This window comes from Mucilaginibacter angelicae (genome assembly GCF_042434235.1).
Classification (GTDB): domain Bacteria; phylum Bacteroidota; class Bacteroidia; order Sphingobacteriales; family Sphingobacteriaceae; genus Mucilaginibacter; species Mucilaginibacter angelicae.
Genome location: NZ_JBHLTS010000004.1, coordinates 634,100 through 691,297, shown reverse-complemented (window position 1 = coordinate 691,297; position 57,198 = coordinate 634,100). Strand labels below are relative to the sequence as shown.

Here is a 57,198-nt window from a genome sequence, read left to right as displayed (position 1 = left end):
TAAACGAGATGTAAAATTGTTGTTTATATATACCGCTTCCATTTCAACTGAGAATTGGGCAAGCCGGTCGGACGCAAAAAACCATAGGCGTGGACTCAACTTACCGACTTAGAGCACCTGAGAGGCTCACCAACGATAAGCGAGCCCACACCTATGGCATGGGCAAATCACTTACCGTCTCGTTGGTTTGAAATTTCTCAGGTTTCTAAGTCGAGACAAAAAGCGAATGCTTCAAATTCTTTTAATGAAGTATCGCAAAACAAATATAATCTTTTTTTTGATTTGCGGAAGAATATTACCGCATTTAATATAATTTATTAAAAGAACTTGAAATGGATATATATTACAGAAATTGAAAGGTAATTACAAAGGTCTTCAGGAAAGTTTTGGAACTCATCTTAAAAAGATAAGAGAGAGTAAAGGTTTATCATTAAGAGCGTTAGCTTCAAAATGTGATCTTGATGATAGTCAAATTTCAAAAATTGAAAATGCAAAATGGGATGTTCAACTTTCTACGATTTTTGAACTTGCGAAGGGCCTTGAAGTAAATCCAAAAGAATTGTTGGACTTTGAACTATAGTCCTATAATGGATATTTTCGATCGTATTTAACTGCGTATATCGCATCTTAACTAAGCCATTCTATTTGAAAATCAGCAGCGTATTAGTGACGGCTTGGGCACGAATCATTTTCTTATTTTGCTCAATCATTTGACTGTTCTGGTACATCATCTGATAATTTTGCTGGATTTGAAAGTTTTGGTTCTTCAGTTGTTGCATTTTAAACAGTTCATCTTCATAAAGATTCAGGCCTTCTTTAAGGGAATCGATTCGTTTATCTAAAATATACCCTCCAATGGTATCTACAGCATGAATGGTCCGATATTTTGGTGGCAGAACAGTAAACTCCTCCAATTGATTAACCAACTGATTCATCTCTTCCGTTAACCTAAATATTTCCGGTTTGCTTTTTCGCAGCAGAGTTTTGCGTTTTAACCAGTCAAGGCCGTCCCCGATAACAAATCTCAAAAAAACAAATGTAAGCGGGGCTATATACAGAACCGCGGCTACATTAAATTTAGGGCCAGGCCCGGGGCTCATCAATAAACTAATAAATAGTAAAGTACCTATAACGGATAGAAAATTAAACAGTTTCTTCCGGTTATAATTCTGAATGTAAAACTTCAATCCCCAGATTTTCGAGTCTCTGTCAACATACTGTACGATTAGCTCTTTGGAATTTTTTAAATTATTGAATAAATCTTGTAAATCCATCGGTAAATGTTCTTACTATAAATATAATATTTTGCTTATAAAAAATATAATAGCCTTGACTAATATTTAATTTGGTTGTCCTTCCTGTAAGGAAGACCGTTACAAAGCAACAGAATGAATACCAAAACTTAAAGAAAAAACATATTAGTAAAACTTATAATCGGTTGAAAATTTTGAGTTTAATAGCTAAATAAACCAAGCACCATAACAGTACCAAGGCCGAAGCAAAAATTACTTGTCTCTTCTTATTCAATTGGTATAAAATACTTGTGATCCTTGAAACTACTTTAATAACTAAGCACAGCTTTAAAAGCTTTGCCGGTTTGAACAGTGAGTCTGCAAAGCTAAATAGTGTTGTGTTAAAACACAACACTATTTTTATAGAAAACAACCAATTTTCACGCAGTTGTTAATACTGTGATGGCAAGTGAAACCTCTAAAGACTATCTTATTAAATTCGGCCATCATCTTCAAGCGCTCCGAAAAAGCAAAAACCTATCTTTCAGAAAATTAGCCGCCAAGTGCGATTTAGAGCATAGCGATATCAAGAGATATGAGAAGGGGGAAATAAACATGACATTTTCGTCCCTGTTTGAACTGGCTAAAGGGCTGGAAATCCCTTTAAAGGAATTGATGGATTTTTGATATCTGCTGACTAATCTTATAGATCTGTGATGGTCAATTAATAGAAAATTTTTTATCTCCGCCGGTATGCGTACTGACCAGTACAGAAACAGTGTCCAGTTTGTTGGTAGTAGCTGAGAGCGTTTTTAAGTAATCTACATATTCAATCATCCCATATACTATATTGGTAGAATGTATTCCATAACCCTGTTCGTGAAAACTCATCAGGACCGGAAAATGAGGATGCTTATACTTTTCGTTCAGACCAGCAGAAACTACAGCCTGCGGCTCTTTTCCTTTTGTAACAAAATTCCAGAAAGGTGAATGGTAATTCTTTGAAGAACCATGATGAGGTAACTGACATACCCCCATTTCTTTTCTGTGAAGGTTTTTATGAGAATCTTCCGCGACAAGGCGTTCAAATGTCGGCACCTCACTGTCAGAAGTCAGTAGGTAGAATTTATCTTTTGTCGTTATTTTAAAAATGGTAGAAAGGTAATTGGCGCCCCGGCTCGCGGCTTTCTTGTTTTTTATTGGCTCCAGATCTACCATGTCAGTGTAAATTTTGGCTTCGGTACGGCTTGGAGAAAGGCATTTTATCGTTACACCATCCATTAATTCGTACTGGACATCCTCAACAAGAAAGCTTATTTTACGGATTACAGTCTGCCTCACAAGTAAGTCAACTTTATCAAACAATGCCTGAAGATCGCTCAACGCTTCTGTGTCTATTTCGACCCTGCTTAAATAACGGTAATAATCATTTGCAAGCAGATGAAGAGTATGCGCGAAACGCAAAACGTTAATGCCTTTCTTTTCAATGACATTGAGCAATTCAACCATTCCCGAATAATGATCGCTGTGCGGATGGGAAAGGAAAATAAATTCAATCTCTTTATACTCTGAATCTTCTATATACTGAGCCACAGGATTCTTTTTATCCTTTTTATTACAGTCGATAATACCTATTTTCCTGTTACCATCATCTTCCCATTCCAGCAGTATTGAATCTCCCTGGCCTACATCTTTAAATGTGATTTCCATGCGTTATTTTTCGATAAAAAAAGCGTTACCTTCCAGCCCCCGGAAAAAATCAGGAGTATCAAAGAGGGTTTTCAGATCTTTTGTTTCCTCAAATATGTCGACAAGGCGGGAACCGGGTTTCGTATACAAATGAATCCTTACATATGTTCCGATTTCAAGTTTTGTGACTTTTGCAAGAAGATCCATATCAAATCGCCTCACCTGATATGTTGGCTTCTCTGTATTGATACAACAATTAATTAATACACCGTCATCCTCGACGTCTACGATTTCGCCGTATATAACTTCTCCGTTAATAGTTTCTTCGTCGGAGATTTTTTTGATCAGATCAGTGACTTTGCCTTTAAAATTGAAATCCGGCGGGAAATCAGTTTTTTGCCAGGCTTCCACATAGGTAGGGGGAACATCGATCTGATTAAGCACACTTAAAAGATCATCCCTGTGATGTGTATCCTTGGACCAGATAACAAGATAATATCTTGCATTCTTAGGGATAATTGTTGAAACCCACTGTGCCGGGATCTCAGCATCAAAATCCGCTTTATAATAAAGATCCAGAAATATCAGTTTAACTGATTCGACGGGCTTTACCGGAAAGGCGGCAAGTTCAGGTCTTGCATCAAAAAATATAGTACCCGTATTTAAATCCTGAAGTATATTTTTGAGTGGAGTGATCTGATTTTCAATGTCATCCACAAAAGCTACCTGTGGTCCAATTATCATATTTAATCTTCCTGATTTTTATTAAAAACTAATTCAACTATTGCGCCGGTATACAGATCACTGATTTCTGCTTCGCTGTTTTCAGTGAAAATTTTCAGCTTGCCATATTTCATCATAATTGTATCGATCAGATACATTCCAATCCCGATTCCGCCTTCCTTCCTTGAAAAGAACGGCGTAACAATTTCCTCAATACTGTCCTTAAAACCAGGGCCATTATCGGCAATAATTATGCTGGTCGCATGGTCTGATTTGGAAACTTTTATTAATATTGATTTGCGTTCCCTGTAGCTTGTGTCAAGCCAGTACATGCTGTTATCAATAAGATTCATCAGAACAGTTACAAGATATCTTTTATCACATTTTACAGTAATCTCAGTATCCTGCATTTCGATGGATACCGCGATTTTCCTGACCTGTAATTTCAACTGATAATTACTTAACGCCTGATTTACCGCTTCGTAAACGTTAACGGGTTTTGTCCCCGCCTGTTTAAGTACCGACAAAATACCGGAAACATAATCGTCCAGTTCTATTACCTGGTTTCTTATTCTTTCCTGATCGACCGGAACAATATCTACCGTTTCTTCCATTCGTGGAACAAGCTTTTCAATTTCATGTAATGCAACGGATGCAGTCATGCCTACACCGGCCGGAATCAGTAAAGTTTCCTGCGCTTTTTCGTAGTCATTTCCGATCTTGGCCGCTTCTTCAAGAAGTTTTTGCTTTTTGTTTTCGTCATCAATTTCGGCATCATTTATCAGGGAAACAAAGTTCGAAACCCTTTCTGTGAAAGAGGTGCCTGAATCTCTCTTATTTGAGCGCATCCATTTCAAACGGTCTTTTTGCCTTTCAATCCGGAATTGTGTAAGAATATATTCAATTACCATTCTGAAATAATCAAAACTTTCATTGCTGATAAATCCCTCACGGTTTGTCTTTTCAATCAGTGATCCGGATGTTTCTGAATTAAGATAAATAAAACCGATGTTCTGGTTATTGGAAAACCATTCTTTATTATTCACCCGTTTGTTGTCAAGGCCGAGCCAGTCATTTCCCGGTTCACCATAATCGTAAACGCGAAGATCTCCTTTGAATACTTTGATCCCATATTGGTCTTTCAACGTTTTCTTTAAAACATCAGGTGTATAAGTAACATCTTTTAAAGACGCCGCATCAAGATCATAAGAATATAACTCAATCATGATCTCGCCGAAGGAGAGGGGTTTCACTGCTTTTTCGTTCAGTATCTCTTCAAGTTTGTCCGAATCAAAACCTTTATTCTCATAATAATTTCTGAGAAGCGGACGTATTCCACCGGATATATTTACATCATAATTTTTGTCATCCTTAATTTTATGACTCCCGGCAGCGAGATTGTTGGCAAGTTTAAATTCATACTCGAAAGTGAGATTATAATTTCTATCCAGAATAGCAGTAAGTTTATATGGTGCCTGTGATAACAACTCATTTATATCCGGGAATTTATCCAGCCAGTTATTATTGAAATTAAGATCAATATTAAACTTTACGGGATCGTTTTTTGGTGAAACCATCGAAACGGTGTGCCGTTTAAGCTGCCTTGCCATACCTCTGTTCCAGGTTTCCTTCAAGCCCGAAACTTTGATATAGGTGCCCGGTGCATTTTTGAAGTAAAAACTTTCCGGATCAGTGTTCTTCTGGTATTGAATGGGAACATCAGACAGGTATTTTGATTGCGTAAAGCTTCGCCAGTCTATTTCAAGATTGATTTCATAATCCAGTAATTCCCTGATCGCTTTACCCTCCGGATCATATTTAATAATACACGGCCGGCTGATCAACTTAATAACGCTGCCAAGTTTGTGCACGGCAAATCTGCCGACACCTTTTTCTCCCATTGGAACCCTGTTAAATACCGGACTGCGGACGATCTGTCTTTTTCCGTCGGAATCCAGAGGTTTCCTGTAAGCGGTGCCCGGTTCGAGCCAGACATTTTCAAGAACATCTTCCGTCATACCGGTTCCGGAGTCTTTTATAATAATACTGGCGGTTTCTTTATCGGTAATATTATTGAAATAAACATTCACGTTCTGAGCGTCCGCATCATAGCTGTTTTTAATCAGCTCGTAGATAGCCATTACCGGATCCTTAATCAGTTCTTCTCCGAGGAGGGTAAGTATATGCGCTTTGGGTTTGAAATTAACATTACGGGTTTCAGACGAGTTTGAATGCGGGATATTTTCATCCAGGGTAACAACAATATCCTCATCTGTAATTGTTTCCACTTCCTCAACAGGAAAGAAGGGTATTAATTTATTGGTGTCTTCACTGGTAATTTCAAAAGTTATCAGGAAAACATCGATCGTAGCCTGGTCGGTTAAAATAAATCCGAGATATTCGTCCGAATTCTGTTTTACGATAACTATAAATTCACCCTCATTAAATGATTTGCCAAGCCTGGTAACACGGTATTCATTTCTTGTTCCCGCTCCGTAATATTTAAAGCAACACTTTGATGTTGTTCCGTCAAACCAGGTAATATCAGCAAACCTTTCTTTGTTCTGACCTTTGATTCCGGGAGTATCAAATATTAATGCCTGCGAGTTTTTGGGTATGTATAAACCTGCCTGATGGGCCCCTGTTGTGCCCGCATCATTAGCACTTATAAATTTGCAAAAGCTGTATTCATTGGCTTTTACCGCCGCTATAGCACCTGATAGCTCATCAGTCATATTAATATTTAATATTAAGGTTTATTTAAGGTTAAAGATATTAAAACAATAGTGGAGTTGCACTATATTGCTTTTGTTTACCATTAATCATTTCAATAAATTCCTTTAATGTAAGGAGCTGCTTCTGTTGGGCTACAGAATACGTGGAATAAAGCGGGGATGGAATTACCAACTGTAAATTATTGGCAATCATTTCCTCAGTCTGGTTACGGCTTATCGCAGGTTCGAGCGTTATGAGATGCTTGTGAGGGATTTTTGCCGCCTCTGAAAGCACCTGCCGCCATCTGTCTTTAGCAGTTGTTTTAAGCCCCAGCATTGTTAAAAGTCGGGTGTCAAACAAGGGGTCGTGGTAATATCTGATTCCGGGAAAAATGAAATCAGGTTTGTTATTGCGTTCAGTTACAGCACCATGAGAGTAATGAATTTTATTCAGGGAGAACAAAATAGCGAGGTTGTTTTCAAAGGAAAAACCAGCCCGTGATTTTCGCCGGTTTTGTATGCTGAGTGACAATTTAATGAATTCTTCCACATCTGTTCCGTCAACTCCGAATCCTTTTATTAACTGTTCTTTGACAATTACTTTTTCCAGTGTTTTAAATAAGAGTTCCTCACGTTCCAGCCACGCCATTAAAGTTTCGTCCGGTTGTTCAACAGGTGAAACATCTTTTAGGGTCGAACGTGCATAGGCTGAGAACTCTTTTGTTGTCGGAAAGCTGTATCCGAATCTTTTGATTATATCCTCAAGATAATCAGGTGCTGTATCTTCGTGCTCCATGCCGAGTGAAGAAAGAATATACCGGCCTGCAAAACCTAAATCCCGTTTATCACCGGACAGGTCTTTAACAATAAACCTGCTGGCTGCCTCTTCTATGCCAAAAAGCCATAAAAGCTGTTTTTCTGACGTTGAAAACTGAGGAGCCACAATTACCGCCAACTGGTCGTTGCCGGTTTTCCCGACCACTACCAGGTCATTTGCTTTTGCCGCTGAAAGCACCTCGTTACCCGAATAATAAAACCTGTACTCTGTTCTTGTCGGATGGTTCTCCCGGGCGTCATACCATGTCATAAACCCATCAGCTTCCAGCGATTTTTCCTCGTCATCAGAAAGGAAAATGAACTTGGTTGTAAATTTCTTTTTGTCAGAGCCAAAAATAGTTCTGAACTCATTTATTCCGTTAAACTCGTGCTGATTTGAGGTGTCTGGTGCCACTTCGACCTGACTGAGGCGTTTAACACCGACACCTGAAAAAAAGCTGGATAACGGACTTGACATTATTTCTGAAGTTGCAGTAAGTTAACTACCTGTTCCCCGACGGCCTGAATAAGCGGCATAACTACGGAGTTCCCAAATTGGCGATAAGCCTGAGTGTCCGATACCGGAATTTTTAATGATCTGGTTTTACTTTTTGTATTGATAGGATAAATAGGGTAGCCCTGTAACGCGGCAGCCTCATGAGGAGTCAGCCTTCTCGGGTTTTTATCGCCCTGGGGGATCAAAATTTCAGCACCGTCTTTGTGATAACGCGCACTGATTGTACGTGTAACTCCCTCCGGATTTACCAGACCGAAACCAAATCCATTGCCTTTTTCCCTGTGCTTCTTTGCGTATTCGTTCAGGTAATTCCAAAGATGATCACTAAGCGTGTATTTGGCTGGTACATCTGCCTGAAGTATGGTTTTTGCGGCCTTCTTTTTTTTAGGGTACTTAATTGTGTTAAAATCGAATTTTACGTCTTTCCCGAAAACATCTTTATCAAAACCTACCATAAAGGTCCGCTCCCGATGTTGCGGCACAAATGCGCTGCCGTCTATAACCCTTTTGTCAAATGAGTAATTCAGCGCTTCCAGTGTTTCTTTGATAACTTTGAAAGTATTCCCCTTGTCATGGCTCACAAGGTTCTTTACGTTTTCCAAAAAAAATGCTTTGGGGCGATGTGTTCTGATAATATCTTCAATATGAAAGAACAGGTTACCCTGCTTTTCATCCTGAAAACCGTGCAGGCGTCCAAGGCTATTCTTTTTAGAAACCCCGGCAAGAGAAAACGGCTGACATGGAAAACCTCCGCATAGTATATCAAATTTTTCAGGAATATGTTCTTTAACCTGCTCACTGGTAATATCGCCGAAAGGAAAATCGCCATAATTAGCGAAGTAGGTTTGCTTACTGTATTTATCCCATTCTGATGTAAAAAGGCACTTTCCGCCTAAATTCTGAAGGGCCATTCTGAATCCCCCAATCCCTGCAAACAAATCTATAAAGGTGAATTTTTCCGCGCCTTTATCGGGTGAAGGAAAAGGCACTGAATTACTTTGAGTTAACAATAACTGGATTTTATCATATAAGGAATCAATTGATACTTTGTCGGTCAGATGCCCATATTTCTCCAGTAAATCAATTGCATCGCCGTAAACTACTTCATTGGTAGAATGATAATGACTAAGCAGGGCCAGATCGAAATCGTCTGGTACAGAAGGTGTTTTGATTTTATTGGGTTTGCTTTTAGGTGCTTTCAATTCCGCTTTATCTTCCATTTATTGTACTTAGTTTGCTTTAGCAAACTAACGAAATTTTAAATAGAAGGCCTAATTTTGTTAGTAAGATGAGCCAAAGTCTGTTCAGCTTTGCTTTTTTTCAAATCGCATTCCCAAATTTCAAAAACATGCCACCCTAAGCTTTCCAATGATATAAGGGCCTTTTTATCGTTAGCGATATTGGTTCCAATCTTATTTAACCACCAGTCGGTCCTTGTTTTTGGTACGACAAAATATCGGCACCCTTCATGGCCGTGCCAGAAACAGCCATGAATAAAAATGACTGTCTTATATTTTGATAAAACAATATCCGGTTTACCAGGTAACTTTTTATCATGTAACCGGTACCGGAACCCCTGGGAAAATAAAAATCTTCTGACGAGCATTTCGGGTTTTGTATCCTTGTTGCGGATACGTGACATATTGAAACTTCTCGTTTCTTTGGAGTGAACATCGGTCATTGGAACAAGGTTACAAGTAAGATGCCTGATTAAATTCCCCTAACTGAGGACGGTAGAGGTATGTATTTATCCAGTCCGGTTTCCTTAAGAAATATTTCCTGCATAAAATCATATATATCAATACCGGCATCTTTACAAATCACAAAAGACCTTTCCATAAGAGAGTTACGCAGGGTTGCGTCTTCAGCAGAAAAGGTCGGTTCGTTTGTTTTTATATTCACGTAATTTTCAAAAAGCTCATCAGGGTGGGCGTTTACACCTTCTTTAGCAAGATCGCGCATGAATACTTCAACGTCTTCAATGGTGTGAATTTCCTGTATCATACTACTTTCCAATGTGTTACTACTCTGTTTTCCTCTGCCTGGCGCAGCATTATTTCAATACCTTCTTCTATAGACATCGCCTTTCCGAACTCCCTGATGGATGATTCATCGCTGTAAACACCGTTCCTGTCATTCCAAATCAGCCACTCTATAACATCTGTTCTGCTTAGTTTTGTAATCAGTTGGATCAGTTCAGCCTCAGGAATTTCAACCACTTTGATATAGGGATAATCATTTTCTTTCCAGAAACTCTTATGTGCATTTATTAAATCCACAACCAGCTATTTAATATTCCACGACTGAACATAAGTGGCCAGGTCGTCACCTACAACAACCAGTTCATCCTTGCGGACCGGAATACGTTGAGCATTATCCGGGTTTGTAACATTCCGCTGCAGTTCCTTAAGATTAACTACCAGTATATCGTCTTCTGCACTGAATTCAGAAGGGTCTTCTGTAACGATATAGACGTCTTCCGGTTCCATGTCAGCAATATCTGAAATAATTTTGCAGATCTGGCCAGGCTTGCCTGGCATCAATGTAGAATTCATATACAAATTTATTAAAATTAGATTGTTAAATGCTTTTAAAATAAGGGGACGTTATGCCCTGATTTATTGAATACGGATAAATACGATTCAGTAGCTGCAGGATGACCTTACCATTTCCCTGTGTTTTTCTTTCAGCCGATCAAACTATAAGTGCCCGTAAAACTCTTTAATTTTTCGAGAAAAGCTGTACCTGATCCCGGATTTTCCTTATCCAGTTCATCCGCTTCCTGTTCTTCTGCATAGATCAGTTTATCCCAGTCCCCGTACTGGTAATAACACAGCCGGATATTGAAATGGTGATATTCAATTTCTACCCTGTTCATCGGACGGGAAAGAAAGGGGACGGCATAATATAAACCCATTGGCCTGCGGTTGCGGTCACACCAGATCTCAGCATGCATGAAAACGTAAATACGGGGCGGGTATTTGGTCTGCGGTTTGAAATAGTAGTCAACCCTGCCACTTGTTTTTCTTGGAAGAGTATTCATTCTGTCAAACTCTGTTTTTTCACAGGAAGACATGACGTAACCATCTTTAATCTTTACCATCTTCTTAAAAATTAATCAGTCTTTAATCATCAGGAGATAACTGTCATACCGCTGCGTAATGTCTTCTCCCTTTATAAACCTGCCCCTGCCGAAATCGTAACTCTCTTCATAAAAATATACCAGTTTGGTTTGCATGCTTATTTCATAGAGGTAGGTAGCGTTAATCCGCTGCTCGCACATTGTGCAATGTTCCTGAAGCAGTCGCAGTTCTTCACCGGCGTTATTCAGCTTTAGAAGCGGGAGTATCAGGTTTTCGACAATATATCCCTGTTCTGGAGCGCTGCTACTGTCAGCAACGCATTTGATTTTCCTGCCGTTTGACAAGGTAATATGTATGTTGGAGCGTGTCATATTTCTTTTGTTAAAAGAATGAAAAAGGGGGATTGCTCCCCCTGAATGATTAATTGAATCTTAAAGCATCTGCACCGTGGACCGCGAAATCCCGGCAGAGGTTAAATGCGTTCTGTCCCCGCATTTTTGCGGTTCCTTCGATAATAGATTTGAATTTGGCTTCCTCGTTCTTGTAATTCCTTACATTCTGAAAATAGCCGGTCACCGAGTTATAAGCACCGAATACCGTACCCGCGGTAGTCCCCATCTGCTGCGTGGGGCTGCTCAGCGCATATTCACAGACCTTATCAACGATGTTGGTATAGCTTGCTGATAGCTCACTCTGTTCGCCTGCCTGCAGGTTTTGCAGTACCTCTTTATTGGGTGCCATGGCGATCTGTATTAGTTTTTTCAGTTCAGCATCGGTAATGCGTACCTGCGCCCAGTAATTTAACAATCCGTTCAGTTCGCTGCTGATACTGCTGCTGATGCCCATCAGCGTGTGCGCCTGTTTTATCCTGTCGTTGGCTGATGAAGTGTGGCGGATTTTCACGGCGTTGCTGTGGCTGCTGAGTGCGGCATTAAGCGTGTTGTTGCATACTACTCTGACCGGAGTAAAGGCAGCGGTTATACTGCCGAAGCCATTATGGGAGGTGGTCAGGAAGAGATATTGTTCGATCAGGTCGTCTTTGCCCACACGGATATAATCAGGAAGTTTGGCTGTAATAAAAATACGTTCACCCTGACCTAAAGCACCTGCCGTTTCATACAGGATGCCATCCCCGCCGTCAACGATGGCATCGAAAAATTCAAAAGCATTGACGTTTTGTACGATCTCGTAGTCCTTGCCGACTACTCCTAAAACATCCTCGGTATCGGTACGAACGGTAGCGAAGTAGTTCGGTACACGGATTTCTGGAATGATCGGATCGGTATCACCATAATGATTATCCGTGTCATAAGTAAATAGGGGGCGTTTTTCAACAAGGTAGTCCAGGCCTGCGTACCTGATGGCCTCGGCGCTGGTGGGATATCTTTCAACAATTTTACCTAACCCGTGCCATGCCCGTTCCTTTACGCTGAAGAAGCTGTAATCGTTGTTTTTCTGATTAAAATTGAGATTGTGTGCCATGATGTTTTATTTTTAATGTTGGTGTGTAATATTTATCCGTTGTTCAAACCCTGTAGTTTCCGTATCGCCTTTTTTCTTTCCAGTAGTTTTTCGAGTATTTCTTCGCTGCTATCATAGTTTTGGTTCTCAAAGCGGTAAGTATCCGTATCCTCGTCAAAGTCGTACGCTGCGATATCGTCCCAATCCAGCGCAACATCAGTAAGCGTACCGTCTCTGTAAGCAGCTTCCCCGAATACACAGTTGCCGGGTTCACTGTAGTTGTACCTGAAACCTATTTTAAAATGGTCAGCGATAGCAACTATCACCTCTGTATTCGGCGACCATTTGGTTTCATAATAAAGCACACCGCCCTCCCAGCGGATTTCAAAAAGGTATCCACTGTCAACCTCTGCAAAAGGGGGGAGCTGCCCCCTGCGTTCCTTTTTTTCTTTTGTTGCCATTGCTTTAAAAAGCCTTCCCAATTCCTCAAATTGGCTATGTTCGCCAATAAATTCTACCGTGTTGCTGCACCAGTTTGCCATGTTTGCTGTTTTAATTGTTTAAAAATTATTTTTCTTTTTTGCCAGCCTCTTCTTTATGTTTTTTAGAGGTAAGGGGAAAAAGAAAGCAGCGGGTTGTGGCCGGAAAAGGCAAAAGGAAACGAAATAAATAGGGGGGACCCTCAGGGGAGTAAACTGTTTATGTCGTAGTCTTTTGACGCCCCGTCAAAAAATACGGACACGAACTTGGCTGTACTTTTTATCCGGTCGATAAAAAACAATACGGAGCGCTGACCATAAGAATGAAATACATGTAAAAGTCTGTTTGAAGATTTTGAAAGGCAGTGAAACCCGAAAGCCAGGTCAGAGCAAGTGCCTGTCTGCAGGATGAACGGGAGGGAGCAGCCAGGTTAAGCGGAGTATACGGTCTGATCCGGGTTGTGGCCGGACATCCGGCAGACAGGCTTTTGCTCCGCCGGCCGTGATCTGGTGAAGGCATGCAGCAGAGCGGAATGAAAGAACCGGATAGAAGGTCCGGCATCTTTCTAAAGAAACTGAAAAACGCTCCAGTTTGCCAGCTGCAGGCTCCTTTTGATTTATTTCCGAAATCACGCATATGATAACGTTTTGAAAAAGGGATCAGATCGAAATATCTGTAAACGCATTTCGTGAATTGGCGAAATAGAAAGAATTTTAAAATGGCCGATTTGTAATCAAATGGCTATTATACAGTTGTTTAGCCATTGGCATGCCACTTGGTATGTGAGGTGCAGGTAACAAAAATCTAATGATAAAAACATCATTAATAATTCTGATAACCAACTATGAACAATATTCCCCCTTCCGACAACAGCCTTCTTTACTGGATGATAGCTTTATTCGTGCTTGTCCTTGTATTTGGCATGATTGCTTATCCGTCAAGCACATTGGGAAGAATCCGTAGAAAAAAGAAACTTAAATTATTAAAACGGATAAAAAGTTTAAGATCAGCAACAACTGAAATGGGAACATATTTAGAGAGTGATTCAGTATTAGCTCATATTAAGAAGCTTACAACTAAGGAAGATGAGCTAGATGGGAAAGAAAATTTAACAGATGCCGATATCAATGAATTGCATCGGGTTAAACTGGAACTCGACCAATACTGGGACTTGCTCCGGCAAAGAAGGGCACGCAGCGATGCGTATAAAAACTCTGAGACGGCAGCGATGCCGGATATAGACACAAATGAGAACTACGAATAATAAATGCTCTCTAGTATGATGAAATTCCTAATGAAAGATTATGGCGAACAATAATTTATTTACACCGCTCCAAATCCGGGGGCTTGAATTAAAGAACCGGATCGTTGTGTCACCGATGCAGCAATACAGCGCAACTGACGGCCTGGTCAACAACTGGCACCTGGTTCATTTGGGAAGCCGCGCTGTAGGAGGAGCTGCGCTGATCATCACTGAAGCGACGGCTGTTTCTCCAAGGGGAATGAACACTCCAAATGATACGGGGATCTGGAATGATGAGCAGGTAAACGCGTGGAAAAACGTAGTTCAATTCGTACACGAACAAGGAGCGAAAATCGCGGTGCAACTGTGGCATTCGGGTGCAAAAGGCAGTCATTCCCACCCCCGTGATGGCATGAAATACATATCGGCGGAAAATGGCGGATGGTTACCAAAAAGCGCTTCGCCTATTAAACTGGATGATACCTATCATTCTGAAGCGTTGAGTGTCGAAGAAATAGCAGATATACGATCTTCTTTCGTGAACGCGGCAATGCGAGCAGTTACTGCGGGTTTTGACAGTATCGAACTGCATGCCGGCCACGGATATTTGTTTCATCAATTTTATTCATCTTATGTTAACCGCAGAGACGATGAGTACGGCGGAAGTTTTGAAAGGCGTATCGGTTTATTAGTAGAAACGGTGAAACAGATCAGGCAGGTCATTCCGGAAGACATGCCGCTTTTTGTCAGAATATCTGCTGTGGATTACCTCGAAGACGATGATGCCTGGAGGATTGAGGACAGTGTAAAGCTATCGAGAATCTTAAAGGAGAACGGGGTTGATGTGATTACCGCATCGGCAGGCGGTTTCGTCTTTTTGGACAAATCAAGGGTTTACCCATCCTACCAGGTACCATTTGCTGAAAAGATCAAATCGGAAACGGGAATAATTACAGGCGCTGTCGGGGCTATTACTTCACCGGAGCAGGCAAATGAAATTATTACATCCAATAAAGCAGACCTGGCCGTTATCGCCAGGGAATTCTTAAGAGACCCTTATTTCCCGCTCCGTGCGGCAGCCAAATTGGAAAAAGATATACCTGTTCCTTTTCAATACAAAAGGGCCTTTTAAACATGCAAACGGAATTGAGCAACGGATATGGATCAGCGGGATCAATAACGCTCATACATAAATATTTACAGGAAACCTATTAACAGCAATATATGAATGGTGACGTTTGCGAGCATTTAGAAAACTTTACAATTATTCTCCCTGATAAGGACGTTTGCGAGGAATGTGTAAAGACCGGAAGTTATTGGGTGCATTTAAGATGCTGCCAGACCTGCGGGGCTGTTTTATGCTGCGATTCCTCGCCGAACCAGCATGCGAGACAACATGCCCGTAATACCAAACACCCGGTTATAATATCGGCTGAGCCGGATGAGAAATGGGCCTACTGCTTTATCGATGATAAAGCTATGGGGCTTTAACGCTTATCTAAATGAATTTGGACAGTATGCAAATCAAATCTTTATAATAGTTAAAGCAGGAAAAAAATGGAACATCAAAGCGAAGAAAAACCTGTAAAGCAGGTTATAAACATAGAAATAGTAAGTGATTACATATGTCCATGGTGCTATATCGGAAAACAGCGACTGGACCAGGCACTGGACTCATTAAAAGATAAGTACGACTTTAACCAGACTTTAGTCCCTTTCGAACTAAATAAGGATATGCCGGCAGAAGGTCAGAATCGGAAGCTTTACCGCTCTGGAAAATTCGGTAGCTGGGAGAAATCCCAGGCTCTGGATGAGAATGTGACAACGGCTGGAAAAACAGTGGGTCTTGATTTTAACTATGATAAAATAGAGATAACGCCGAATACTTTCAAAGCCCATTTGCTTATCAGCTATGCGCAGGAAGTGAATAAGCAAATAGAAGTTTCAAACGAATTGTTTAAAGCTTATTTTACTGATGGGGAAGATATAGGAAACGAAGATGTTTTATTAAAGATAGCTGAAGAAGCCGGGTTAGATCCGGTAAAAGTAAAAGAGGCATTGCAATCGCTTAAAACCATAAATGAGGTCAGAAGCATAGAAGCAAACTATGCCATGCGGGGTGTTAATAGTGTCCCCCTGTATATTATAGGCTCTAAGGCTATTTCGGGTGCCCAGGCAAGTGAGACCTTTGTTCAATTTATTACACAAAATGCTGAAAATGACTGACCAATCTCTTCATATAGGAATCATCGGCGGCTCTTTGGGCGGGCTTGTTACCGGTATAGCTTTACAAGAAGCGGGACATCATGTAAGCATTTACGAAAAATCGAAAGGGGAACTGGAAGATCGGGGAGCGGGCATCGTATTGCAGGATGAACTGATTAACTTTTTTAACAAGTATCATATCGCGTCAATTAAAGATATCAGTGTCCCCATTTTTAAAAGAACATATATAAATAAAGAAGGTAATAAAATTTACGAGCAGGATGTAATACAATTGATGACCGCCTGGGGAACAATATACCACCGTCTGCAAAAGAGATTTCCCAAGGAACATTATTATTATGAGCATAAATTAAAATCATTTTACCAGGATAAAGGAAGAGTGACAGTTGAATTTGAAAACGGGAAGAATGAAAATTTTGATTTGCTGATTGGAGCAGATGGTACCAACTCGACAGTAAGAAACGAATTATTTCCAGAGATTCATCATGTCTATGCAGGATATGTAGGATGGAGGGGAGTTGTCCCGGAAGCAGAACTTGATAGTAGGGTTTTAAGAGAATTTCAAGATCGTTTTACATTCTATAATATGGATCACAGCCATATATTATGCTACCTGATTCCTGGTAATCAGGATGAGGTCAGTGTAGGGAACAGGAGGCTCAACTGGGTTTGGTACTGGAATGTTAAGCCGGGCGAAGAGATTGACAGTTTACTTACCGATATTAACGGTAATTTGAGAAACAGCTTTGTACCGGAGGGTTATGTCAGGCCGCAATTTATTGATCAGCAGACAGCGATAGCTGAAATGGTTCTGCCACCTATATTCCAAAGTCTTTGGACCGCTACCAAAAATCCATTTTTGCAACCTATCAATGACTTGTCCGTTAAGAAAATGTATCAGGGCAGGGTGGCGCTGGTTGGAGATTCTGCATTTACACCGCGGCCACATACTGCGGCAAGCACAGCTAAGGCCGTATCAAATGGTATTTCACTTGCTCATTTTCTTAAAATCAATGGAAATGATATTGAAGCTGCTTTGAGACAATGGGAAGAACCGCAATTGAGTTTAGGAAATTATCTGTACAAAAGAGGCGTGACGTTAGGGGATCAGTCCCAATTTGGTTATTAACAAGGTATTTGCAGGGCAATTAGGGAATCCGCGTTCCTGAAAGCAATTAAATTGCCAAAAGGAGGTAGTAAGGAGTGGTTAGAATTACCAGCTACGAACTGCATGAATCAGGCCAAACCTTTGCTGAATTTATATTTGATCACCGCATCGTCTTCTCATAAATTTAATCTATGAAACTTAAGACCACTGCCTTTCTTCCGTTTGCTGAAACACTATTCCGGACATTGTGGCTTGCAGCATTTATTTCGAACATAGGAACCTGGATGCAGAATGTCGGCGTGGGCTGGCTCGCCGCGACTTTCTCAGCTTCACCGTTCCTGATCGCTATGATACAAACCGCTTCAGCGCTGCCCTCGTTGCTCTTCAGCTATCTGGCGGGCGTCATTGCTGACCAGATGGATAGGCGGAAGCTGCTTGTCTGGTTGCAGATACTTCTGTTTGCAGTCGTTTTTTTTCTATCCCTTTTGACTTTTCTGAAGCTGCTGAACATGAATATTTTGCTGGTTTTTACATTCCTGATCGGGCTGGGTACAGCCTTTACAACACCGGTATGGCAGGCGATCACTCCTGAGGTGGTCAGCCCAAATCTGATGAAGGAAGCCATTGCATTGAACGGCGTGAACTTCAACTTGTCGAGAGCTATCGGCCCTGCTATCGGGGGCATTATTTTAAGTTCCTGGGGCATACAGGCCATTTTCCTGATTAATGCCCTGTCGTTCCTTTTTTTAGCGATAGGGCTGCTGCGCTGGCACGATGCAAGGAAAGCAAACGTGCATGTAACCTTCCGGACCGCATCAAGGGAAGGGTTAAAGGAGGTACGTAAATCAGTTCCGTTCCGGTTGCTGCTTGTGCGTACCATTGCATTTACCGCTTTTGTCAGTGCATTTTTTGCGCTGCTTCCGCAGCTTTCCAAATATATATGGGCACAGGACAGCAGCCAGTACACATGGTTGTGGGCGGCGGTGGGCGCAGGAGCTTTGGTGGGAAGCTATCTTTATGGTTTATGGGGAAAGTACATCGGCGCAGGCACGGTCGTGTTTGGCAGTTGCCTACTCATTGCTGTTTGTTTCATTGGCTTTACGCTTGTTTCGACCTTTTGGCCGCTGATGACAACGATGTTTGTGCTGGGTATTGGATGGATCAACGCGACATCTACGTTGAATGTTATGGCACAGGAAAATTCTCCCGCAGCATTCAAGGCCCGTTTTCTTGCGGTCAATGTTACTGTTTTCCAGGGCGGTTTGGCGATATCGAGCGCCTGGTGGGGCTGGCTATCTAATCATATTACTTCCCTGATGGCACTTCGTTGGGCTGGTATCGGAATGGCTATTTGCGCCATATTGATTAACCGGTTTATGCCTGTAGAAAGTAAGCCTTTGCCGGGTGACGCCGTAGCCTGTGCAGATCCCTTGCTTCAATATCAACTGGATGAGCCTTCTCAGTAAATAAAGCGCAGAATTGACTTGCGCCTAAAGAATTCCTGAAGCCCGGTTATCCGCTGCTTCTACTACAATGGCGTATCTTCTATTAGAATATTTTTACCTTTGCACGCACAAAACAATACTATAAATATGAATGAACTTACGCCGTGTCCCTTATGCAAATCAACTTACACGTACGAAATGGACAACTTACTTGTATGTCCGGAATGCGGGCACGAGTGGAGCCAGGAAGATAATACAGAGATCGCTGAAGCGTTTGTTGTGAAAGACAGTAACGGAAATATTCTTCAAAACGGGGATTCGGTGATAATCATCAAAAATCTCCCGGTAAAAAGTTCATCCCAAAATATAAAAGCAGGAACCAAAGTAAAAAACATCCGTTTGGTTGACAGCGACCATAACATAGATTGCAAGATCGATGGGTTTGGCGCAATGGCATTAAAATCAGAGTTTGTAAGGAAAGCATAATATGTTTCAAATCGACTCCGCTAAGGAATCTTCCTGTAACACAATTGAAGGTTTTTAATAATTTCCGAGTTGTTTAGCACCGATAAATCGCGTTAGTTTTCAGCCGGCAGTATAGTGTCCGGCTTGAAAGCTGTCTTTATTTTTACCTGTAGTCTACCAATTGACCATTTTGAAATAAATAGAGTATTTTCGATGTCCTAAAATACGATCATGATAAAGCACATTGAGTTTGTGGAGCCATCCGAACATTTTAAAAACTATACTGATGATAATAACCCTCTTCATAAACTGGGGCCGCTTGCTCAAATCAATTTCTTTATCGGTGCCAATAATAGTGGTAAAAGCCGTTTTATAAGGAGCCTTGCGAGGGAGTTTTATTCTTACGATCCGAGATTTGAGTGCCGTATTAGTTTTCATGGTGAACATTATCATATCGGTATACTTGAAATAGAAAAACAAAAAGTGCTGCGTTTAATCCGTAGGCACCTTGAATTCATTGGCGGACATTTTTCAGATGTCGGACGAGATGGCGCTGTAAAACACTATCTGCCTAATAAGAAATTTTTGAATGAACATGATCTGGCGAAAATGTTGAGTTCAATCACTACTCAAGTAATGAACTTCAGCGAAAGTGTGATTACTGATTTTGATGAGCGGTTTGCAATGATAGCATCACTTAAGGCAGAGCTGGAAATACTAAAAGAAAAAATTCTGCCACTTACGCCTATGTCAGGTAAGAAGTTTAGTGTTACCTATATACCGGTTTTAAGATCGCTCAGAAGGCTGTATGAAAGCAAGGAAAAAACGCAGGGAATTGAGTCATTCAAAGAGTTGCGATTTGATAATTTTCAGCAAATTGGGAAAGACAGCCTGAAGATCCGGACTTTGCTTGACCATTTTATTGAAAAGGATGAGTACGGCAGTAAAGATGATCAACCGAGTTATTTCGTAAATTTCGGCGCGGAAGATATTTTTTCGGGGGAAGGGCTTTACGAGGAGGTACGTTCATTGATGAACGGAAAAGAATCGAAGCGTGCGGTGCTGGCAGGTTTTGAGGATTTTTTAAGCACAAGTTTTTTCAACGGGCAAAAGGTTGAAGTACGGAGTATTTCAGACGAACGTGGTGAAGAAGTGCATATCAAGATTGGTGATGAAAACGAATTTCCAATCTATCAGCTTGGTGATGGTATCCAGGCGATCATATTGTTGACCTTCCCGATATTTTTGAATCAGCACAATGAGCATCACCTTGTGCTCTGCGAAGAACCCGAGCTGTATCTCCATCCCGGAATGCAACGGATATTTATAGAAGTTATGCGCCGTTTTCCCAAGATGCAATTCTTCATCGCGACACACTCTAATCATTTTCTGGATACCACTATTGACTATCCTGATGATGTCGCAATCTTTTCTTTCGAGAAAAAATTGCAGATGAAGGAAGCTCACTTTAGGATAGACAGGCTGTCGTCTCCCGGTCTGCCTATACTCAACCTACTGGGTGTTCGCAACTCATCTGTATTCCTGTCGAATTGCACGATATGGGTAGAAGGCATTTCTGACAGGATCTATTTGCGTAGATATCTGGAATTGTATATGGAACACCTTGGTAGAGGTAAACTTCGTTTTTCGGAAGACCTGCACTTTGCTTTCCTGGAGTTTGGTGGCAACAATGTGGTCCATTATGATTTTTCTGACGAACCGAAGTTAAGTGAGGCAATCCGCGCGAGCCGGGTAGCCAACCGGATATTTCTTATTCATGATGCCGATACGGGTAAAGATCAGAGGCATGAATTATTATTCCATCAACTGGGGGATAATTATCATAAACTACCTGTACTGGAGATTGAGAATTTATTGAGCCCGGAAGTACTAAAAGCAACACTAACGGCCTACAAAAAGGTTGCTTCCGCGGAGCTTGGATTTGGTGAGGTGCCGGTAGAAACCTTCCCAACACAGTCTATTGGTGAAATTGTTAAGGCCATGATATCTAAAGGGGAGATAAAAAAGATCTTTACTGACGACGGAAAGCTTTATAATAAGGCAGAATTCGCCCGGACAGCGACAAGTTATATGCATCATTGGAACGATCTGAGTACAGGTGCGCAGAAACTTACGGAAGGTGTATACGCATTTATCAAAAAACACAATCTACCGTGATCCTATTCGGATCTGGGCAGATATGAGGCTTGACCATACTAATCCGTACACTTTAGAGCACCGGGTTATGTTGATAATTTGGCTCGACCGTTGAATGATGTGTATTTTTATGTTTACTTTCAATTATATCGCCAACCCTAAAAATCACGCAGATCATTTGGCTAATTATGCGATTTTCCAAACTGAAATCGGTATATTAAACGGATTTAAAATTCTGTAAAAACAGTTCAACTCGATGAATATACCAGAAGAAGTGACGACAATTCAAGAAGAATATAAGAACCTAAACTTCTGCTACTGAAGATTAAATAATATACTGCTTCAGGTTATATAGGAGTATTTACAGCAGATCCTGACAGCTTGGGAAAGAAGATTGGAAAAAATTGGATTTCGACGAATCTGAGGCAGAATAGCATAAGTAGTTCTTACAAATTCAATTCAAGACGCCAACAATATGTTTACGACGTCGGATGAATATAGTCCGGAAAATAGCCTAAATTTAACTCATAATTTCAATGAATAGCAAGATTTTTATTTCACACGCCTCTGAAGATAAAGAGGACTTGGCAAGGCCTTTAGCTACGTTGTTGCAGGCCGAAGGATTTGAAGTTTGGTATGATGAATTTCAGTTAAAACATGGTGATAGTTTAATCGAATCTATTGATAGAGGTTTGTTGACATGTGATTTCGCAATTATAATATTAAGCCATAATTTTTTCTTAAAAAAATGGACCAGGAGAGAATTGAGGGGTTTGGCTATGCGGGAAATTCATTCAGACAACAAGATATTGCTACCGATTTGGCACAATGTTACATTAACAGATGTAATAAATTTTTCGCCACCGCTGGCAGATAAATTCGCTATTAATTCAACAATCGGATTAGAGGCGATTATAAAAAAAATAAAACTTGCGTTAAACCCGAGAGTAGTGATCCCTCATACAGTTGGTGGCGAACCATTTGTCTATCAAAGCGGGCACAATAAATATACTATAAAAGATCCGTTGGGGCATTTTGCATTGGCTCAAAAGACGAATTGGTTTTATACTACTGAGGAGGGAATTACAAAGATTAGAAGTGGGGGAATGTCATGTACAGGTACGATTCAAAATGTAACATCTAATTTAGGCATAGTCGAATTTGAAAAAGAGGCGGGCAGTGGTGTTGCTTATACTCACTTATCGGAGCCATTGGTTCCTTACAAATTATATGAACACTCTATATTTTTTGAGACTATCAATAGTTATTTAGATATAACCGAATCTGTTGCAACAAACCTTCCAGTTAAATTCGGCACGATGGGAAATCATGTTTTTTTTCCGAAAGAAAGACGTCCTACAAAAGTATATGGTTCACTTGTTCATAAAGGCAAAACGATTAGCATTGAGCCATTTATTTCTTCCGATAAATTATATATAAATCTGGTTATCAATGATGTACCAGATGGTTCAAGATTGATATTATCCTGGGACTGGTGATTTTCAGATTATTGTTATAAATAGGATAATATCTTTAGTTCTTTCATAGAGGAATCGCACCGGTATCAATAAGCAACAAATTTAAATATCCGTTATAAAAGAGCTCTGATAACATTCAAAAACTCTGATAAGTGTTCAATGAATTTTTGTTCCAGGTTGCCAGCGATGCCGATATAATGAGAATTGCGGTTGATAAGAGGGGCGCAACCTACAGCCCGGATAACTTTCTTTTAAAGAACTCTGCAACCGTTGTGTTTTTAAACGGGAATTCCATGCTGTTCATTTTCAAAGCGGCTGATCCGGCGGGCTGATACCCACGTGAGCGTTCGAGGTATAGTCTTAACCGGAACGTTTCCGGCCGGAAAAACCACAGCCATAGTTTTGACCGGGACCTGTACCTGTATGCGCGGGAGGTAAGCCGAGTCAGTATCTCAGCAATCATTTCACCGGAAAGGACGTCTCCGGTAACCTGGATGGTACGGCGTATAAACTTGCCGGGCTCAGCAAAGATAAAAGCAGCGCAACGGCCGATATCCCTCAGTGCGGTATAGGGTATGAGAGATTTCGCCGCGTAATTTCCTGACACAGTACCGGCGTCTTTTGAATCATTCTGCCAGTCAATATGCTCCATATAGACAGCAGACTGGAGTATTGTGTAAGGAATATCCTGGTTAGACAGGATATTTTCCAGCCTCAGTTTGCTGTCAATAAAGCTTACACCGGTCCGGCCGTCAGCGAAGCTGATAAAGGAACTGAAGATCAAATGGCTGACCTTTGCCTGTTTACACGCCCAGATGATATTTTTCCCCTGTATAATTTCACTTTCAATATCATATTCCCCTTTCAGAGCGCACCAGGGTTGAGTCAGGCCGAATACGCCGTAGGCACCCGCGAAGGCTTGTACAAGTGAAGACAGGTCCCGTGTATCCGCCTTCAGCACCGAAGCTCCTACAGCAGCCAATCTGAACGCGGCAACTGACTGCGGATCTCTGGTAAGCGCGACAACGTTCCAGATCCCTTCCGCAAGCATGGCGGCGGCAACAGCGCCACCCTGGTTGCCTGTTGCCCCGCAGATAATTATTTTACGTTTGAAATTCATAAGCCAGGTGGTGAAAATGATGTGTATCAAAGCAGGAAGATGCTGCCTGCACATCCATGTCCTGATGACAAAAATGGACTGTTAAATTCCGTAGGTGCCTGTTAGTGCCTTTTTTTCGATGCTTTTCGCAAACAGCGGTGTTTCCTCCCTGTTATGGCTGTCCGAGGCCGCCTGCCTGGCCGCCGCTGCCTGTTCAAGCGTTATACCGTGTTCCTTTAAAAAGCTGAAAAGTTCGGGTGTTGCCGTTGCATGTATCTCGTTCGTGTATTCACAACTGATGTCATCGATTTTTTTAACACTGAGTTCCCATAAAACCTGGACCTTGGTTCGTCCGTTTTTTGTAATGGAATCAGAAACCGACAACATCCTGCAGTAATGAGGTTCGTGAACAACGGCAACGTAGTGCTGAATTACCAGTGCATCGCCGATAGTTTCGACATTAACAGACATCGGAACACCGTCATAAGTAGCGGTTCTTCCGGCTGCGATATGATCTTTTGAACAACGCTGGTATTCCTGGTCGGGAAGCTGCAATAGCCAATCCGCGATATCTATCTTTTCTATGGGCGCATGTATAACAGCGGTTACCACCGAATGAGAAAGCGCGTTTTCCGGGGTTTGAATGATTTCCATGTAAATTGTTTTGAATTAGATGAACAAAATCCCTTCCGGTGATTAATTGATTGCAGGTCAGTGTTTTATTGATTCTTTAACCGGTTGTTCATTACGAAATGACGTTAATTTATGACGGCGGTCAAAAAAATTAACAGCGATGGGTTTTACCGCACCAGGCAGCCGGCATATCATTGCCATGCCCGCCGGAGCAATACTTTCTGCATTTTCCGGTGAGGGCGCTGGCTGGTCTGGGAGTGCTGACAGGGGAGGGGGCATACCTTTGTGTTCATAAATTAACGGTATTTCGTCAGCTATTTTTACCTGGGTTTGATTTAAATATTTGATTTACAGCTTTTTGGTTTCTGGTTGTTTTTTTGGACTGTGCAGATAAAAAAAACAACAATACCATGCTAACCAACGCTAATACACCCCCTGCAACAGGATTTGATCCTGATAACTTCCTGATCGTGCCTGCGAGAACCTTCGGGGAGCTTAAGATCGGCGAGATCTTCAGAGCGCCAAGCCGCACGCTTACAGATGCCCATTCCGCGGCTTTCCAGACCGTTTCCTGTGATAATCACCCGGTTCATTATGATGATGTCTGGGCAAAGAAGCACGGACATAAAGCTCCGGTAGTCCACGGGCTCCAGGTACTTGCCTTTACCGCGCCGGGTGCTACGCTGTTCCCTCATGTGATCGGGGAAACATTTATCGCCTTTACAGAACTTTCCTGCAAATTCCTGAAAGAAGTGAATGCAGGCGATACGCTGTATCCGGCACTGGAAATCATATCGCTTACACCGCAGGGGGACACCGGATTAGTTGAAACGGCCGCGACCATTCATAACCAGCATGGTGAATTGGTGCTGTCCGGTACACACAAGTATCTTCTAAAAATAAACCCAGCCGTATAACTGAATCAAATCATGGAAAATACTTCATCACAACATACTTCCAAACTCCATAGCACAAATAAGGTATTTGTTCTTGTACACGGCGCATGGTCCGCGCCTTTTGTGTGGGAAATGGTTAAAGAAAACTTATCTGAATACGGCAATCCGGTTTGGGCGATTCAGCTGCCCGGACATGGCAGCGATCATACGGATCCAAAACTTTTGCACATGGATTCCTATATAAAATTTGTAAGTGACCGTATTGAGAAAACGGGTGAAAAGGTCATTCTTGTCGGTCACAGTTTTGCAGGCGTTATTATTTCCGGCGTTGCTGAACGTATACCTGAACTGATCGAAAAACTGGTTTTTGTGGCTGCATATGTTCCGCAAAACGGGCAGTCTGCTTATGCTATTTCTTCGCTTGATAAGCAATCGCTGCTCGGCGCTTCCCTGCTGGTATCGGACGATCACTCCGGATTTGATATTAAAAAAGAAGATATCATCAACATCTTTTGTCAGGACGGGTCTGATGATGTTCAGCAGCTGATCCTTGATCACTATAAATCTGAGCCTGCCGCCCCTTTCGCTGATGAGGTAGTGCTCAGCGAAGAAAGGTTCGGAAAGGTTGCCAAATATTATGTTGAAACAAGTCGGGACCACGGAATCGGTAATAAGCTTCAGAAAGAAATGATTGCGGCCGCAAAAATCAAACATGTTTATGAACTCAATGCGGGGCATACGCCGCAGCTGTCCAGACCGCGGGAGCTCAGCGATATCCTGCTGAAAATCGGACGGCTGTAGTTTGCCTGACCATTGCTTTGAAGACTCCGGAATGTATGAATTTTAACAGAAGCTTAGTTAAATGAACAATTTAGCCGAACACCTTTCCAGGTACCAGTTTGCCTTTACAGCGTCCTATCATATCATGTTTCCAGCCATCTCCATAGGCATGGCCTGGTTTTTAGTACTGATCCACGGTCTTTACCTTAAGACGGGGAAGAGCGGTTATTTCAGGATCTATAAATTCTGGTCCTCGGTTTTCGCGGTAAATTTTGCGGTCGGCGTGGTGACCGGTATTTTCATGTCTTTTCAATTTGGGCTGAACTGGTCCGGGTTCGCTTATGCTGCAGGCCCTGTTCTGGGCAGTATCATCGGGATGGAGGTGATGACGGCCTTTTTCCTGGAAGCCGGTTTCCTGGGGATCATGCTGCTGGGCTGGAACAGGGTCAACAAAAAGGTGCATTTTGCTGCGACATTTATGGTGGCATTAGGTACACTTATCTCTTCCACATGGATAATGGGTGCTAATTCCTGGCTGCATACGCCCGCGGGCTATGATATCAGGAACGGACAGTTTTATATAACCAACTGGTGGCATGCCGTTTTTAATCCCTCATTTTTCATCAGGTACCCGCATATGCTGATGGCTTCCATGTTCTCTGCCAGTTTTTTGATCGCCGGTATATCCGCCTGGTATCTGCTTAAAAACCGGCATGCAGATTTTGCCCGAACCTGTTTTTCCATTGCAACGGGTGTTATCACTATCCTTATACCGCTTCAGATGTGGGTGGGGGACAACCTTTATGGAAAAATGTCCGTGTATCAGCCTGCGAAAACCCAGGCGCTCGAGGGTTTCTGGGAAGATACACCCAACGCGCCTTATTTGTTATTTGTAAACCCCGACCAGCAAAATCAGCGGAACACCGTTCAGATCGGTGTTCCGTATATGGGGAGTATTCTTACAACGCATTCTATTCATGGCACCGTCGCCGGATTAAAGCGCACCAGGCCGGATGAGCAGCCCAACATGGCGATCACATTCTATTTTTTCAGGGTCATGTTTCTGACGGCCATACTGATTTTTTTTATCGCAATGACCAGCGTAGTGCTTCGATTTACCGGAAAACTTTATACAAAAAAATGGTTCCTGCGTCTTTGTTTATGGACAACACCTGCAGGTGTAATAGCTACCATAGCCGGATGGGTGACCTCGGAGGCGGGGCGCCAGCCTTATGTGATCTTCGGTAAGTTAAGGACAAGCGCAGCGGCTTCGGTGCTCAGCAACGGAGAGGTTGTATTTTCATTTACACTGTTCGTGGTAATTTATCTTGGTATGCTGGGAGCCTTTATTTATTACATTTCCAGGCTGGTTAAAAAGGGGCCGGAATTGCTGCATGAGACTTTGAAAACGGACAGTATGAAAAAAGAGCTGTTCACTGCCGGATTGCCGGGTATCGTCAAATCTTCTTATAAAAATTAATGCCATGGATATTCATATCGTTTGGGCCCTGATCATTGTTTTTGCAGTGCTCATGTACACCATTTTTGACGGCTTTGACCTGGGTGCAGGTTCGCTGCTGTTGTTTTTTAAAAATGAAAAGGAACGGGATACCATTGTAGATACGATTACTCCGGTATGGGATGGTAATGAATCGTGGATCGTTCTTGCCGGCGTCGGGCTTTTCGGCGGTTTTCCGAATGCTTATGCCACGCTGCTGCCTGCGCTGTATATCCCGGTTATTGTAATGATCATATCCCTGGCTTTAAGGGGCGTTTCCATGGAGTTCAGGTTCCTCGCCAGTTCCCGCCGCAGAAGCTGGGATATGGTTTTCAGCGTAGCCTCCGTTCTTGCATCTTTATGCCAGGGCATTATTTTAGGCAACCTGCTGGAAGGGATCCGGCCAAGATCCGGTGCGGACCTGAATACCACTGATCCTTTCTACTTTTTAACGCCGTTCACCTTATGTACCGGGATAATCGTCCTGCTGCTTTATATGGTAATAGGGGCTAACTGGCTGAATTTTAAAACCGACCGTCTCCTGCAGCACCGGGTAAGAAGAGTTGCCCGCGTAGTCCTGGTTTTGACGGTGTTTTTAGCCGGTTTAGTGCTTGCCGCGAGAAAATACCTGTACGCTTTTCAGCCACGGTTCCAATTTCATGGCGATTATGATGGGTTGTCTGTTCCTTTCCCGGTGTGGATCTCCGGCGCAGCCCTGATGATGCTGGGCATCTATTATTGCCTCAAACTTAAAAATGACAAAATTCCTTTTTTGCTTAATATTTTCCTGTTTGTGTACCTGGGTGTTTTTGTGATCAGTCATCTGTGGCCGTTCATCGTTGCACCCGTTATCAGGATCCATGATGCCGGCGCTCCTCTTTATGGGAACACCGTTTTGCTGTACGGTGCCTTGATCGTTATACCCGTCATATTATCTTACCTGCTTTATTCTTATTACGTTTTTAAAGGAAAAACAGGTGTCTCTCCCGATTATGATCCGAAACTTACTGACGAACAGGAGGATTTAAAACAGGACAGCGGGTTGAATCCGGAAAACAGGGTTCCGGTAAAATTAAACCTGGCCATAAAAATCTTCCTGAAACTTTTCTGGCTGGCTTTATTCTTCATCATCCTGGGCTTTTTAGGCGACTTTACCGCGCTTGGAACTGCAGTCCTGTTCATTATTCTTTTTTGTGCGGGCTGGTATAGAACTTCCCGGAACGAAAATACCAATGCAAAAGAACTGTGAGTATCGAAATTCCCATAACTGATCCGAAGGATGAGGAGGCACTTACAGCTGCCCGGTCACAGCTGGATGCCATGAAAGACAAATGGAAGGTAAATATCAGGCTGATCGTCACCCTAAAGACAGTCCGATATCTGGTAAGATTTGTCCAGCTCATTTTGATTGCCCGGCTGCTGGCAGGAGCGGTACTGAAAAAGTCAGCCACAGGCAGTTATTTATCCTTTATTTTACTGATCGTACTGGCCGGATTATATGTGTGTACAGGATATCTGACTGATAAGATATCCGCCCGGTTTTCAAAAAAGATTATCGATCATGTCAGGATTTCGGTACTCGAACAACTCGAAAAAGGATTATCTGAATGTACCCCGGACCAAAAAACCGGCGGCGCCATCCTTTTCTTCGGCAGGCAGGCGGAAGCGCTGGCCCCCTACTTTACACGTTACCTGCCGCAGCAAACCTTATCGCTGGCAGCTCCGCTGATCACATTGGCGTATGTATTCACGATCAGCTGGGTATGCGGGCTTATCATGCTTTTTACCGTTCCGGTTCTGCCTGTTTATATGATCCTGATCGGAAAAGGAACAACGACGGAATCCAGGAATGAGTGGGAGAACCTTACCAGCATGGGGGGATATTTTTATGACCGCATCAAAGGCATCACCACTTTATATATTTTCGGTGCAGAAGACGCTGAGGTAAAGAAAATGCAGGCAGCCTCAAAAAAATATGAGGACAGCGCTTTAAGGGTATTGAGGATGGCCTTTCTTTCATCAGCAGCGATTGATTTTTTCAGTACCATTATCATAGCGGGAGTGGCGATCGTTATCGGCCTGAGCCTGATCGGCTATGTAAATTTTGACACTGCCGAAAAGTTCACGCTGACCAGCGGGCTGACCCTGCTGCTGGTTGTGCCGGAATTTTTTGCCGCGCTTAAGAAATTGGGTGTTTATTACCATGACCGGAGCCGTGCCATAGGGGCGATGATGAGTTTTCAGCGGAAGGACATATTTACAAATGTGAAGAGGGGGGAAACACAGGCAAAGGGACATGAAGCCGGAAAGGCTGTTTCGTTAATGACCGGAGCCGGTGAGTTTATCATAGACGTAAGGAATCTGCATTTCGGGTACCCGGGCGGAAAACCCGTTTTTAATGATTTTTCCCTGTCACTGAAGCAGGGAGAGAAGGTCTGGATTAAAGGCGCCAGCGGATCCGGGAAAAGCACATTGCTGGATCTGATACATGGTTTTCGGTTCCCGGTAAAGGGAACAGTAACCATCGCAGGAAATAACACCCGGCAGGTCAGCCCCGAACAGCTTTCAGAAATAATCGGATGGGCGGGACAAAAATCCCGGATCTTCAGGGGAACACTTCGTTATAACCTTTGCATGGCTAAGGAATTGACCGATACGGAAATCATCAGCATACTGCATGACTACCTGGACTGGACATCTTTTATCGCTCCGTATGAAGAGGGGCTCGACACGCTGATCGAAGAGGATGGTAAATCCTTATCGGGAGGGGAAAGGCACAAGGTTTCGCTGGCAAGGGTGCTGCTCAAGCAAGCACCTGTTTTGCTGCTTGATGAGCCCTGCACCCATCTGGACCGGGATTCGGCGATCCGGTTGATGAATGCCCTTTCCGTGAACGCGCAGCAGCGAACAATTATCCTGGTTTCTCATCAGGAAACAGATTATACCCCGGTAAACTTTAAGCAGGCAGCTATTCATGATCAATTTTAAGAACCTTCCTCCGCCGTACCGGAAATTATCCTTACGTTCCCTGGGCGGTCTGGCAATTGCGCTGGCAGCGGCCATAGCAGGGGTGCTCCTCGTCGGTATATCAGGCTGGTTTATTACTGCGACTGCTGTTACCGGTCTCGGATTAATGTCCATGCAGCAATATAATTTGTTTTTACCGAGCGCAATTATCCGTTTTCTTGCCCTGGCAAAACCGCCCTTAAAATATGCGGAAAGGTTGTATAATCATAAACTTACTTTCCGCCTGGCAGGACAAACCCGGACCTGGCTTTTCAGACAGCTTTTTAATTGCGATAAGGAGAGCCTTGTAAAGTTCAGGGATATTGAGCTTACTACAAAAATGACGAACGATGTTAACCAGCTGGATCAGCTGCTGACCGGGCTGCTCCTGCCATGGGTTATTAATTTCGTGATCTGTTTAACCGCGATTATTTATTTTTTCCGGGTACAGCCCTTGCTGGCGATGTTTATTTCGGGTATTTACCTGATTTGCGGGATTATCCTTCCTTTGATTTCCCTGAAGGCGGGGTTAAGATCAGGCGGGGATTATTCGTTACAGCAGCTGGAATCTCATCTGAGTGACCACCTCAGCGGTCATAAGGAATTGCAGTCATCCGGCATATTTACCCGGTACAGCCAGGATGCAAGGTCGCTGATCATTGCTGCGGGTCTGAAAAAGGAGCAGGAACTGACCGGAAAAGCATTGTGTGTATTTATACATACGCTGGTTTTGGAATCGGCTTTGGTTGTTGTCCTGATTTTATTTTGCTATATCAAGCCCATGACTGCCGGCCCATCGATGGTATTGTCGGCCTTGCTGGTGATCGCTTTATTTGAATCGATTTCGCCGCTTGCCGGGTTGTTTTACGAACAGGCGGATACTTTCAGATCAGCACAGGCTTTGAATAACCTGGTAAAAAGCAAAGTGGGCGGTCAGCCTGCAGATTATCTCAATCCTGATGGCAGCGGGATCTTCCTGTCGCATATCAAATTCGGTTATAAGAAACGGCTGCTGTTTAATGATCTGTGTTTGACTTTGCCCGCGGCAACCACAACGATCATCAAGGGGGTAAACGGTTCCGGTAAGTCAACACTGATGGACCTCATTTTCGGTTTTATCACCCCGCAGTCGGGCTGTGTTTTTATCAATGGAAATAAAGTAACTCAAAATCAGGGATTGAAAGAGGAGATAAGTTACCTGGAACAGGATCCCGCGATGTTTAATGTAAGTATAATGGAAAATATTATGCTTGCCAAACCGGGAGCAAGCTATGAGGAAGCGAACCATGCAGCTGTTTCAGCCGGTTTGAAAGATCACCTCGCAGCATTCCAGGCAGGCTTGCTGCATATCGTTGAAGAGGAGGGAGGAAACCTTTCCGGCGGTCAGAAGCGGATGATTGGGCTGGCGAGGGTTATCCTTAAAGACGCGCCGATCGTTATGCTGGATGAACCTGCTGAAGGCATGGATAGGAATGCGGAAAGAAACCTTATCGAACTGGTGAACAGCTGGCATAAACTTAAAACAGTTATACTGATCACACATCAGGCTTTACCAGGGTTAACGGCAGACCGTATATATGAACTGACCGGTCCGGACGTTAAAATACCCCGATAAGCAATCCTTGCTCTGAACCGTTTTAACGGGTTAGTTACCTTCGTATACACCGAATGCCCGCTGCAGCCCTTTGTAGGCGCCGGCCCCCTGAGCCTGACCTGCAAGCAGGGTGATGTCCGTCAAGACCATCGGTTTCAGCAGGTTGTTTTGCAACAGGGCGGCTGATGCCGTTATCGCCCTGAGCATCCCTTTCACCAGCATTTCTGATATGCCGGTTTTTTCGGATGACAGGACAACACCCGCGTCCTTCAGACTCGGGGCAAAGCAAAAATCCTTCACCTGCAGCTTAATGGCCTCCATCACGGCAGTATACCCGATTAATTCTATACGGTCAGCGTTCAGTTCTTCCGGATCACCTAAGCCTAAAAGTAAAAAGCGGTCTGCCGGTATCTGCTTTAACAGCGGTGTAATTAACAGTGTTTCCAGTACTGCGCCGCGGAAGAAACCGGACCGGCGCAGCAGGTCTATTTCGCCGCCAAAGTGTTCGTTTACAGCATAGGTCCCCCCTTCATAATGCCGGTTTTTCTGATAATCAAAGAAACAGACGATCTGAAGGGAGGTCATCGTTTCTGAAGGACTGATTATCGCGGTATTAAAACGTACGCCATTTTTTACGAGCGGTTTGCTGTTGTTTTCATTCCCTGCAGTTGTCATGCTGATCGGAGTTTTTATCATTAAAGTTTTTTCTCTTCGTCGTTTACCGGGTAGATGGTGATATCTGGTTCCGCATCAGGCCCTATCTTTGCCTCCAAACGCCGGTTGCCCTTCCTGTCCGTGAGGACCAGCCCGGAAGCTCCCGTGTTTTTCAGAAAAAGATAACTTTCCTGTTTCCCGGCCCCTGCAAGATGTACATGGGTTCCCTGATCATCCACGCTTATGGAGATCTTTTCCCGGCCGTCATTTTCGTACATATTCAGTGAGGCCAGGCCGTCGCCGGTAGCGGAAAGCTTTAGCTGCGGTTTGCCGCCGATGCCGGAGAACGTGAGATCGGTGCCGCCGTCTGCGGATGTCAGCACCGCCCGGATATTTCCGTCCTGGCCGATCAATTGAAACTCATGGGCGGTTATTACTTTTTTATCATTATCCATATCGGGAAATTGTTTAATTAAAAATATTATCCAGAAAGCTAAGGGAGGCGGCTATCGCCTGAGACATATAACCCTTGGCATGGACGGTACCCGGGACGAGTTGAACGGTAGAGGGTACACCGGCGTTTAATAAAGCCTGTTGTAATTTAAGTGCACCGTCAGCGGGTACAAATTCATTCACAGAGTTGGCCAGGTACATTTGTCCACTTGACGAACTTACCCGTGTTAACGGCGTCGCCTCTTTTAATAAGCTTCTGTCACCGCCGATCAGGGCATAAATACACCACCTTAGAAACGCATCGTTCCGGCCGCCCTGATTGATATCAGCGCTCGGGATGACGGTAAAATCGAGTTCTGTTTTTGTTTCAGATGCCTTGCCGTCAGTCTCTGAAATAAAGCCTTCCAGGTCAATGATGCCCGACCAGCTTATGACGGGAATGCCGCGCAGCAATCCCGCTTCCACAGCGAGATTGCCGCCGGCTGAACTGCCCCATGCAGCGATCTTATTCCGGTCAAAAACATAAGCAGACTGTATAAGCCAGTCCAAAGATGCCAGGATATCTTCGCGGCCTGCAGGAAAAGTCCCCAACGGTGTAAGCCGGTAGTTGGGAACAATGACCAGGTATCCTTCCTGTGCCAGCCTGGTGGCCAGGTCTTCGTCCTTCATTTTGTCACCATGGAACCATCCACCGCCATGAATATCAATAATGGCGCCTTTGGCGTTTTTACCGCTATAAAGATCCAGCTTCAGATCGTTCTTGTAAGTAATATCCCTTGTTACCCTTATCGGATTTTCCATTGTTTTTTCGTTAGTGCCATTTATCCGGACGACCGGAACCTGTATGATCTTATTTAGCTGAATTCAGGACAGCCCTTATCAATCCAGTCTGCCAGTTCTTTAATCTGAACGTCTGAAAACGGTGTTTGATTATTAGCCGGCATTCTGCCGAATGCACCGTGATCCGGGTTGAATAACGGTCCCTCTCCCCGTAGCGCCAATATGAGGTTGCTTGAGGCGGAATCGCCGATGGTCAGTATACTGATCGCGTTCCCGGTGGCGGGATCTTTAACGCCCGGTACGTTTCCGGTTGTAAAGTCTTCATAGCTCATGCTCTGCCAAAATGCCTTATGCGGCGATTTTGGCGGCGGCGCGCCTTCTGTTTTATTTTCCTCCATAACCCCGGTTATAAAAGCCTGTACTTCTTTAAAATTATTGAGTGCCATGATTTTTAATGATTAAATTTAACTGCTATGTTTTTTTATTGGTCAAAGAATTTAGTCCAGCAATTCGCCCATGTGCTTGTAGCCGGATTTTACGGTATCCAGTACTTCCTGGAATTTTCCGCCCAGCATCAGCCTCGTCATGGATAAAGCCATCCCTTTGATCATTTTTAATTCAACTTTGGGCGGCATGGCCAGCGCATTGGGATCGGTAAAGACATTTACCAGAACGGGGCCATTGTAATCAAATGCCTGTTGTAAGCCGCTTTCAAGATTGTCAGGATGATCAATGGTGATGCCTTTGATGCCCATAGCCTGTGCGATCAGCGCGAAATCCGGATTTTCCATATCGGTTTCAGAATCAGGTAAGCCGATGACCTCCATTTCCAGTTTTACCATACCTAATGAACGGTTATTGAAAACGATGATCTTAACAGGCAGTTTGTATTGTTTGATGGTGGCCAGATCCCCCAGCAGCATGGAAATACCGCCGTCGCCGCACATGGCCACCACCTGGCGGTCGGGGCAGGCGAATGCCGCGCCGATCGCATGGGGCATCGCATTGGCCATTGATCCGTGGGTGAACGAACCCAGCATGTGACGTTTACCGGTAGCCTGTATGTAACGGGCACCCCAAACGCAGCACATTCCGGTATCTACCGTAAAAATGGCGTCTTCTGTTGCTAATTTATCCAGGCAGGCTGCGACTGCTTCCGGATGAATGGCATTTTTGGTGCCTTTATCCGAAACATAAGTATGAAGATGTTCCTTAACCTTGCTGTATATGTGCAGCTGCGCTTTCAGAAAGCTTTCATCCTCCTTCCGGTTCAATAAAGGAAATAGTACGGTTAAAGTCGCTTTAATATCACCATGCAGGCCTATGTCCAGTTTGGCCCTGCGACCCAGCCGCTCCGGCTGAAGGTCGATCTGGATGATCTTTTTGTCTGTCGGCATAAAAGGTACATAAGGGAAATCTGTTCCGAGTAGTATGATCAGGTCGCTCTCATGCATGCTATGGTAAGCTGAAGGCAGGCCCAGCAATCCGGTCATTCCCACTTCGTAGGGGTTATCGTATTGTATACCCATTTTACCCCGGAAAGAATACCCTACGGGCGCTTTCAGCATTTCGGCCAGTTGTACCACTTCATCATGCGCGTCTGCAGCGCCTATGCCGCAATAGATACTTATCTTCTGATACCGGTTAATAAGACTGGCCATTTCCGTGATGTCTTCATCTGCCGGGTGGATAATGGCTTTCGAAAAGTAATTTTTACCGGAAGAAATATTTTCAACCGCATCCATCGCGCTTACATCACCGGGCAGGCCTAAAATAGCCACGCCCTTACGCTGAACAGCGTGCTGAATAGCAGCTTGTGTCATCCTGGGGAGCTGTGCCGGGGTTGCTGCTACCTGGTTGTAATGGCTGCAGTCGTCAAAAAGCTTGATCACATTTGTTTCCTGGAAATAGCCACTTCCGAATTCCACAGTCGCGCAGGTAGAAGCAATAGCCAATACCGGCACGTTCGCCCGGTGCGCGTCATACAATCCGTTTATTAAATGAATATGCCCGGGACCGCTGCTTCCCGCACAGCAGGCCAAACCGTTAAGTTCAGCTTCCGCCGCCGCCGCATAAGCGCCCGCTTCTTCATGCCTGACATGCACCCATTGGATATGGTCGTTTCTTCTTACAGCATCGTTCAGTTCATTTAAACTATCGCCTGTAACTGCGTAAATGCGTTTAATTCCGGCATTTACCAGCATTTCAACTAATTGTTCCGCTACCTTTTTTGACATATGATTATATTTTAAGTTATCTGTTTAAGTTATTTAACCGACAGCAAAATCTAAGCTATGTCATAAATTATTGAAAATTAAATAGTTGTGATTTTATCGCGAGTATTTCGATAACGATATTTCGTTATTTTGTGATGAGCGCAGGGAAATTTCCCCTTTTCTGTTTTTGGATATTATCGTTAAAAACTATCTCCTGAAAATTCGCAAAGGGGCCGGATTTGTTTTGGGGACGCTCGTAAAATGATGATATATCGTCATCTTAATTTCTTCATTTTAGATATATCTTACTGGTAATTAGTTGTTTGTGTGTTGGTTCTGATTTTGCTTTTTCTTCCGGAAAAATATTATGGAAGACAATCATATCCTGAATCACATTAAAAACTTAACAGAAAACGAGGAAAAGCTTTGGGGAAAGGAAAACCTTTCAGATGAAGAGACAGACAAGCTGCACCGGATCAAACTTGAACTTGACCAGTGCTGGGACTTGCTGAGGCAAAGAAGGGCGCTGCGTGATGCAGGCAGAAATCCGGATAAGGCAGAAGCCCGGGACATTGATACGATTGAGAACTATAAAAGATAAGCATTAAACACGATGGACCTTTACGAAAATACGCTCTATTTCGGTGAAATGTTCCCGAAAACCACGAAAGCTATCATCATGATACATGGCAGGGGATCGGAAGCAGCAGATATCGTCAATAGTTTTGAAGGTGTGCTACCCATTTATGATTACTACATCGCAGCACCAAACGCGATCGGCGGCAGCTGGTATCCTCACAGTTTCCTGGTTCCGCAGGAAGACAATGAACCGATGCTGTCAGTGGCTTTGAATTTATTGCAGGAGCTGGTGAACGATCTTACAGATACGGGGTATCAGCGCCGGGACATTTTTATTCTCGGGTTTTCTCAGGGCGCCTGTTTAGCGCTTGAATTCGCGGCCCGCAACGCGTCAGAATTTGGCGGAATTTTTGTGTTGAGTGGCGGGCTGATCGGCGATCATATCGATAATGAGCTGTACAGGGGGGATTTTAAGGACACACCTGTTTTCCTGGGCTGCAGCGACGTCGACGGTCATATTCCGCTGCAAAGGGTTAAGGAATCTTCGGCCGTATGCAGACGTTTAGGTGCCAGGGTAATCGAAAAAATATATCCCGGCATGGGGCACACGGTGAACAGGGACGAAATAGACGAAGTCTCAATAATTTTGAAATAAGACTGAAAAGCATGGCGGGCAATGAAAATATCAATGTTGTAAATAACACCGGCAAATTGCGGTTTGAAGTCTACCTGAACGGTGAATATGCTTTTATAGAATACAGGTATTACAAAAAGGATATTGCGTTTATGCACACCACTGTACCCGAGGCATTCAGGGGCAGGGGAGTTGCTTCAGCCATGGCAGTTGCAGCACTTAATTTTGCCAGGGATCAGCATCGTAAGATTATGTTATACTGTCCTTTTGTATCCGGATATGTCAGGGAACATCAGGAGTATCATGACCTGGTAGATACAAACTATCATCCTTCTTTCGGGAATGCCGGGAAGGGATGACGGCAATATAAATGAAGAAATTATGGAAACGAATAAAACGACGTTAAGGAAAATAAACGTTTACGGCAACCCCGGGTCGCGGGAAGCATATGTCATCAGAGATTTTCTTAAAAGAAGCGTGGTGACATTTGAGTGGGTACCGGTAGCAGGTATGGCGGCTTTCCGCGTTTTATTTCCGGAGCTGCCCGCGGAGGGGAGTCTGCCGGCTGTTGAACTGCCCTGCGGGAGGTTTTTATTCAACCCCTCGGTAGAAGATATTGCCTGCAACCTGGGGTGGATTACCAAACCGAAGCATAAAGAGTATGATGTATCTATTTTCGGAGGAGGGCCTGCAGGTTTAAGTGCAGCAGTCTATGCGGCTTCGGAAGGGTTAAGTACCGTGTTGGTTGAGCGTGAGGCCATCGGTGGGCAGGCTGGCACAAGTTCCCTTATTGAAAACTACCTCGGCTTTCCCGGCGGCATTTCCGGCAGTGACCTTGCCGAGCGGGCGAGGCAGCAGGCTGTAAAATTCGGGGTGGATATCCTGCTGATCCGGAAGAGTATTAAAGCGCAGTTTATTGACGAGAAGCTGCATGTGGACTTTACCGATGGCAACAAAATTATTGCCCGGTCAAATATATGCAGTACAGGAGTGGAATATTCCAGGCTTGATATACCCGAAGAGGATAAATACCTGAACAGGGGCGTATATTACGGTGCCGGAGCAAGCGAAGCCGTATTATGTGCCGATAAGCATGTGTTTGTGATCGGGGGCGGTAATTCTGCCGGCCAGGCGGCTTTAAACTTCAGCAAACATGCTGAAAAGGTAACCATGATCATCAGGGGAGATGATCTGGCCGCGTCTTTATCCTATTACTTATTAGTCCGTATTAAAAAGAAAAAAAATATAGAAGTGCTGTTTAATTCACGCATTACGGCATTAAACGGGGACGATTTTTTAGAGCAGATCACGATTACCAGGCTGATCGAGGGAACTGAGGTCCATTATGATACCAGCTTTGTTTTTGTTTGTATCGGCGGTAAGCCCAATACCAACTGGGCGCAGAATACCGCAATTGTCCGGGACGAGGCCGGTTATCTGGTGACCGGCGGCGACCTTTATAAGCCGTCATTCGATAAACAATGGGATATGAGTTTTACGCCCGCGTTTTTAGAAACAAGTGTACCCGGCTGTTTCGCGGCCGGTGACGTCAGGCATAATTCGGTAAAAAGGGTCGCTTCCGCGGTTGGGGAAGGTGCTATGGCCGTAACCTTTGTACACCGTTATCTGCATGAGAAATATTAAGCTATACCCGGAAAAAACTGGAGCAAGCTGATCTTATATCCCCTACAGGCAGCGCTGAGCACCGTGTTTATACACGGTGGTTTTTTATTTTTTTGAAATTAATATTCGTCATTAGGTATCTGTTATTAATCGGTTAATCGCCCTGCGGTTATTTGTTCCCCAGGATACAAACACCAATAAACCAGTTTAACCTAATTGTATATTAAATGAAGATGAAACACTTACTTAATTTTTTACTGCTTTTTTTATTATTGACAGCCGCCGGTTGTTCAAAAAAAGAGGCGCCGAAGCCTGTTGATAATCATACGGATACGGATCCTCCAAAAACCGAACAGGTATATGGCAGCCTAAAGGATACCAACATCAGGTATTTTGGCCGCTGGGATTTCAGCAACAAAGATCAGTACGTCAGTTATTGGGGCGGCGCGTACATAAAGGTAGATTTCACCGGCACGACCGTAAAAGTCAAAGTGGGCAATACCTCAGATTTTTATGCGAAGATCGATAACGGGCCATGGATCAGTTACAAGCAAAGCAGTGGTATCATCAACCTGACGCCAACGCCGTTAACAAACGGAACACACTCGCTGAGCGTGGCTCAGGGAAAGGATTATGACTACCAGTTTAAGTTTGACGGGCTCGTATTGGACAACAACGCGGTCACCAAGACACCGGCGGTTATGTCGTCCCTGATAGAATACATCGGTGACTCTATAACAGCAGGGTATACCTGCGACCAGGCCAATGTATCAGATTATGCCTGGGTAGCATCGGAAGCCTTAGGTGCCGAGCATACGCAAATTGCCTTTCCCGGTATTAAGCTGACCAGCGGGTTCCCGGACGTGGGGATGGATGTGCAATATCTTAAAATGCAATCCGATCAGACCAAAAGTCAGACAGGCGACTGGAACTTCCAGGGATATACGCCGAAACTCGTAGTCATCAATCTCGGGACTAATGATAATAACGGTGTGCCGGATGAGGAGTTTCAAAAGGCCTATGTTAATTTGCTTACAACGGTAAGAGCGAAGTTTCCCGATGCCGAAATATTTGCGCTGCGGACATTCCTTGGAGTAAAGTCCTCTGGTACGTTAGCCGCTGTTGTGACACGAATGGCTGCAGGCGACCTCAAAGTACACTATATTGATACTGACGGATGGCTAAAATCGGGTGATTATTCTGACGGTATACATCCAAATGCAGCCGGGCATATCAAGGCCGCCGCCTTGCTGAAACCGATATTAGAGCCATATCTGAATGGTACACCGCCACCGGTACCGCTGCCTGATGGTACTTATAAAATCATTAACCGGAACAGTAAGTTAGCAATGGATGTTAAAGGTGCTCTTACCGAAAGCGGAACACCAATTACACAATGGACATATGGCGGCGGTGACAACCAGAGATGGACTATGACGCATATTGGTGCCGGTGTTTACAAGATTATTGGCGTTCAAAGCGGCAGAGCGCTGCAAATTGAAAACAAATCACCCGCAGCGGGGGCCGCATTACAGATCGGGGATTACAGCGGTTCCAATGATCAGAAATTTATAATCAGCAAAAATGCAGAGGGGTATTATACGATCACCAGTTTGCTCAGCGGTAAAGTAGTGGAAGTTGGCGGGCAGTCCGATGCGCCCGGCGCATCAATCGACGTATGGGACAATAATGGCGGGATACATCAGCAATGGAGTTTTGAAGCACCATGATAAAATAATTGAGGGCCCCCTGCCATTGCAGGGGCCCTTTTTTAAGTCCTGAAAATAAATTTTTATGTGTAATTTCCCTGATTATATTTGGGGGAATAAACTGTAATCAATACCTGAACCGAATGTGCCTTCTTAGAAGCAAGGCTGACTTTCTGCTAAAATAGCGGCCACAGACATGGATGAGTATCATAACCTGTTAACAGAAAGCCGAAGGTTGATAATAAGGAGCATTTCGTTGTCATGTCGTCGCCTAAGCCAAACGTTTTTTTGCTTTTCAGATCACCGGTGTATATAGTCCAATGAAAAACGATATTTTCAATTATAAATTCAAGGATAACCTGCCCATCGGATTTGAATGTATCCCGTTGGCGGAGCTATACACAAAAAGCAGGGAGCTGATGACCACCCCGCATCGTACATCGTTCTATCATATTATTTGGTTTAAAAAAGGCGGCTTCAATCATTCAGTTGATTTTTATCCGATTTACATTGAAGATAATACACTGCTTTTCCTTAGTAAGGATATTGTTCAAAGTTTTGACGCTTCCGCATCGATGGAGGGAACGGTGATTTTATTTACCGAAACTTTTTTTTGCCAGTCTGAAGCTGATGCACAATTCCTGAAAGAAACCATCTTATTTAACGACCTGTTTTCGGTCCCGGCTTTCAGATTGAATGATAATATTAATGTTTTCAATAGTCTGATCGGGTTGATAGAAGAGGAGACTGGTAAACCCGAGGATACTTATCAAAGTAAAATATTGAAGACTTACCTGCTGGCTTTTTTGTTAAGCGCCGAAAGAGAAAGGCGAATGCATGATTTTAAGGAAATAAAAAAAGGACCGGACCTCGAATACCTGCTTTCATTCAGGCACTTGCTCGAATCCGGATTTCATGTAAATAAACAGGTGAATTTTTACGCCGGTAAACTGAACCTGACCGATAAACGCCTGAGCCAGTCGACTTTCAGGGTATTGGGCAAAACAGCAAAACAGATGATCGACGACCGCGTCATGCTGGAAGCCAGGCGGCTGCTGGCACACACCCGGGATACCGTAAAATCAATAGGGTATCAGCTGGGTTTTGAAGAACCTACCAATTTTATCAAATATTTTCGCAAACACAGCCGGCAGACCCCGGCCGGGTTTCGTGAAAAATGTATCGTCTAAAGGCGGATTTCTACCTTTTTTGACCCCTGTTCCTGCCTGAACTTTGCTTCATCCAAAATTCAGGAACATGACGCGATTAAAAAACAACCTGCTGATCATATCAGCATTGCTGGCATGCAACTATTGCACAGCGCAGCAAACAGCAACAACCAAAAAAGTAGGAATCATGAATCAAAAACAGGAAACAACCGATTTATTAAAATCAATCGAAACAGGTGCCGCAGGCCCTGTCGCAGTAATTAACCCCGACAAGTACAAACAGCACAATCAGGCCGTTGCCGATGGTTTGGCAGGATTCGGTGCATTATTGCAGGCACTGCCCAAGGGGTCGGCAAAAGTAAATACTGTTCGCGTATTCCAGGACGGGGACTATGTTTTTACTCAAACGGATTACAATTTCTTCGGCCCGAAGATCGGGTTTGATATTTTTCGGTTTGAAGAGGGCAAAATAGTAGAACACTGGGATAATCTCCAGGAAAAACCGGCACAACCGAACCCAAGCGGTCATACGATGACCGATGGTCCGGCAACAGTCACAGATCCCGGTAAAAAGGAAGCTAACAAAGCCCTGGTAAAAAGCTTTGTAGAAGACATTCTCGTTAACGGAAGGATGGATAGATTGGCAGGGTACTTCGACGGGGATAACTACATACAGCACAATCCGCAGATCCCCGATAAATTATCCGGACTGGGTAAGGCCCTGGCCGATATGGCAAGGCAGGGTATCACGATGAAATACAATACGATCCATAAGGTACTTGGGGAAGGAAACTTTGTTCTTGTTGTGAGCGAAGGAGACCTTGCCGGTAAACATAGCGCCTTTTACGATTTATTCCGGGTGGAAAATGGCAAAATTGCTGAACATTGGGATGTGATCGAAACCATTTTACCGCAAAATGAATCGAAAAACAGCAATGGGAAATTTAATTTCTAAACAGCGGGCAATTCACTTTTTAATAAACGGGGCGCAGGTTGAGTCGCCCCGTATTTAAAAACGTCAAAGCAGATTTGACTTTTCATGATTTTTTTAGCTCTGTACCTGGAACGTACTTCTTCAGACATGGCGTGAAGCAGGCGAGAAATGGTAAGGCTTCACCTCAAAGTTCCTCCCATGGCGGGGTATGAAATGAAGGATATCGGCAGAGATATGCGGTTTCAGGAAGGGTATCGGGCACTGCGCTGTTCATGGAACAATTTCTGATTTGACATATCATTAACTGGCATAACCTATCAATGAGCTTTCCCGAATCCAAATAACGGGTATATTTAGGTCTGTTTTAAAATCCGGCCTATGCATTTCAAAGAACTAACCGAATCACAGATCCTGGCACTTGCTGTAACAGCGGAAGAAGAGGATGCACATATTTACCGCGATTTTGCCGAATCGCTCCGGGAAGAATTTCCCGCTTCAGCAGAATTGTTTGAAAAGATGGCATCTGAAGAAGATGGACATCGTCACCGGCTTATCGAATTATACCGCACAAAATTCGGAAATCATATACCGCTTATCCGAAGGCAGGATGTAAAGGGTTTCTACAACAGGCGGCCGTCGTGGTACCGGAGATCGCTGCGACCGGAGCACGCACGTGAAGAGGCAGCACTCATGGAGATCGAAGCACAGCATTTTTACGAAACTGCCGCGAAACAAGCCAGCGATGCCGCAATCAGGCAGTTGCTCGGCGACCTGGCGCAGGAAGAGTCCCGGCACGAAGAGAAGGCTATTTCTATAAATGAAGCGCAAACCGAGTCCGGCGCCGTCGAACTTGAACTGGAAGCAGGCCGTAGAATGTTCGTTTTACGTTTTGTTCAGCCCGGGCTGGCCGGGCTGATGGATGGCTCGGTATCAACACTTGCCCCGCTGTTTGCCGCGGCGTTCGCGACCGCTAATACGATGGCAACATTCAAGGTAGGACTGGCCGCTTCGGTTGGCGCGGGTATCAGCATGGGGTTCGCTGAAGCGCTCTCTGATGACGGTAAACTGAGCGGCAGGGGTTCTCCATGGCTGCGCGGGGTTGTTTGCGGACTCATGACCACACTGGGGGGGCTGGGACACACTATACCGTTTCTGATCAGCGATTTTCACAGCGCCCTGGTTATAGCCTGCCTCGTCGTAGCTGTTGAACTGGCTGTAATTTCGTGGATCAGGAAACGCTACATGGATACTCCGTTACTGTCAGCGATTTTCCAGGTGGTTGTTGGCGGTGTACTTGTATTTCTTGTCGGTTGGCTGATCGGCGCCGGATAATTTATCAACGCAGGTTCAAAAGTCCGATTACTGCTTTTTTAACATGACTAAGGGTTACAATTCGGGGGAAAGAGAAAGAGAGAGGTCTGTTCGGTTAAGGCTTAAAGTTTGAAATACAGGTGACCCGGCATGCCGGATTGCCTGTTGCGGATGAAAGGAGCAAGTGGCAGCCTGGCATGAATTTTATCCGTTTTTCAGCCTGAGCAGCTTTTGACAACTGTCAGGCTGTTTAACCGTTAACGGGCATCTGTTTCCTTCCCCGGGCGCGGGGAGCCCTGGCATACTTTTTCACTATAGCATATAGTTCTTCCAGATCAAACGGTTTGTTCAGGTAGCCGTCAAAGCCCAAAGTATGATATTGTTGCCTGATGCCGGGATCAGAACTAAAAACGACAATATGTACCCCCGGAAAATGCGATTTGATCCAGTGGCAGAGCTTACCGGAATGATTGCGCAGCCAATAATCCAGTAACACGAGACCGGGCTGGTGTCGCCTGACCATTTCCAGCGCATTTTCATGCTGGTTGCTGAGGCTAAAAACGCGGTAGCCTTCCATTTCCAATGCGGTGCTCACAATATCAAAAACAGCGGCGTCGCTTTCCTGTAAGAGAATCGTTTCCATAAGCTTAAGATATCAGAAGTCTGTATTTTTAACGTTTGATCGTAACCTAATAGTATAGCTTTCAAGCCATCTTATGCATTGCGCGGGTTAAAACGAATATGGGCCAGGTAAGGTGCCAGCCGCTGAATTTCTCTGAACGCCACGCAACGGAGGACCTTGTTTGCATGCGGATCATAATAGATCTCACCATAAATTTTGCCGAGGCTGTACAATTGCACCACAAGGCCATTTTCCTCCCTGTCCGCCAGAAAATTCCCCTGCATGATCGCATCGGCCTTGTCAGTCTCACTCAGCGCGTTATATTGTTCCATTGTCAGCATATGCAAATTTAAGCAACCAAGTCTTTTAATAAATAGTTAAGTTAAAAAAGAGGGATCAGGCCAGGATATAACGGGACTTATGGCCAAATATGCATTGACCGGCGGCAGTACTTACACGACAGAGGTGCTGATAGAGGATAACAATCCATTTCGTTGCAAAGGGGGGGGGCAGTCAGATTATTTTCACGGTTTGTGATCAATTACCAGATGAGGGAAAGTAAAAAAAGGTACATATGAAAGCATTGGCAAACAATGTGTTTTATTGCGGATGATCAATTGCGACCAGGGGTATCCATTTGTCATCCAGCAAATACAGCATCAAACAAAATTACCCGTAACCAAAAGGACTACGGATAAAGTTATAGCTGAGCGGGATACTTTAGTTCGGGATAAGCTAATTTGCGCTGGCGGCTCTTGTTAATTCCGGGCGCGCGTCCTGAATCAGGGAATTAACTTCAACTACAAAATTCCCGGGGCCTTTAAAATAAAATGTCATCCGCCCATGCTCTTCACGTATATCTTCCGGATCAAAACCACCGGCTTTTAGCTTTTCGTGAATCTGGTAGACCTGATCGATATTGCCCTGCATAAAACCAATGTGAAATATTTTGGGGTAAACAGCGTCATTGGTCTTGAAAAGCGTGATCAGTGAACCGTCGTCATCAATCACAAAGCCCATTTTTGCGTTCAGGGGCGCCTCCGGAACACGTGCCAGGCCGAAATAGTTCTCAAACAGTTCTACTGTCGCCATAACATCAGTAACGGCAAATCCAATGTGGTTAAGTTTCATAAAATTTAGTTTTATATTGTAAATAATTGTTTCATTATCTGATTAGTAAACAGCCGCTATAGCTCCTTTATATTTTTAGTCCTTTGACCACGAAATCAAAGCATTGCCAGAGAATAGCCTCAGTAAACTTAAAAGGCTTTCCCCCGGGCCGTTGGCCTTCATGATGAGCGCGAATGAGCGTGACCAGCGGAGAAAAGGCCACAGACCAGTATAGTTCCAGCGGCATAGCCGAAATCTCCCCGCGTGCTACGACGTTTTCCATAAACCGGTTGATCGAATCATGATAATCGTCCCGGAAGCCGGTGTAAATCTGATCCTGGTAAGAGGAGGTGCGGAGTTGTTCCAGAAGCAAACTTACCACGGGGTTTTTCATGAGATATTCGTATCTGTTCTTCCACTGTATACGAAGCCCCTCTTCAAAACCAGCCATGGGATCGAAACCTTGGAGGATTGCTATTCTCATTTTGGTTATTTCTTCCCTGGCAATCTGTACGATCAGATCGTCTTTGTCTTTATAGTAGATGTAAAGCGTAGCGATTGATATTCCGCAGATCTTCGCCAGTTTGCTAACTGTAAACCCTTCAAACCCTTCGGTAACCAAAAATTCGATCGCTTTTTGTTTAACGAGATTTTCTTTTTCTGTATCCCTGTTTCGCATTTTATATAATTTCAATACAATTATAAGTGATTAATCACTTATTTAAGTGGTATTTCTTTTTTATTTCAGCGAGCCGGGAAGAGAAGTGCCATTTGATCGATCAGTTCCGTCCACATCTGGTCATGTTAAATTACCCGTTACGCGGAAGCCATCCGATGGCATTCTGCCGGCGAATCAAAGAAAAGTACCCCAACCTGCCGGTAATTGCCCCAGCTACAATAACAATATCCGCCAGGAATACCATAAGTATGGCTTTGATGGTTATATCGAGAAGCCTTTCGACCTGGATTTGTTATACCGTATATTGCGTAAGCACATCCCCAAACCAAAGGCTAATCTTACCTGATTGATTTCTCCCTGTAATTTAGGCTATTTACCTATACGGAAAGGAACCGATCAATCCGTTTGGTCAGGCAGTTCAATAATGACCGCCTGTTATTTTGCTCGTCTTTTTATCAGTGTCTTATTTTAATATTTCAGGTTGGAGGTTAACGCAAGCTTTCTCAAAAAGGAAATTTTAACTCATTTCGTCTATTAACCATACTTTAACTGAAATAACCAGGGTTTTGTGAGATATCGCAAAACCCCGGTTATCATTATTCATATAATGATCTTATTTGGCGTTTGCCGCCGCTTCAATAACGGCAGCAATTGCTTTTGGCTGGGTCATAAACAGGGTATGCCCGCCCGTTACATTGGTTACCTGCGCTTTGGCTCGTTTGTACATCGTATCCTCAAGCCCCATATTGATCGTTTCGTCATTGGATGGTTTTACAGCGTAAACAGGTTTGTTTTTCCAGGCCGCGGCAGTTACTTTGTCTGTAAACGCTTTAACCGTAAGCGGTATCTGTGAATCATACATAAAGTCTGATTTTTCTTTCGTCTGGCCGCTGGCGAAGGTTTCCTGAAATGTTGCTTTACCCAAATAAACGTTGCCTTTGGCGTCTGGCGGAAGTATACCTTTGGGTTGTTCCTTAACGGTTTGAACAAGATCGAGCGTTGATTCGCCTTCGTCGGGTATAAATGCGGCTACGTATACCAGGCTTTTAACATTATCAGTGTTTCCTGCCTGTGTTATTACCGTGCCGCCCCAGGAATGGCCAACCAAAACTACCGGGCCGTCCTGACGTTCGAGCGCAAAATTTGTAGCGGCAACATCGTCAGCCAGGGAGCTGGTAGGATTTTGCACCAGTGTAACTTTGTACCCGTCTTTTACCAGTATTTTGTAAACAGCCTCCCACCCGGAAGCGTCTGCAAATGCACCGTGCACAATGACAATGTTCTTAATACCCGCGGCTTGCGCGCTGGTTTTTGAGGGGTTAACCGCTGATAGTAAAATGGCCGCTGCTGCAACGGCTATCATTTTAATTGTTGAATTTGTTTTCATGTTTTGATTATCTGCTGCCGGATAATCTATAAACATGCCTTAGTGTAAATGTCTTTAAACCAAATAGTTGTATTGGTATTGATATTTAAAGTCTGACGTTATAACGTTGATTTACGAACAGAACCGCTGCGGGCAGCATTAAAAATGCTTTTTATTCAGCCTGAGACGTTTTATTTTCGAGTTCAGCGTTGTAGCGGGTACCCCCAGAAGTCTGGCAGCGCCTTCCGTACCAGATACCCGGCCTTTACAGAGCTGAAGTACCGCGAAAATGTGGTCGCGCTCATTTTCTTCAATGGTTTTTATTTTTTGGGGAGTTCCTGCCTTATCAGGAATAGTTTTGACCGCAGCCGGGATGTTAATTTCGCTGATGACAGGCTTTGTACTGAGCAATACCTGCCGTTCAATCAGGTGTTCCATTTCCCTCACATTACCGGGCCAGCGATAATTGATCATTTGCTTTACAGCCCTTTGTGTAAAGCCTGTTTTTTGTTTGCAATACCTGTCCAGAAAATAAGCGGCCAGGAGCGGAATGTCTTCTGTCCGTTCTCTCAGCGGGGGGAGATTAATGGGGAAAACATTGAGGCGATAGTACAGATCTCTTCTGAAATTACCCCGTTCAACTTCGGCAAAGAGGTCTCTGTTTGTAGCGGAAATAATTCTGACATCGGTTTTTATCGTAGTTTTGCCGCCAACCCGCTCAATCTCCTTTTCCTGTAAAACCCTAAGCAATTTTACCTGCAGATCTAAGGGCAGTTCACCTATTTCATCAAGGAATAAAGTGCTGTTATCCGCAAGTTCAAATTTGCCTATCCGCCTGTCGGTTGCGCCGGTAAATGCACCTTTTTCATGTCCGAAGAGCTCGCTTTCTATCAGGTTTGCGGGTATCGCGGCGCAGTTTACCTTGATCATGGTTTTATCTTTCCTTTCCGATCTCTCGTGTATAGCCCGTGCGATCAGTTCCTTCCCGGTGCCGGTTTCACCCATGATCAGAACGCTGGATTCCGATCCGGATACTTGGTCCATCAGTGCAAAAACCTTTTTCATGCCCGGGCCGGCACCTATAATTTCAGGATAATTACCGGGTGCCATATCCCCCGGGAGGGTATGTAAACTTTCATCTTCCCGCTGTGTTTTAAAGGCATCGATTTCTTCAAGTTGTTTTTTTATTTTTTTATAAGCCAAAGGAAACAGGCTTGCAGCCTTGCTGAAAAAATTATCCAGGGTATCCGACTCATTAATTTGGACGAGCTGTTCATTCAGTTTCAGCAGGAGATCCGTATGCGGAGCAGATTCCGTGTTAATACTTTCAGCAGTTAGTTTCGGACTATGATTAGTAAGAGCGGCTTTCTGATTATCCGGTTTTAAAGGCTGTATGTGCTGTAAATAGAGAATGTCCGCAAGAAAGTCCGCAATGTTGCTGCAAAACATCAGGCATTCTGTACTGAATTCCCTGGTGTTATTATGGAGTTCAAGTGTACCCAGTATTTTGTTTTCTATTTCAAGCGGGATGTAGCAGTGATATTTATAATGGGTTTCATTGTTTACCAGGCAATGGTTGACGTTTTCTTCCTCTTCCCACTCCGCCATTGATTTAATTACAGGGAAAGAAAATCCGGCAATGATTTTTTGCAGCCTGGTAAGTTCGGACGGCTGGTTGATTACACCTGTATGTATCTCTTCCCTGTCTGATAAATAGGTAGAAATATAAGCCTCCTGTATTACGGTTATCTGCTCGTCATAGATCAATACGACACCGCAGTCAATAGAAAAAAGCGGATGAAGCTTTTTAAACACGATATTAAAAAGGCTGATTAAGGAGATAGCGCTGCCAAGTGCGTTGTCCGGTAAAAGCGGTGGTGATATCTTTAAGGAAGTATGCCTGCTTGTTTCCGGAAATGAAGATTGGGGTAGACCGTTCATATGATCACTTTATTTAAAATTAAGGCAATGTTAAACTATTACTAAAAGTAAAGAAAGATAGCGATTTAGCAAATTGGGATAATTTATTGCTGTTTTGTGATCCCTGAGAGCCTTTGGCGTGATAACCTGCTGCGTCTTTGGATTGCTTTTTATCATCATGTTTAAAAAGCGGTATCAGCGTTTTTAATATGATTCTTTTGTTGCTATTTGTGTTTATATCAGTTTGTTATAATTGTTGTTATTCCTGGTTTATGAGGATTTAAGCGTCCGGTAAAGCACGTCAGTTTGTAGTATCTGTAAGTTTTCCGGTCTATTAATAATGCGCTGTGCAGCCACGATCAGGTTGCGGATTTTCCGATTGGGGCATTTGGTGCTCATCGTAAATTCACGAAATGTCATCATTGATCAAATTGATTATTGTTTATTAAGTAATTAATTATCAAATATTTATACGGTGGCATTGTTCATGGGTGATGGGGGCAAAAAATTTATGTTATGAAACCATCACCAGACTTACTGACTCCTGACAACCATGTATTGGTTCTGATCGATTTTGAAGGACAAATGGCCTTTGCCACGAAAAGCATCGCCTTGAGCGAGTTGCGTACGAATGCGGCGATCATCGCGGGTGCTTCCAAAATTTTTAATGTTGCTACCATTGTTACTACTGTTGAAGAAGAATCGTTCAGCGGACCGGTATTTCCGGAAATAGAAGAGTTCTATCCGCAGGCAACTTCCGGCTATCTGGACCGCAGTTCGATGAATACCTGGGAGGATGAAGCCGCTTATAAGGCGATCACCGGTGCCGGCAAAAAGAAAATTGTTTTAGCCGGTTTGTGGACAGGCGTTTGTATCGTGGGCCCTGCCTTATCTGCCATAGGCGAAGGATATGAAGTATATGTTATTACCGATGCCTGTGGTGATGTTAGTATAGAAGCTCACGAACGCGCCGTTCAGCGAATGATACAAATGGGTGCTAAGCCTATAACTTCTATTCAATACCTGCTGGAACTACAGCGCGACTGGGCCCGCCAGGAAACTTATGTTGCGGTAACGAGCCTGATGAAAAAATACGGTGGCGCCTACGGCATCGGTATTCAATACGGTCACCGTATGTTGGCACACTAAGCTGATGCTCCGGTTTGCTGTACTGTCTTTTTATTGAACTATTGTCCTTTTCCCGTGAAGAAAACAATCCTTATAATATGTGTACTATTCTTGTTCGGCCGTCAGTCTGTCCTGGCGCAATCATTTAAACTGATGCGCTATGACGAGGATTACAGTGCGCTTAAATCGGATACATCCGGTAAGATTTATAATAAGATAAAGTACATCGGGTTGTCGGCAAACCGCAGTATTTACCTTTCTGTCGGCGGCGAGATCCGTTATGAATACGCCGGTAAAATGGATGAGAACTGGATAGCCGGGCAGGGCTATAATTACAGCCTGCTGCAGCGGTACTCACTAAACACCAATCTGCAGATGGGCAGCCGTTTCAGGGTATTCGCGCAGATCAACAGCGGCCTTGAAAATGGAAGCAAATATGGCCCGGCTCCTGTTGATGAGGATAAGCTGAATGTTCAGGATCTTTTTGCCGAACTGAAGGTCTGGCAAAAAGATGATCAAAGCATTTCTATCAGGGCTGGCCGGCAGGAGCTCAATTACGGCAGCGGCAGGCTGATCTCCGTTCGTGAAGGGACCAACCTGCGTTTGTATTTTACGGGCGCGAAGGCGACCTATAAATCTGGCTTGTTTTCTGTCGACGGGTTTGCCATGATGGCGGATCAGGTAAACCCCGGCGTATTTGATAATAAGCCGACGCATCAGGTAAATCTCTGGGGAGCCTATTCAACATTGATCATCCGCAAGGGTGGAAATTTTGATTTTTACTATTTGGGGACCCAAAACAGCAACCATAGATTTGAGGAAGGTGTGGCTGATGAGACCAGGCATACCATAGCTGCACGGTACTGGAATTACGGCGGCGGTTTTATTTACAACCTGGAAGGCGCATACCAGTTCGGTACTTTTGGAAAGGGTAAGATCAATGCCTGGACGGCAGCTGTTGATATTGGTTATGTTTTTGATCAGCTGAAAGGAAAGCCAAGTATTAACCTCAGGAACGATTATATCTCCGGTGATCAGAAGCAGGGGGATGGCAACCTGCAAACCTTTAATCCGCTTTATCCAAAGGGCGGGTACTTCGGTTTTAACCCGCTTATAGGCCCGGCCAACCTCATCGATCTGCATCCCTATACAACTTACAGCCTTTCAAGTAAGTGTGACCTGCAGGCCGACGTGGTATTCAACTGGCGCTATTCTATCCAGGATGGTTTATACAGGCCCAGCGGTAATTTCAACCTTCCCGGAGCAGGCTCATCGCAAAAATATATAGGTACAACATATCTCGTGAGTGCAGATTACCGGTTCAGCAGGTTTTTCTCGCTGAGCAGCGGCGCGCAATATTTCAGAACCGGGGCTTTCATACAGGACGTGGTAAAGCCTACTGCCAACTCCTGGTTCTATAACCTGCAATTCACCTTTAAATTTTAAAACTTATTTAAAATATAAAATACAACATCATGACTAAATTATTCATTACTGCGGGCAAGACAATGCAGCAAAATTTCAGGGTGGCTCTTTCATCATTGCTTATACTGGTTGCCGTTAGTGCAGGTGTATCAGCGCAAACGGTAAAGCCGCAATTAACCGCAGTGGGCACCACTGCTATTCTGGGTAAAGCCGACGGTATCGCTATCGAAGGTAAAGTGCAAAGTCCTTCGGGCCAGGCTACACCGCTCCAGGTCATATGCATTTTTGAATACGAGGAAGGTGATCTGACCAGCCCGCAGGCGCTACCTGCGGCCGCCAATGGCTTATTGCATGTAGATGAGGCTTTAAAAGGTCTGATAACTGATCTGCGTAAAAGCGGGAAGTTTTTAGGTCACCGGTTAGAGACCATGCTGCTGACCCCGCCGAAAGGCAGTATGCCTGCACAGAAATTACTGCTGGTCGGATTGGGTAACCGCAAGGATTTTACCCCGGACCTGATGACCGATGTCGGCAGGGTTGGTATGCGCGAAGCTTTGCGCCTGGGGGTAAGCAGCTATTCGCACGCAAGCGATCTGAAGGACGGGGGGATCGATTCCCCGACCGGTACTGTTGCGGTTAACGTTGTAAAAGGTGCTTTGGACGCGTATGAAACAGAAGTCTACCTGGCAAAGAAAAAAGTAAGTACCCACAAACCGTTAACCAAAGTAACGTTGCTGGCAGGACAGGCATTTTTCACACCTTCCGGTGATGCTATTAAAGCCTATTTGTTAACCCGAAAATAATACGGCCGGCTATGAAAAAAGCAGATATGGTATTGTTTAACGGTAAGATCCACACCGTTGACACCGCGCTGCCTGCCGCGACGGCAGTAGCGATACAAGATGGTAAGATCATCGCAGTGGGTGAGGACGGCCCGGTATTACAGTATGCCGGCGACGATACTGCCGTTATCGATCTCCAAAAGAAAAGGGTTATACCGGGTATTAATGATTCGCACACGCACCTGATCCGGGGCGGGCTCAATTACAACCTGGAACTGCGCTGGGATGGCGTACCCTCACTGGCTGATGCGATGCGGATGCTCAAGGAACAGGTAGACCGCACCCCTTCACCGCAATGGGTACGTGTAATAGGCGGCTGGTCTGAATTTCAGTTCGCTGAGAGACGCATGCCTACCCTTGCCGAGATCAACGCCATTTCACCGGATACCCCTGTTTTTATCATGCATTTGTATGACCGGGCATTTATGAACCGGGCCGCGCTGAAGGCGGTTGGCTATACCAGAGATACGCCCGCGCCGCCGGGAGGGCAGATTGAACGGGATGCGAACGGTGAGCCAACCGGGCTGATCCTGGCAACACCCAATGCCATGATCCTGTATGCTACTTTAGCAAAGGGGCCTAAATTACCGTACGAACACCAGGTCAATTCCACCCGCCATTATATGCGCGAAATGAACCGCTTCGGTATCACCAGCGTCATTGACGCCGGGGGCGGTTTCCAGAATTTTCCGGACGACTACAGGGTAATCGAGGAATTAAACAATGAGGGCAAACTGACCGTAAGAATAGCTTATAACCTGTTTACCCAGCACCCCAAACAGGAGAAAGAAGATTTTGAAAACTGGACCAAAAGCGTAGAGGTGTACCAGGGCGATGATATGTACCGCCATAACGGTGCCGGTGAAATGCTGGTCTTTTCGGCGGCAGATTTTGAGGACTTTTTGCAGCCGCGGCACGAACTGCCCGAACAAATGGAGGATGAACTGGAGCGTGTTGTGCGCCTGCTGGTCGAAAACCGCTGGCCTTTCCGCCTGCATGCTACCTACAACGAAAGTATCACCCGGTTTTTAAATGTATTTGAGAAAGTGAACAGGGATATACCATTCAATGGCCTGCCATGGATCTTTGATCATGCAGAAACCATCAGTGAAAAAAATATAGAACGTGTCAAGGCACTTGGAGGAGGTATCGCGATACAGGACAGGATGGCTTTCCAGGGCGAGTATTTTGCGGACCGATACGGTAAAAAAGCGGCCCTGCAGACCCCGCCGGTAAAAAGAATGCTGGAGATGGAGGTACCTGTAGGCGGAGGCACCGATGCCACACGGGTTTCCAGTTATAACCCCTGGCTGGCATTATACTGGCTGACATCAGGCAAAACGGTAGGCGGATTATCTATCTATGATGATGACAGTAAGTTAAGCCGTGAAACCGCTCTGGAGCTTTATACCAGGGGCAGTGCCTGGTTTTCTAACGAACAACAGAAAAAAGGAAGTATAAAAATTGGCCAGCTCGCCGATCTGGCGGTACTTGACCGGGATTATTTTACCGTGGATGAAGAGGAGATAAAGTCTATTGAAGCCGACCTGACCATATTAGGCGGCAGGGTGGTATATGCCAAAGGTGCTTTTTCCTCACATAATCCGCCGCCTGTACCCATATTGCCTGACTGGTCGCCAACAAAAATTTATAACGGCTATTTCCCGGGCAGCAATCATCTGGCCCCCGCTTATTCCAGACAGGCCAAAGCCGAAAAACGCAAATCTGACGATGCCATCATGCAGTTGCAGATAGCAAATGCGGTGCATGCCTGTATCGGCAGCTGTAATGTGCATGGACATAACCATAATGACGCGCGCATGAGCAATGTGCCGGTGGATAATTATACCGCTTTCTGGGGGGCTTTGGGCTGTTCATGCTTCGCATTTTAAACTATAAAGATTATGGACGATATCATCAAACAGCTGCTTTATTCGGACTTAGGTTCAGCTCAGGCCAACTGGGCTATGCTGGCCTTCCGTATTTTGCTTGCTATAGAGCTCTTCCGTGTACACGGAATGAAAAAGTTCAGGGGAAATGACGGCAAACCGGAGGTAGTACCCAATCCGCTTGGTTTACCCCAGAACTTAAACAACCTGATCGCTACAATTTCCGATACCATAGTGCCGGTACTGGTGATCCTGGGTGTGTTTACGCGCCTGGCCGTATTGCCGACCATAGGTATCACCGCGGTAGGTTACTTTATAGTGCACAAAAATGACCCTATTGAAGCAAAGGATGTGCCTTATATGTACACTATCTGTTTTTTACTGTTGGTGGCAACAGGCCCGGGCAGTATATCGCTTGATCAATATCTTTTCAATCACTTTTTTAACTTTTAAATATCTATAACAATGGAACCAAAAATCGGAATATCAAAAGAAAACCTTGGCGGGGTAGCCCACGCTTTAAACAAAATACTTGCAGATGAGTATGTACTTTATACCAAAACCAGGAATGCGCACTGGAATATTGAAGGTCCTGATTTTCACAGTAAACATCTTTTCTTTGAGGGCCAGTACGAGCAGCTGGATGAGATCATGGACAGTGTTGCAGAACGTATCAGGTCACTTGGGCATTATGCACCGGCTACACTGAAAAGCTTCCTGGAGTTGACCCACTTTTCCGAAGTCCTGCATAACAAAAATGATGGTGCGGGGTTTATCACAGAATTACTGAACGACCACGAAAGCCTGATCATTCACCTGAGGGAGAACATCAATATTTTTGCGAATGACCTGAAGGATCTCGGCACCAGCGATTATGTTACCGGCCTTATGGAAACACATGAAAAGATGGCCTGGATGCTGCGGTCACATTTAAAATAAGTGCTTATGGAAAATCAAAAAAGTATTTGGTTTGTGACGTTTATGTTAGCTGCAACGGCGGGTTACTGTGATACCGTCACCTTTGTATCGGCAGGCTCTGTTTTCTCTGCCCACGTTACCGGGAACTTTATCGTGTTCGCCTACCAGATGATCAAAGGGGCGGACGCCCAGGCCTGGATCAAGCTCCTGACTTTTCCGGTATTTATCATATCCGTGATCATCGGCGGGTTGATTGCTGCAAGATCCGTTAACCGGTATAAAATACTGCTTGCTGAAGGTGTCGTTCTTTTATTGAGCGGCATTATTTCGGAAGTTTTTATACATAGCCCCGGGCTTATCTGGGAAACTTATGTGGTTGTGATGATGGTTGTATTTGCCATGGGGCTCCAGAATGCATTTGGCAAACTGTACGCCAAAGAAACCTACGGGCCAACCACCATGATGACAGGTAATGTCACACAAGCTTCTCTTGATCTTGGTAATTCAATTTCATCTACCTTTAAAGATGTTTTATCTGTACAAAGCCTCAAAAAACAGAGCATAACCATCGGCGCCTTTCTGCTTGGCTGCCTCGCCGGGGCATTGCTGGCCAAAAGTTTCGGTTTAGGCGTTGTTATTTTGCCCGGTGCCGGTATGATCATCTGTTATTTCAGCGCGGGAAGAAATACGCCTGTAACTAACGGCTGAGACCGGAAACGCTGAACCCCGATCCGGGTATCCGGATTAATCCGGGGTAAAAAGAGGCTGGCATCATGATGCAGCCTCTTTTTACTATTGATACAATTTGCGGGTCGTCTCCCTGCTTTGGTTAGTAAATTAACGATATATCGTAATCTAATCTCTTGTTATTTCTGGTCAATTTGTTGATTATTA

The 57,198-nt window shown here is 44.2% G+C and carries 61 protein-coding genes (1 of these 61 running past the window's edge); 33 read left to right on the top strand and 28 right to left on the bottom strand.

Annotated features, from left to right (window positions below; genetic code table 11):
* Positions 1-42, bottom strand: partial view of a hypothetical protein gene (locus tag ACFFGT_RS02840; protein ID WP_377020988.1) — the beginning only. Its footprint begins 240 nt before the window's first position; 42 of the gene's 282 nt are visible here — the first part of the coding sequence; its start codon is at positions 40-42; its stop codon lies beyond the left edge, outside the window.
* Between the two features lie 310 nt (positions 43-352).
* Here ACFFGT_RS02840 and ACFFGT_RS02835 point away from each other — a divergent pair, with 310 nt between their 5' ends.
* The gene (locus ACFFGT_RS02835) at positions 353-580 is read left to right on the top strand and encodes a helix-turn-helix domain-containing protein (RefSeq protein ID WP_377020987.1); all 228 of its coding nucleotides are present in this window, start codon (positions 353-355) and stop codon (positions 578-580) included.
* 61 nt (positions 581-641) lie between these two features.
* Here the strand turns inward: ACFFGT_RS02835 and ACFFGT_RS02830 are convergent, their stop codons facing one another.
* Complete coding sequence (locus tag ACFFGT_RS02830) at positions 642-1,274, bottom strand: hypothetical protein (RefSeq protein ID WP_377020986.1); 633 nt, start codon at positions 1,272-1,274, stop codon at positions 642-644.
* A 420-nt stretch (positions 1,275-1,694) separates the two neighbouring features.
* On the opposite strand from ACFFGT_RS02830, the gene ACFFGT_RS02825 reads away from it, so the two are divergent.
* Entirely contained in the window at positions 1,695-1,919 is a 225-nt protein-coding gene (locus ACFFGT_RS02825) for a helix-turn-helix domain-containing protein (protein ID WP_377020985.1), read from the top strand.
* Between the two features lie 33 nt (positions 1,920-1,952).
* Here ACFFGT_RS02825 and ACFFGT_RS02820 read toward each other — a convergent pair whose 3' ends face one another.
* The 13 genes from ACFFGT_RS02820 to ACFFGT_RS02760 all read right to left on the bottom strand — a co-directional run bounded on the left by ACFFGT_RS02820 (position 1,953) and on the right by ACFFGT_RS02760 (position 12,777).
* On the bottom strand, positions 1,953-2,942 hold the full coding sequence (locus ACFFGT_RS02820) for a ComEC/Rec2 family competence protein (protein ID WP_377020984.1): 990 nt from the start codon (positions 2,940-2,942) through the stop codon (positions 1,953-1,955).
* A gap of 3 nt (positions 2,943-2,945) precedes the next feature.
* Complete coding sequence (locus tag ACFFGT_RS02815) at positions 2,946-3,665, bottom strand: hypothetical protein (RefSeq protein WP_377020983.1); 720 nt, start codon at positions 3,663-3,665, stop codon at positions 2,946-2,948.
* 2 nt (positions 3,666-3,667) lie between these two features.
* Positions 3,668-6,379, bottom strand: a complete 2,712-nt coding sequence (locus ACFFGT_RS02810; RefSeq protein WP_377020982.1) for an EcoRII N-terminal effector-binding domain-containing protein — start codon at positions 6,377-6,379, stop codon at positions 3,668-3,670.
* 40 nt (positions 6,380-6,419) lie between these two features.
* The gene (locus ACFFGT_RS02805; protein ID WP_377020981.1) at positions 6,420-7,652 is read right to left on the bottom strand and encodes a type II restriction endonuclease; all 1,233 of its coding nucleotides are present in this window, start codon (positions 7,650-7,652) and stop codon (positions 6,420-6,422) included.
* The gene (gene dcm, locus ACFFGT_RS02800) at positions 7,652-8,911 is read right to left on the bottom strand and encodes a DNA (cytosine-5-)-methyltransferase (protein WP_377020980.1); all 1,260 of its coding nucleotides are present in this window, start codon (positions 8,909-8,911) and stop codon (positions 7,652-7,654) included. Before dcm ends, ACFFGT_RS02805 begins: the two co-directional genes overlap by 1 nt.
* 38 nt (positions 8,912-8,949) lie before the next feature.
* Positions 8,950-9,372 carry a very short patch repair endonuclease gene (locus ACFFGT_RS02795; RefSeq protein WP_377020979.1) on the bottom strand — a complete coding sequence of 141 codons (423 nt, stop codon included), beginning with the start codon at positions 9,370-9,372 and terminating at the stop codon, positions 8,950-8,952.
* Positions 9,373-9,401: 29 nt separating this feature from the next.
* On the bottom strand, positions 9,402-9,695 hold the full coding sequence (locus ACFFGT_RS02790) for a hypothetical protein (protein WP_377020978.1): 294 nt from the start codon (positions 9,693-9,695) through the stop codon (positions 9,402-9,404).
* Positions 9,692-9,970 carry a hypothetical protein gene (locus ACFFGT_RS02785; protein ID WP_377020977.1) on the bottom strand — a complete coding sequence of 93 codons (279 nt, stop codon included), beginning with the start codon at positions 9,968-9,970 and terminating at the stop codon, positions 9,692-9,694. Before ACFFGT_RS02785 ends, ACFFGT_RS02790 begins: the two co-directional genes overlap by 4 nt.
* A 6-nt stretch (positions 9,971-9,976) precedes the next feature.
* Complete coding sequence (locus ACFFGT_RS02780; protein ID WP_377020976.1) at positions 9,977-10,180, bottom strand: hypothetical protein; 204 nt, start codon at positions 10,178-10,180, stop codon at positions 9,977-9,979.
* A gap of 197 nt (positions 10,181-10,377) precedes the next feature.
* Entirely contained in the window at positions 10,378-10,794 is a 417-nt protein-coding gene (locus tag ACFFGT_RS02775; protein WP_377020975.1) for a hypothetical protein, read from the bottom strand.
* 15 nt (positions 10,795-10,809) lie between these two features.
* A complete protein-coding gene (locus tag ACFFGT_RS02770; RefSeq protein WP_377020974.1) occupies positions 10,810-11,145 on the bottom strand; it encodes a penicillin-binding protein in 336 nt (111 codons plus the stop codon).
* 49 nt (positions 11,146-11,194) lie between these two features.
* Positions 11,195-12,256, bottom strand: a complete 1,062-nt coding sequence (locus tag ACFFGT_RS02765; protein ID WP_377020973.1) for a DUF932 domain-containing protein — start codon at positions 12,254-12,256, stop codon at positions 11,195-11,197.
* 32 nt (positions 12,257-12,288) lie between these two features.
* Positions 12,289-12,777 carry a DUF1281 family ferredoxin-like fold protein gene (locus ACFFGT_RS02760; protein ID WP_377020972.1) on the bottom strand — a complete coding sequence of 163 codons (489 nt, stop codon included), beginning with the start codon at positions 12,775-12,777 and terminating at the stop codon, positions 12,289-12,291.
* A 782-nt stretch (positions 12,778-13,559) separates the two neighbouring features.
* On the opposite strand from ACFFGT_RS02760, the gene ACFFGT_RS02755 reads away from it, so the two are divergent.
* The 9 genes from ACFFGT_RS02755 to ACFFGT_RS02715 all read left to right on the top strand — a co-directional run bounded on the left by ACFFGT_RS02755 (position 13,560) and on the right by ACFFGT_RS02715 (position 22,858).
* On the top strand, positions 13,560-13,979 hold the full coding sequence (locus tag ACFFGT_RS02755) for a DUF2630 family protein (RefSeq protein ID WP_377020971.1): 420 nt from the start codon (positions 13,560-13,562) through the stop codon (positions 13,977-13,979).
* A gap of 40 nt (positions 13,980-14,019) precedes the next feature.
* Positions 14,020-15,090 carry an NADH:flavin oxidoreductase/NADH oxidase gene (locus tag ACFFGT_RS02750; RefSeq protein WP_377020970.1) on the top strand — a complete coding sequence of 357 codons (1,071 nt, stop codon included), beginning with the start codon at positions 14,020-14,022 and terminating at the stop codon, positions 15,088-15,090.
* 92 nt (positions 15,091-15,182) lie between these two features.
* Positions 15,183-15,449 carry a UBP-type zinc finger domain-containing protein gene (locus ACFFGT_RS02745; RefSeq protein WP_377020969.1) on the top strand — a complete coding sequence of 89 codons (267 nt, stop codon included), beginning with the start codon at positions 15,183-15,185 and terminating at the stop codon, positions 15,447-15,449.
* A gap of 66 nt (positions 15,450-15,515) precedes the next feature.
* On the top strand, positions 15,516-16,184 hold the full coding sequence (locus tag ACFFGT_RS02740) for a DsbA family oxidoreductase (RefSeq protein ID WP_377020968.1): 669 nt from the start codon (positions 15,516-15,518) through the stop codon (positions 16,182-16,184).
* The gene (locus tag ACFFGT_RS02735; protein ID WP_377020967.1) at positions 16,168-17,313 is read left to right on the top strand and encodes an FAD binding domain-containing protein; all 1,146 of its coding nucleotides are present in this window, start codon (positions 16,168-16,170) and stop codon (positions 17,311-17,313) included. The genes ACFFGT_RS02740 and ACFFGT_RS02735 overlap by 17 nt, the downstream gene beginning before the upstream one ends.
* Before the next feature lie 170 nt (positions 17,314-17,483).
* Positions 17,484-18,758: an MFS transporter gene (locus ACFFGT_RS02730; protein WP_377020966.1), complete on the top strand. Its 1,275-nt coding sequence runs from the start codon at positions 17,484-17,486 to the stop codon at positions 18,756-18,758.
* 126 nt (positions 18,759-18,884) lie between these two features.
* A complete protein-coding gene (locus ACFFGT_RS02725; protein ID WP_377020965.1) occupies positions 18,885-19,223 on the top strand; it encodes a zinc ribbon domain-containing protein YjdM in 339 nt (112 codons plus the stop codon).
* 210 nt (positions 19,224-19,433) lie between these two features.
* Positions 19,434-21,380, top strand: a complete 1,947-nt coding sequence (locus ACFFGT_RS02720) for an AAA family ATPase (RefSeq protein ID WP_377020964.1) — start codon at positions 19,434-19,436, stop codon at positions 21,378-21,380.
* A 515-nt stretch (positions 21,381-21,895) separates the two neighbouring features.
* Positions 21,896-22,858, top strand: a complete 963-nt coding sequence (locus ACFFGT_RS02715) for a toll/interleukin-1 receptor domain-containing protein (protein WP_377020963.1) — start codon at positions 21,896-21,898, stop codon at positions 22,856-22,858.
* Positions 22,859-23,066: 208 nt separating this feature from the next.
* Here ACFFGT_RS02715 and ACFFGT_RS02710 read toward each other — a convergent pair whose 3' ends face one another.
* Entirely contained in the window at positions 23,067-23,957 is an 891-nt protein-coding gene (locus ACFFGT_RS02710) for an NmrA/HSCARG family protein (protein ID WP_377020962.1), read from the bottom strand.
* An 81-nt stretch (positions 23,958-24,038) separates the two neighbouring features.
* Positions 24,039-24,590 (bottom strand): hypothetical protein, encoded by a 552-nt coding sequence (locus ACFFGT_RS02705; RefSeq protein ID WP_377020961.1) that lies wholly within the window; start codon positions 24,588-24,590, stop codon positions 24,039-24,041.
* Between the two features lie 356 nt (positions 24,591-24,946).
* Here ACFFGT_RS02705 and ACFFGT_RS02700 point away from each other — a divergent pair, with 356 nt between their 5' ends.
* The 6 genes from ACFFGT_RS02700 (at position 24,947) to ACFFGT_RS02675 (ending at position 32,364) form a co-directional block, all read left to right on the top strand.
* Entirely contained in the window at positions 24,947-25,486 is a 540-nt protein-coding gene (locus tag ACFFGT_RS02700) for a MaoC family dehydratase (RefSeq protein ID WP_377020960.1), read from the top strand.
* A 12-nt stretch (positions 25,487-25,498) separates the two neighbouring features.
* Positions 25,499-26,266, top strand: coding sequence for an alpha/beta fold hydrolase (locus ACFFGT_RS02695; protein ID WP_377020959.1), 768 nt, complete (start codon positions 25,499-25,501; stop codon positions 26,264-26,266).
* Between the two features lie 61 nt (positions 26,267-26,327).
* Positions 26,328-27,725: a cytochrome ubiquinol oxidase subunit I gene (locus tag ACFFGT_RS02690; protein WP_377020958.1), complete on the top strand. Its 1,398-nt coding sequence runs from the start codon at positions 26,328-26,330 to the stop codon at positions 27,723-27,725.
* Between the two features lie 4 nt (positions 27,726-27,729).
* Positions 27,730-28,992, top strand: a complete 1,263-nt coding sequence (gene cydB / locus ACFFGT_RS02685; protein ID WP_377020957.1) for a cytochrome d ubiquinol oxidase subunit II — start codon at positions 27,730-27,732, stop codon at positions 28,990-28,992.
* Complete coding sequence (locus ACFFGT_RS02680) at positions 28,989-30,731, top strand: ABC transporter ATP-binding protein/permease (RefSeq protein ID WP_377020956.1); 1,743 nt, start codon at positions 28,989-28,991, stop codon at positions 30,729-30,731. Before cydB ends, ACFFGT_RS02680 begins: the two co-directional genes overlap by 4 nt.
* Positions 30,718-32,364: an amino acid ABC transporter ATP-binding/permease protein gene (locus tag ACFFGT_RS02675; RefSeq protein ID WP_377020955.1), complete on the top strand. Its 1,647-nt coding sequence runs from the start codon at positions 30,718-30,720 to the stop codon at positions 32,362-32,364. The genes ACFFGT_RS02680 and ACFFGT_RS02675 overlap by 14 nt, the downstream gene beginning before the upstream one ends.
* Positions 32,365-32,394: 30 nt before the next feature.
* Here the strand turns inward: ACFFGT_RS02675 and ACFFGT_RS02670 are convergent, their stop codons facing one another.
* From ACFFGT_RS02670 to ACFFGT_RS02650, 5 genes are read right to left on the bottom strand one after another with little or no spacing between them, the layout of a single operon-like run.
* Complete coding sequence (locus ACFFGT_RS02670; protein WP_377020954.1) at positions 32,395-33,039, bottom strand: M17 family peptidase N-terminal domain-containing protein; 645 nt, start codon at positions 33,037-33,039, stop codon at positions 32,395-32,397.
* The gene (locus ACFFGT_RS02665) at positions 33,039-33,452 is read right to left on the bottom strand and encodes a hypothetical protein (RefSeq protein WP_377020953.1); all 414 of its coding nucleotides are present in this window, start codon (positions 33,450-33,452) and stop codon (positions 33,039-33,041) included. Before ACFFGT_RS02665 ends, ACFFGT_RS02670 begins: the two co-directional genes overlap by 1 nt.
* A gap of 13 nt (positions 33,453-33,465) precedes the next feature.
* Complete coding sequence (locus tag ACFFGT_RS02660) at positions 33,466-34,251, bottom strand: alpha/beta hydrolase (RefSeq protein WP_377020952.1); 786 nt, start codon at positions 34,249-34,251, stop codon at positions 33,466-33,468.
* A 53-nt stretch (positions 34,252-34,304) separates the two neighbouring features.
* The gene (locus ACFFGT_RS02655) at positions 34,305-34,676 is read right to left on the bottom strand and encodes a hypothetical protein (RefSeq protein WP_377020951.1); all 372 of its coding nucleotides are present in this window, start codon (positions 34,674-34,676) and stop codon (positions 34,305-34,307) included.
* Between the two features lie 51 nt (positions 34,677-34,727).
* The gene (locus ACFFGT_RS02650) at positions 34,728-36,467 is read right to left on the bottom strand and encodes a thiamine pyrophosphate-dependent enzyme (RefSeq protein WP_377020950.1); all 1,740 of its coding nucleotides are present in this window, start codon (positions 36,465-36,467) and stop codon (positions 34,728-34,730) included.
* 346 nt (positions 36,468-36,813) lie between these two features.
* Here ACFFGT_RS02650 and ACFFGT_RS02645 point away from each other — a divergent pair, with 346 nt between their 5' ends.
* From ACFFGT_RS02645 to mbfA, 8 genes are all read left to right on the top strand, one after another.
* Positions 36,814-37,047 carry a DUF2630 family protein gene (locus tag ACFFGT_RS02645; protein WP_377020949.1) on the top strand — a complete coding sequence of 78 codons (234 nt, stop codon included), beginning with the start codon at positions 36,814-36,816 and terminating at the stop codon, positions 37,045-37,047.
* Positions 37,048-37,059: 12 nt separating this feature from the next.
* A complete protein-coding gene (locus tag ACFFGT_RS02640; protein WP_377020948.1) occupies positions 37,060-37,680 on the top strand; it encodes an alpha/beta hydrolase in 621 nt (206 codons plus the stop codon).
* Positions 37,681-37,691: 11 nt separating this feature from the next.
* Complete coding sequence (locus tag ACFFGT_RS02635; RefSeq protein ID WP_377020947.1) at positions 37,692-38,018, top strand: GNAT family N-acetyltransferase; 327 nt, start codon at positions 37,692-37,694, stop codon at positions 38,016-38,018.
* A 22-nt stretch (positions 38,019-38,040) separates the two neighbouring features.
* Positions 38,041-39,303 (top strand): NAD(P)/FAD-dependent oxidoreductase, encoded by a 1,263-nt coding sequence (locus ACFFGT_RS02630; protein WP_377020946.1) that lies wholly within the window; start codon positions 38,041-38,043, stop codon positions 39,301-39,303.
* Positions 39,304-39,515: 212 nt separating this feature from the next.
* The gene (locus ACFFGT_RS02625; protein WP_377020945.1) at positions 39,516-41,012 is read left to right on the top strand and encodes an RICIN domain-containing protein; all 1,497 of its coding nucleotides are present in this window, start codon (positions 39,516-39,518) and stop codon (positions 41,010-41,012) included.
* Between the two features lie 299 nt (positions 41,013-41,311).
* A complete protein-coding gene (locus ACFFGT_RS02620; protein ID WP_377020944.1) occupies positions 41,312-42,181 on the top strand; it encodes a helix-turn-helix domain-containing protein in 870 nt (289 codons plus the stop codon).
* Between the two features lie 67 nt (positions 42,182-42,248).
* A complete protein-coding gene (locus ACFFGT_RS02615; RefSeq protein WP_377020943.1) occupies positions 42,249-43,115 on the top strand; it encodes a nuclear transport factor 2 family protein in 867 nt (288 codons plus the stop codon).
* A 357-nt stretch (positions 43,116-43,472) separates the two neighbouring features.
* On the top strand, positions 43,473-44,426 hold the full coding sequence (gene mbfA, locus ACFFGT_RS02610; protein ID WP_377020942.1) for an iron exporter MbfA: 954 nt from the start codon (positions 43,473-43,475) through the stop codon (positions 44,424-44,426).
* A 229-nt stretch (positions 44,427-44,655) separates the two neighbouring features.
* Here the strand turns inward: mbfA and ACFFGT_RS02605 are convergent, their stop codons facing one another.
* The 4 genes from ACFFGT_RS02605 to ACFFGT_RS02590 all read right to left on the bottom strand — a co-directional run bounded on the left by ACFFGT_RS02605 (position 44,656) and on the right by ACFFGT_RS02590 (position 46,831).
* Positions 44,656-45,048, bottom strand: a complete 393-nt coding sequence (locus tag ACFFGT_RS02605; protein WP_377020941.1) for a response regulator — start codon at positions 45,046-45,048, stop codon at positions 44,656-44,658.
* 71 nt (positions 45,049-45,119) lie between these two features.
* Complete coding sequence (locus ACFFGT_RS02600; RefSeq protein WP_377020940.1) at positions 45,120-45,359, bottom strand: hypothetical protein; 240 nt, start codon at positions 45,357-45,359, stop codon at positions 45,120-45,122.
* A gap of 403 nt (positions 45,360-45,762) precedes the next feature.
* Entirely contained in the window at positions 45,763-46,158 is a 396-nt protein-coding gene (locus ACFFGT_RS02595; protein WP_377020939.1) for a VOC family protein, read from the bottom strand.
* 67 nt (positions 46,159-46,225) lie between these two features.
* The gene (locus ACFFGT_RS02590; RefSeq protein WP_377020938.1) at positions 46,226-46,831 is read right to left on the bottom strand and encodes a TetR/AcrR family transcriptional regulator; all 606 of its coding nucleotides are present in this window, start codon (positions 46,829-46,831) and stop codon (positions 46,226-46,228) included.
* Positions 46,832-46,862: 31 nt separating this feature from the next.
* Here ACFFGT_RS02590 and ACFFGT_RS02585 point away from each other — a divergent pair, with 31 nt between their 5' ends.
* Positions 46,863-47,162, top strand: coding sequence for a hypothetical protein (locus ACFFGT_RS02585; RefSeq protein WP_377020937.1), 300 nt, complete (start codon positions 46,863-46,865; stop codon positions 47,160-47,162).
* A gap of 267 nt (positions 47,163-47,429) precedes the next feature.
* Here the strand turns inward: ACFFGT_RS02585 and ACFFGT_RS02580 are convergent, their stop codons facing one another.
* Positions 47,430-48,203: an alpha/beta hydrolase gene (locus ACFFGT_RS02580; protein WP_377020936.1), complete on the bottom strand. Its 774-nt coding sequence runs from the start codon at positions 48,201-48,203 to the stop codon at positions 47,430-47,432.
* A 138-nt stretch (positions 48,204-48,341) separates the two neighbouring features.
* Positions 48,342-50,123 (bottom strand): sigma-54 interaction domain-containing protein, encoded by a 1,782-nt coding sequence (locus tag ACFFGT_RS02575; RefSeq protein WP_377020935.1) that lies wholly within the window; start codon positions 50,121-50,123, stop codon positions 48,342-48,344.
* A 495-nt stretch (positions 50,124-50,618) separates the two neighbouring features.
* Between ACFFGT_RS02575 and ACFFGT_RS02570 the strand changes: the two genes are divergently transcribed.
* Genes ACFFGT_RS02570 through ACFFGT_RS02540 form a run of 7 tightly spaced genes read left to right on the top strand, consistent with a single transcriptional unit; the run spans position 50,619 to position 57,012 of the window.
* Entirely contained in the window at positions 50,619-51,251 is a 633-nt protein-coding gene (locus tag ACFFGT_RS02570) for a hydrolase (RefSeq protein ID WP_377020934.1), read from the top strand.
* Between the two features lie 54 nt (positions 51,252-51,305).
* Entirely contained in the window at positions 51,306-52,676 is a 1,371-nt protein-coding gene (locus ACFFGT_RS02565; protein WP_377020933.1) for an alginate export family protein, read from the top strand.
* 29 nt (positions 52,677-52,705) lie between these two features.
* Entirely contained in the window at positions 52,706-53,458 is a 753-nt protein-coding gene (locus ACFFGT_RS02560; RefSeq protein ID WP_377020932.1) for a M17 family peptidase N-terminal domain-containing protein, read from the top strand.
* Positions 53,459-53,469: 11 nt separating this feature from the next.
* Positions 53,470-55,389: an amidohydrolase gene (locus tag ACFFGT_RS02555; protein ID WP_377020931.1), complete on the top strand. Its 1,920-nt coding sequence runs from the start codon at positions 53,470-53,472 to the stop codon at positions 55,387-55,389.
* A 12-nt stretch (positions 55,390-55,401) separates the two neighbouring features.
* Positions 55,402-55,839, top strand: a complete 438-nt coding sequence (locus ACFFGT_RS02550) for a DoxX family protein (protein WP_377020930.1) — start codon at positions 55,402-55,404, stop codon at positions 55,837-55,839.
* A gap of 12 nt (positions 55,840-55,851) precedes the next feature.
* The gene (locus ACFFGT_RS02545) at positions 55,852-56,325 is read left to right on the top strand and encodes a Dps family protein (RefSeq protein WP_377020929.1); all 474 of its coding nucleotides are present in this window, start codon (positions 55,852-55,854) and stop codon (positions 56,323-56,325) included.
* Between the two features lie 6 nt (positions 56,326-56,331).
* Positions 56,332-57,012 (top strand): YoaK family protein, encoded by a 681-nt coding sequence (locus ACFFGT_RS02540; RefSeq protein WP_377020928.1) that lies wholly within the window; start codon positions 56,332-56,334, stop codon positions 57,010-57,012.
* The last annotated feature ends 186 nt before the right edge of the window (positions 57,013-57,198 follow it).

Bases quoted from the DNA above. Each gene is read 5' to 3' on its own strand.
- ACFFGT_RS02830 (WP_377020986.1), bottom strand. From the start codon at position 1,274: ATGGATTTACAAGATTTATTCAATAATTTAAAAAATTCCAAAGAGCTA.
- ACFFGT_RS02825 (WP_377020985.1), top strand. From the start codon at position 1,695: ATGGCAAGTGAAACCTCTAAAGACTATCTTATTAAATTCGGCCATCAT.
- ACFFGT_RS02820 (WP_377020984.1), bottom strand. From the start codon at position 2,942: ATGGAAATCACATTTAAAGATGTAGGCCAGGGAGATTCAATACTGCTG.
- ACFFGT_RS02815 (WP_377020983.1), bottom strand. From the start codon at position 3,665: ATGATAATTGGACCACAGGTAGCTTTTGTGGATGACATTGAAAATCAG.
- ACFFGT_RS02810 (WP_377020982.1), bottom strand. From the start codon at position 6,379: ATGACTGATGAGCTATCAGGTGCTATAGCGGCGGTAAAAGCCAATGAA.
- ACFFGT_RS02805 (WP_377020981.1), bottom strand. From the start codon at position 7,652: ATGTCAAGTCCGTTATCCAGCTTTTTTTCAGGTGTCGGTGTTAAACGC.
- dcm (WP_377020980.1), bottom strand. From the start codon at position 8,911: ATGGAAGATAAAGCGGAATTGAAAGCACCTAAAAGCAAACCCAATAAA.
- ACFFGT_RS02795 (WP_377020979.1), bottom strand. From the start codon at position 9,372: ATGACCGATGTTCACTCCAAAGAAACGAGAAGTTTCAATATGTCACGT.
- ACFFGT_RS02790 (WP_377020978.1), bottom strand. From the start codon at position 9,695: ATGATACAGGAAATTCACACCATTGAAGACGTTGAAGTATTCATGCGC.
- ACFFGT_RS02780 (WP_377020976.1), bottom strand. From the start codon at position 10,180: ATGGAACCGGAAGACGTCTATATCGTTACAGAAGACCCTTCTGAATTC.
- ACFFGT_RS02775 (WP_377020975.1), bottom strand. From the start codon at position 10,794: ATGGTAAAGATTAAAGATGGTTACGTCATGTCTTCCTGTGAAAAAACA.
- ACFFGT_RS02770 (WP_377020974.1), bottom strand. From the start codon at position 11,145: ATGACACGCTCCAACATACATATTACCTTGTCAAACGGCAGGAAAATC.
- ACFFGT_RS02765 (WP_377020973.1), bottom strand. From the start codon at position 12,256: ATGGCACACAATCTCAATTTTAATCAGAAAAACAACGATTACAGCTTC.
- ACFFGT_RS02760 (WP_377020972.1), bottom strand. From the start codon at position 12,777: ATGGCAAACTGGTGCAGCAACACGGTAGAATTTATTGGCGAACATAGC.
- ACFFGT_RS02755 (WP_377020971.1), top strand. From the start codon at position 13,560: ATGAACAATATTCCCCCTTCCGACAACAGCCTTCTTTACTGGATGATA.
- ACFFGT_RS02750 (WP_377020970.1), top strand. From the start codon at position 14,020: ATGGCGAACAATAATTTATTTACACCGCTCCAAATCCGGGGGCTTGAA.
- ACFFGT_RS02745 (WP_377020969.1), top strand. From the start codon at position 15,183: ATGAATGGTGACGTTTGCGAGCATTTAGAAAACTTTACAATTATTCTC.
- ACFFGT_RS02740 (WP_377020968.1), top strand. From the start codon at position 15,516: ATGGAACATCAAAGCGAAGAAAAACCTGTAAAGCAGGTTATAAACATA.
- ACFFGT_RS02735 (WP_377020967.1), top strand. From the start codon at position 16,168: ATGCTGAAAATGACTGACCAATCTCTTCATATAGGAATCATCGGCGGC.
- ACFFGT_RS02730 (WP_377020966.1), top strand. From the start codon at position 17,484: ATGAAACTTAAGACCACTGCCTTTCTTCCGTTTGCTGAAACACTATTC.
- ACFFGT_RS02725 (WP_377020965.1), top strand. From the start codon at position 18,885: ATGAATGAACTTACGCCGTGTCCCTTATGCAAATCAACTTACACGTAC.
- ACFFGT_RS02720 (WP_377020964.1), top strand. From the start codon at position 19,434: ATGATAAAGCACATTGAGTTTGTGGAGCCATCCGAACATTTTAAAAAC.
- ACFFGT_RS02715 (WP_377020963.1), top strand. From the start codon at position 21,896: ATGAATAGCAAGATTTTTATTTCACACGCCTCTGAAGATAAAGAGGAC.
- ACFFGT_RS02710 (WP_377020962.1), bottom strand. From the start codon at position 23,957: ATGAATTTCAAACGTAAAATAATTATCTGCGGGGCAACAGGCAACCAG.
- ACFFGT_RS02705 (WP_377020961.1), bottom strand. From the start codon at position 24,590: ATGGAAATCATTCAAACCCCGGAAAACGCGCTTTCTCATTCGGTGGTA.
- ACFFGT_RS02695 (WP_377020959.1), top strand. From the start codon at position 25,499: ATGGAAAATACTTCATCACAACATACTTCCAAACTCCATAGCACAAAT.
- ACFFGT_RS02690 (WP_377020958.1), top strand. From the start codon at position 26,328: ATGAACAATTTAGCCGAACACCTTTCCAGGTACCAGTTTGCCTTTACA.
- cydB (WP_377020957.1), top strand. From the start codon at position 27,730: ATGGATATTCATATCGTTTGGGCCCTGATCATTGTTTTTGCAGTGCTC.
- ACFFGT_RS02675 (WP_377020955.1), top strand. From the start codon at position 30,718: ATGATCAATTTTAAGAACCTTCCTCCGCCGTACCGGAAATTATCCTTA.
- ACFFGT_RS02670 (WP_377020954.1), bottom strand. From the start codon at position 33,039: ATGATAAAAACTCCGATCAGCATGACAACTGCAGGGAATGAAAACAAC.
- ACFFGT_RS02665 (WP_377020953.1), bottom strand. From the start codon at position 33,452: ATGGATAATGATAAAAAAGTAATAACCGCCCATGAGTTTCAATTGATC.
- ACFFGT_RS02660 (WP_377020952.1), bottom strand. From the start codon at position 34,251: ATGGAAAATCCGATAAGGGTAACAAGGGATATTACTTACAAGAACGAT.
- ACFFGT_RS02655 (WP_377020951.1), bottom strand. From the start codon at position 34,676: ATGGCACTCAATAATTTTAAAGAAGTACAGGCTTTTATAACCGGGGTT.
- ACFFGT_RS02650 (WP_377020950.1), bottom strand. From the start codon at position 36,467: ATGTCAAAAAAGGTAGCGGAACAATTAGTTGAAATGCTGGTAAATGCC.
- ACFFGT_RS02645 (WP_377020949.1), top strand. From the start codon at position 36,814: ATGGAAGACAATCATATCCTGAATCACATTAAAAACTTAACAGAAAAC.
- ACFFGT_RS02640 (WP_377020948.1), top strand. From the start codon at position 37,060: ATGGACCTTTACGAAAATACGCTCTATTTCGGTGAAATGTTCCCGAAA.
- ACFFGT_RS02635 (WP_377020947.1), top strand. From the start codon at position 37,692: ATGGCGGGCAATGAAAATATCAATGTTGTAAATAACACCGGCAAATTG.
- ACFFGT_RS02630 (WP_377020946.1), top strand. From the start codon at position 38,041: ATGGAAACGAATAAAACGACGTTAAGGAAAATAAACGTTTACGGCAAC.
- ACFFGT_RS02625 (WP_377020945.1), top strand. From the start codon at position 39,516: ATGAAACACTTACTTAATTTTTTACTGCTTTTTTTATTATTGACAGCC.
- ACFFGT_RS02620 (WP_377020944.1), top strand. From the start codon at position 41,312: ATGAAAAACGATATTTTCAATTATAAATTCAAGGATAACCTGCCCATC.
- ACFFGT_RS02615 (WP_377020943.1), top strand. From the start codon at position 42,249: ATGACGCGATTAAAAAACAACCTGCTGATCATATCAGCATTGCTGGCA.
- mbfA (WP_377020942.1), top strand. From the start codon at position 43,473: ATGCATTTCAAAGAACTAACCGAATCACAGATCCTGGCACTTGCTGTA.
- ACFFGT_RS02605 (WP_377020941.1), bottom strand. From the start codon at position 45,048: ATGGAAACGATTCTCTTACAGGAAAGCGACGCCGCTGTTTTTGATATT.
- ACFFGT_RS02600 (WP_377020940.1), bottom strand. From the start codon at position 45,359: ATGGAACAATATAACGCGCTGAGTGAGACTGACAAGGCCGATGCGATC.
- ACFFGT_RS02595 (WP_377020939.1), bottom strand. From the start codon at position 46,158: ATGAAACTTAACCACATTGGATTTGCCGTTACTGATGTTATGGCGACA.
- ACFFGT_RS02580 (WP_377020936.1), bottom strand. From the start codon at position 48,203: ATGAAAACAAATTCAACAATTAAAATGATAGCCGTTGCAGCAGCGGCC.
- ACFFGT_RS02575 (WP_377020935.1), bottom strand. From the start codon at position 50,123: ATGAACGGTCTACCCCAATCTTCATTTCCGGAAACAAGCAGGCATACT.
- ACFFGT_RS02570 (WP_377020934.1), top strand. From the start codon at position 50,619: ATGAAACCATCACCAGACTTACTGACTCCTGACAACCATGTATTGGTT.
- ACFFGT_RS02560 (WP_377020932.1), top strand. From the start codon at position 52,706: ATGACTAAATTATTCATTACTGCGGGCAAGACAATGCAGCAAAATTTC.
- ACFFGT_RS02555 (WP_377020931.1), top strand. From the start codon at position 53,470: ATGAAAAAAGCAGATATGGTATTGTTTAACGGTAAGATCCACACCGTT.
- ACFFGT_RS02550 (WP_377020930.1), top strand. From the start codon at position 55,402: ATGGACGATATCATCAAACAGCTGCTTTATTCGGACTTAGGTTCAGCT.
- ACFFGT_RS02545 (WP_377020929.1), top strand. From the start codon at position 55,852: ATGGAACCAAAAATCGGAATATCAAAAGAAAACCTTGGCGGGGTAGCC.
- ACFFGT_RS02540 (WP_377020928.1), top strand. From the start codon at position 56,332: ATGGAAAATCAAAAAAGTATTTGGTTTGTGACGTTTATGTTAGCTGCA.